Here is a 57,671-nt window from a genome sequence, read left to right on the forward strand (position 1 = left end):
TCGGCATAAGAGGCTCCGGCACCGAAAACAAACACCACATCCCGGCCTATTTGCATCAAAAAATCACCCTCAGTGATTGTTTTGGAACCCAGGGGGGTTAAAATAACGTTGTTGCTTTTTTACAGTTGTTATTATTTATACTTGCACAATACTTATACATCATTAACATCCTGCCGTTTAGCCCGGTATCCCAGTTGTGTCCTCTACCCGGCCTGGGCTTTCGCCCGGCCTCACAGCGGACAGCAGTGTCCATGATAATTAGGATAAGTGGTGCCCATGATAGTTTAACCAGTGAAGCGACATAATTTTTTACCACCACTGTATTGCATGTGTCAAAAAAATGTGCTATACTTACTTTTGTCAGCAAATGGGGCTATAGCTCAGCGGGAGAGCGCTTGACTCACATTCAAGAGGTCGCTGGTTCGAAACCAGTTAGCCCCACCAGAAAGACCAGCGGGAAGCATTGCTCCCGCTGGTCTTTTTATCTGCTGCCGGTTATTTTTCTTTCCTTATTTTGGGCCTAAGCTGATCTTTGTTCATGTAAAAAGTAGATTTTCTGTATTTTCCCGCTTATAATATTAATTTAATATATATTATTCTTTTAGTAAAGGAGTTTTTTTATGTCAGGATCTTCGGAAGTTTATTTTACTGATTTGCGCACCAGCAGCAAGGAAAACCTGTTCAACAAACTAGCCAAGCTATGCAGCAGGGTGGGCTTGAAGGAAATAATCCAGCCTAAAGAATTGGTGGCCCTTAAGGTTCACTTCGGTGAAAGGGGCAACCTGGCATACATACGCCCACAATTTGTGCGTCAGATTGTTGATAAGGTCAGGGAATATGGCGGCAAACCGTTTCTCACCGATGCCAATACTTTATATGTGGGTTCCAGGGCCAATGCGGTTGACCACCTGGAGACCGCCATTCAAAACGGGTTTGATTATGCGGTGGTTAACGCGCCGCTGATCATTGCCGATGGTTTGAACGGAAAAGATTATGTTAATGTGCCCATTGCAGGTAAGCATTTCAAAGAAGTCAAAATAGGCAGCGCAGCCTACCATGCGGGGGCCATTATATCCATAACCCATTTCAAAGGCCATGAGTTAACCGGTTTTGGCGGTACGTTGAAGAATTTGGGCATGGGGCTGGGCTGCCGCAGCGGCAAACAAATGATGCATTCGGATGTTCTGCCCCGGATTACCGCCGAAAAATGCCTGGCCTGCGGGTTGTGCGCCAGGTGGTGTCCCGCCACCGCCATCAATATCGAAGAGCACGCCGCCATTGACGAGAATGTGTGCTGGGGTTGCGGTGAGTGCACTGTCACCTGCCCCCACGGGGCAATTAAAATAAGTTGGAAAACCCAGCCCAACAACGTGCAGGAAAAGATTGTGGAATATACCATGGGTGTTTTAAAGAACAAAGAGCACAAAGCCGTACATTTCACCTTTATTATGAATGTTTCCCCGGAATGTGACTGCTGCACTTATAATGACGCCCCGGTGGTGCGGGATATAGGCATTGCAGCCTCACGGGACCCCGTGGCCCTGGATCAAGCCTGTATAGATCTGGTCAACAGTGAGGTGGCGCTCAGCGGCTCCCGCCTGGGGGATAATATTCATACCGGAGACAAGTTCGGCTCACTGCATAAAGGGATAGACTGGTCTGTACAGCTGGCTTACGGTGAGGAGATGGGTCTGGGCACCAGAAAGTACCGGTTGATAAAAGTTTAAAAAAACCGCCCGTAAGCGGTTTTTTTGAACTTTTATCTTTTAATTTAATAGGAAAATGTGAACGCATCCAAAACAGTGCTTACCGGGCGCGATTGCAAGTATCTGTTGGGTACCCAGGACTCAAAAAAGTACAGGGCGCCATTGGTGGGATCCCAGCCGTTCAGCGCATCCATGGCGGCCTTTTTGCCGGATTCGCTGGCCGGTTTGTTGATCCAACCGTTAAGTACCGGTTCAAACTGGTACTTTCCACCATCATCGACCTGATATACGACTCCCGGTATGGAGTTGGGGAACAACGGGCTGTCCACACGATTCAGTACTACGGCACCAACGGCCACCTGGGTGACATAGGATTCGGAATCCGCCTCGGCAGTAATGATCCGGGCCAGCAGGTCGAAATCCCCGCTGCTCAGGCGCCCGCCGCGGCTTACGTTATAGTAGTTATTTTGGGTGCTTGTCCCGGGTGAAACATTGCCTGAACCATTTTTATACCGGGGTATGTATAAAATTTGCCCCGGGTAAATCATATCGCTTTTCAACTGGTTGATGGATTTAATACCACTGGCACTAACACCAAATTTTTTACCGATTAAATAAAGGGTGTCTCCGCTTTGGACCGTATACCGGGCAGGGATGTTTAACTGCTGGCCGGTGTATATGGCGTCGGACCACAAATTGTTGTTATAGCGCAGGGCAAACTGGCTCACATTGTACCAATTGCTGATTTTGTAAATACTGTCACCTTTGCTTACCGTATGTACCTGGGCTACACCAATGGCCGGAAACACCAGCAGCAATACCGGAAGCAATAAAAAACAAATTGGCTTTCTCTTTATTATGGTTATGCTAAAGTTTTCACCCATAAGCCTGTAACCTTACCTCCTTGTCCAAGTTGTCGGTTCTAATTATATAATCCTACCGTTAACTGGCCAAGGAGTAAATTTTGGCATACGGGTCAATTTAATTTTTTGGCCCGCTCCTTGTACATTTTTTCATTAATATGGTCCACTAAAAACATGGTGGAAAAAACGTGATAAATCCTGTTAATTACGCTTTCCAGCGCCCCATCCATTGTACTCAGGGACTCCTCAATCACCGGGCGAAAACCAAAACGGTTTTCCAGTAATTGCATAAACGATTCGATGATTTTCTCCCGGGTTGTTTCATCACCAACTTCAGACCAGGGCATATAGAAATTGTCGATTTGATTATTGGTGCAACGCTGTACTTCATCCCTAAACATAACCTTGAATTGCTCAAAGGTTGGCCGTTTTTTACTAAAGCTTACCATACTCAACCACCTTATCCTTATATTTGATTATTTTTGTGCCAGGTGTTGAAAGTGGCATCAAGATCTTAGTTATTCAAATTTCTGTACAGCAAATAGGAATAGATAACCGGTACCACAACAGCCACACTCAAGGGACCGAAAAGCAATACCGCCGCCGTTTTCCCTCCAAAGATTGATCCCACAACTCCCATCAGACCGGCAATCACCCACAACGGAGCCGCCATGCGGTGGGTCTTGCGCCAGACAACCTCGCTGGCCAGAGTCCAGGGCAATTTAATACCAACAAAATAGTTATGATGTATTTTACCCATTAAGTTGCCGATTACTATTATCAGCAGCGATACCCCAAGGGGAACCAGGCGTTCCACGGATACATTATAACCCAAAGCTGCCAGAACTGTAACCACATAAAGACCGGTGAAGAAACACACCATCATCAGTTTAAAAACCTGGTACGTCTTAGCGAATTTTATATAATTTTGGCGCCGGGGGTCAATGCGCGGCATTACCAGCATCAGTAAATAGATGCCGGCATTTAACAGCGGCAGGCCAAAGGCACCCCAGAAGCGTGAGGAATAACCGTCCACCTCCCCATGTATGTTCCAGTGGGAAGGGACCTGGTCCGGCAAATAGGGGTAAACCAGTATGCCGGCCACCATGGAGGCCAAAATCATTAGCAGGGCAGGCCAATCACTGCGCATTTGTTGCCCCACCGTTAAGGTTACCGCATCTTCATGCTTATTTGCCAATATGCTCACCTCTTTCTTTGTTGTTAATGATATCCGTAAACCAGGCCAGCAAGTCCTGAAACACTGAGGTGTTCAGGGTATAGTAAATGTACTGGCCTTTTCTTTCGTCCTGCACCAAATCCGCCTGTTTAAGCACGTTTAAATGGTGGGATAAACTGGGTTTGGAGATATTAAAGTGGTTGGAAATTTCCCCCGCAGTCATATCCCCCTGGCGCAACATTTTAAGTATTTTGCGCCTGGTGGGATCGGAAAGCGCCTTGAACAGGTCGTCAAGCATCGAATCACCAGCTCGTTGTTAGATATTTAGATAAATTTCTAAATATATTATAGCAGAGCTGTGCTTAAAAAGAAAGGCACCGGGTGTTAAAAAGTTGTATAATCTTTCAACACCCGGTACCAAAGTGGTAGCATTAAAATGGTAGCACTAAAGTGGTGGCACCAAACCGGTGGCACCAAAGCAAACGTCGCCAAAACAAAGGGTAGATAACAATGCAAGTGCCGCCTGTGTAAGTGGCATCAACGCGGTGAAACCAAAACAGTGTCACTTATGCTAAACCAAGGAATTTGCGTATTAGCGAGGGGCCATCGGGCACCATGATACCGGTGGCAGAAGCGTCCAACTCGCTGTATGTTTTACCCGCCGTACCGGTAACAACTTTGGAATCCGCCAGTACATAAGGCACGGGCTCGGCGGTATGAGTGCGAATGCTCAGAGGAGTCGGGTGGTCCGGCAGCACCATGATCCGGTAACCGGGAAAGCCGGTTAAACCCTCCTGCAACGGGCCCAGCACCTGGCGATCGATTTCTTCAATGGCCCGCACTTTAGTTTCGGTGTCTCCCTGGTGCCCGGCTTCGTCTGGTGCTTCAATGTGCAGGTAAACAAAATCAGCCCCGTCACGCAGCGCAGACAGCACAGCTTCGGCTTTCCCTTTAAAGTTGGTATGGATATTGCCTGTGGCACCGGGTACTTTGATCACCTGCAGGCCGGCGCAAATACCGATCCCCATAATCAGGTCCACGGCAGAAATAACGGCTCCATCCAGGTGGTACATGTCCTTAAACAACGGTAGCTGCGGCTTTTTACCCTGACCCCAGAGCCATATCGAATTGGCCGGGCGCAGCCCCCTGTCCACCCTGGACCGGTTTACCGGGTGTTCCTTTAATAAGACATAGCTTTGTTTCATCATTTCCAGCAACATATCCGCACCTGCACCGCCGGGCAGGTAATCCCCCACGACACGGCCGGAAATATCATGCGGCGGCGTCAAGTCAGTTTTTTCCGGGCCGTTTTGCCATACCATCAAGTGCCTGTAGCTGATGCCGGGGTAAAAACATTTATCACCGGTGCCCAGCTTTAATTGCACGGTTTCAATTAATTCTCGGGCTTCCTCACTGGTGATTTCACCGGCGCTATAATCAACCATTTGTTTATCGTGGTAGGCCGGTTCGCCGGACAGGGTTACCAGGTTGCAGCGAAAAGCCACATCCGTATCAGCCAGCTTCACGCCCATACTTACAGCTTCCAGGGGCGAGCGACCGGTATAATACTTTTCCGGCGCGTAACCCATTACCGACAGGTTAGCCACGTCACTGCCCGGTGCAAACCCGTCCGGTACGGTTTTCACCAGCCCCGTTTCCCCCCGGGCAGCCAATGCATCCATATGAGGGGTCCTGGCATACTGCAGCGGTGTTTGGCCGCCCAGTTCGGGACGGGGATAATCCGCCATTCCGTCACCTAAAATTATGATATATTTCATTATGTACCTGGTTCATAAGTGGATAAAATCCAAGCCGAGTCGGATTTTATTGCATTCAGCTCTCCCTTTCGACCAGGATTTCGCCCCTTTCGGAATTGATTTACCTGCGGTGAAAAGCAGATACTTCAAACAAGGGAGGCCTTAACTCCAGTTGAAAGCCTGAAAGAATTTCTTTCAGACTTTCAACACCCGGCACCAAAGCATGCTCTGGCACCAGTGGTTCGCGTAGCTCTGCGCGGCGATGCCGGCGCCCGAGTAACGATTAGTTGGCTTTATCCAACCCAAATTTACTGTGCAGTATTTTTACCGCTTTCTCGGCGTCGCTGTTTTTGACGATACAGGATATTTTTATGTCCGAGGTGGAAATCATTTCAATATTGATATCTACGTCTGCCAAAGCCCCGAACATCATGGCGGCTACGCCGGGGTTGCTGTTCATGCCGGCACCCACCACCGAAACCATGGCCACGTCGGCGTCGTGGGTATAGCCCTGGGCACCCACCACTTTAATGATTTCTTCAATGGTCTCCAGTGACCTGCGCAGATCGTCCTGGGCCACGGTGAAGGATATGTCATTTATGCCGTCGCGCATGGAACTTTGCACAATCATATCCACGCTGATATTGTTATCGGCCAGCTTCTTAAATACCATATAGGCAATGCCCGGCTGGTCGGGTACACCGAAAATGCCCAGCTTGGCAACATTTTTGGTATATGTAACACCGGTAATAACCATACTTTTTTCCATATCGGTTTCCTCCTTTACAATGGTGCCCGGGTGATCATTGAAACTGCACCGGACATGCAGCGGTATATTATAGAGTTTGGCACATTCCACCGCCCGGGGATGCAGTACCGCCGCCCCCAGATGGGCCAGTTCCAGCATTTCATCGTAGGTAATGGTTTCCAATTTACATGCCTCGGGCACTATCCTGGGATCGGTTGTATAAACACCGTCCACATCGGTGAAAATCTCGCACAAATCCGCCTGTAGCGCCGCCGCCAGTACAACGGCAGTGGTGTCCGAACCGCCCCGGCCCAGGGTGGTGATGTCACCGTATTCGTTTAATCCCTGGAAACCGGCCACGATTACAATTTTATCTTTGGCCAGTTCCGCTTTCAGGCGGGTGTTATCCACCGCCGTGACCCGGGATTTGGAATAACAAGCATCTGTTTTGATACCGGCCTGGGGTCCGGTGAGGGAAACCGCGTCAACACCCAAATTCTTAATGGCCATAGCCAGCAGGGCAATGGATACCTGCTCACCGGTGGACAGCAACATATCCATTTCCCGGGGAGAGGGGTTGTCGGTTATCTGCCGGGACAAATCTATCAAATCATCGGTGGAATCACCCATGGCCGAGACCACAACCACCATTTGGTTGCCCTTGCGGTACTGCTCCACCACCCGCCGGGCAACATTCCTAATACGCGAGGCATCTCCCACCGATGTACCGCCATATTTTTGCACAATTAACATAAATATCCACCCCTTATATTACTTCCAGTGCTCTTGCTCCCACCGGGCTGGGCGCCAGTATTAAAGAACGAGCGTTTACGCCGCTTTCCCGGAAGGTTTCTTTCATTACTTCCGCAATTAATGCCTGGTTATCATCCGCCAGGGCCACTATGGTAGGCCCGGCACCGCTCAGGGCCACACCCCGGGCACCGGCCAGCCTGGCGGCTGAAACAACCTTTTTAAAACCGGGAATCAACCCGGAACGGAAAGGCTGGTGCAATCTATCATCCATGGCCGTACCCAGCACGGACAAATCACCCTTTTGCAGCGCGGCCACTAAGAGCGCCGCCCGGCTGATGTTAAATACGGCATCCCGCATGGTTACCAATTGCGGGAGGGCTTCCCTGGTGTCCCTGGTGTTCATGACAAAATCAGGTACAGCCACAACAGCTTTGATGCCCGGAGGTAAATCTATTTTAGTCCAGGTTATTTCACCATCCACCGAAGCATATATTACCAGCCCGCCTAATAAGGCCGGGGCAATGTTGTCCGGGTGCCCTTCCATGGAACAGGCCAGGGTGAGCATTTCCCGTGTACCAAGTCCTGCACCGCAAAGCCTGTTAGCCGCAATGATACCCCCGATAACTGCGGCGGCGCTGCTGCCCAACCCCCGCCCCACCGGTATACCGTTAATCAGCCGGATGCGCAGCCCGGCCGGTGCATAACCTGCCCGGTCGAAAACCCGCTTGGCCGCCCGGTATACCAGATTGCTCTCATTGCACGGCAAATTACCGGCCCCTTCACCCTCCACCTCTACAACCAGGCCGCGGGTAATTTTGCTAAATTCCACTATATTGTATAATTCCAGCGCCATACCCAGGCAGTCAAAGCCCGGGCCTAAATTAGCGGTGGTGGCCGGCACCTGAACTCTAATCACAGGTTTAATCACCCTCCACACGGATTATATTGGCCACCTCATTGACCGAAGATAGTTGTTTAATGATATTAAGTGCCTCCTGCATATTTCGCTCCCGCACTTTATGGGTAACCAGTACAATCTCCGCGTTATCACCGTCGGTATGCTTTTGCAGCACCGAAGCCAAGCTGACTTCCTTGTCCCCAAAAGCATAAGCAATGGAGGCCAGAACGCCGGGCCTGTCGGTTACCTCCAGTCGAACATAGTATTTAGCCTCGGTAGCCCCCATATCTTTAACGGGTTTTTCTTCATAACAGGTACAGGAGATAAACCCCGGTACGTTATGCAATAAATTACGGGCGGCATCCATAACATCGGCCACCACTGCGCTGGCAGTGGGCATTTCTCCGGCTCCCCGGCCGTAAAACATGGTATCGCCTACGGCATCGCCGGTAACGAAAATAGCGTTATATACATCGTTTACCGACGCCAGGGGATGATCCCGGGGGATCAGGGCGGGGTGCACCCGCACTTCAACCCCTTCAGCGGTTTCCTTGGCAATGCCCAGTAATTTGACAATATAATTGAGCTCTCCGGCGTAGGCTATGTCCGCAGCGGTAATTTTGGTAATACCCTCGACATAAACATCGTCCAGTACAATGCGCGAGTTAAAGGCAATGGAAGCCAATATGGCCAGTTTACGGGCCGCATCATAACCTTCAATGTCTGCAGTGGGGTCGGCCTCGGCGTACCCCTTGGCCTGGGCTTCCCGCAGTACATCCGCAAAGTCCGAACCTTCCTCGGTCATTTTGGTTAGCATATAGTTGGTGGTACCGTTGATAATACCGATAATTTGCGTGACCCGGTTGGCTGCAAGACACTGCTTTAGCGGCCTGATAATGGGAATACCGCCGGCCACGCTGGCTTCAAACAATAAATCGGTATGGCTGGCATCCGACAGGGCGAAAAGCTGTTTGCCGTACACCGCGATCATGTCCTTGTTGGCGGTGACCACGCTTTTGCCGTTCTCCAGCGCCCGGCTGACATAGTCCAGGGTGGGTTCGATGCCGCCCATTACCTCCACCACTATTTTTATTTCGGGATCGTCGATTATATCCTCTATATTGGTGGTCAGCATGGCCGGGTTGATGTCAAGATCGCGGGGTTTGTCGATATTACGCACCATGATTTTTTTTATTTCCAACCCGGCCCCAACCTTGCGCTTGATATTTTCCGGGTTGCCGGTAATGATGCGGTATACCCCACGCCCCACTGTGCCCAGCCCCAAAAGACCGATCTTTATATTTTCAACCGACATGGTTAATGCCCCTTTCATATGATGTTACAAGACCCCGGCCCCAAAGCCGGAGTTTCCTTTTTCTTTTTTTATAACCTGACAGTATATTATAACTTACCCAATCCCTTTGTGTAATCTAGAAGTAATTTTTTCCGGTAAATTTTATAACTTTTCAATCCCGGGTACCGTCGGCGCCCAGCGGTTTGGCTGCTTTAACACCCGGGGTACCGCGCAGCATTTCCAGCATGTTTTCCACGTCACATTTTAAACCGGCTGTTTCAATGGTTACAGTGGCCATGGCCACACCCTGCTGGGGGATGTTTTGGTTGATGGTAATTATGTTACCACCCACCGCGGCAATGCTGTTCAGCACCGCGGATAAAACACCCGAACGGTGTTCCAGCAGCATTTCCAGGATCACGGTTTGATCCCGGTTCCAGCGATAAAAAGGGTATACTTTATCTTTATATTTATAGAAAGCGCTGCGGCTTAAATTAACCCTTTCCACCGCTTCGTTAACAGTGGCCACTTCACCGCTCAAAAGTAGTTCCTTAGCCTGAACAGTTTTATAAAAGGCTTCGGGAAGGATATCTTCCTGGACTAGAAAAAAACGCGGTACCTTGCCCGCCACCATCTCACACCTCCGTGGGGGCAGCAGGGCAAGCCTGAATACTTCTTGCCTTGCTGGCCTGTCAGAAAATACATCACATATCCACGCATGGCATATCACTATCGTCCACGCCATGCGGATATATTTCCATACATGGTAGACATTATAGCACCGTTATTATTTTTTGGCAACAGTTTTTCAAAAAACGGACAGACCCTTAAAAAACAAAAAAACCGGTCCTAGACCGGTTAGATGATGATACAAATTAAACCGCCGCTACCCTCATTGACAATACGCTTGACAGTCTCCTGCAGTTTGGCCTGGGCGTTTTCCGGCATCCTTTGCAGCTTGTTTTGAATACCTTCGCGCACCAGATCACTGACCGATTTGCCGAATATTTCGGACTGCCAGATTTTCTGCGGGTTTTCCTCAAACTCATTGAGCATGTAGCGTACCAGTTCCTCGCATTGTTTTTCGGTACCAATGATGGGTGTGATCTCGGTGTTAATGTTGGCTTGGATCATATGAATAGACGGGGCGCTGGCTTTTAGCTTGACACCGAACCGGCTGCCCTGCCTGATTAGCTCCGGTTCCTCCAGTTGCATATCTTCAATACCAGGAGTTACCATACCGTAACCCGTTTCCTTTAATTCCATAAGGGCCGGGGCCACTTTGTCGTACTCCCGCTTGGCTACGGCCAGTTCCTTGACCAGGCGGAACAACTGGTGATCGCCTTCCAGTTGAAAACCGGTTTCCTCCGCCAGTACCCTGTAAAACAAATCGGGTTTGGAGGTAATCTCTATGGCGGCAGTACCTGTGCCCAGGTCCAGATTGTTTAAATTAACAGTCTGAACCATATCGTATTCGCCCAGTTTCTCCACCGCACCGTCGATGTCCCGTAAACGCCGCACCTGCTGCACAGTATCCTGTACAGCCTCGTCGAACTTTTCTCTCAACCAGTGTTTTTGTTCCAGTTCTTCCACCCACAGTGGCATGGTAATGGATACTTCATTAACCGGGAATTCAAACAGGGCTTTTTCCATAATCAGCAGTATATCGCTTTGGGACATCTCCGCACAGTTGATTGGAATTACCGGTACATCATATTTTTCCGAAAGCTCGTCGGCCAGTTGAATAGCCTCTTCACTACCGGGATTGGTACTGTTTAAGATAATGATAAAAGGCCTGCTGATATCCTTTAACTCCTGGACTACCCTTTCTTCGGCGGGCACGAAATTTTCCCTTGGTATATCAGTGATGGTACCGTCGGTGGTAACGACCAGGCCAATGGTGGAGTGTTCACTGATCACTTTTCTGGTGCCTGTTTCCGCTGCTTCCTCAAAGGAAACGGGTTCTTCGAACCAGGGGGTTGAAACCATGCGCGGGTTGCCTTCCTCATCCTCATAGCCCAAAGCCCCCTCCACCCGGTACCCTACACAGTCCACCAGCCGAACCTTTACTTTAAGATTGGGGCTTATTTCTAATTCTACAGCCTCATTGGGAACAAATTTGGGTTCGGTGGTCATAATAGTCTTACCGGCTCCGCTCTGGGGCAGTTCATCTTTTGCTCTTTCCCGCTCGAATTCATTCTCAATATTGGGTATGACCATTAAATCCATAAACCGTTTGATGAAAGTTGATTTGCCTGTGCGCACGCCGCCGCTAACACCCAGGTAAATATCCCCCTCGGTGCGTTCCGCAATATCGCGGAAAATATCAAACTTTTCCATGAACGCACTCCCTCCTTATCCAAAAATTTATATATTTAAAAAGGCGTTATCGAAATCAGCATCCCCCCTACCGGCAGGAAAAGCGGTATGTCAAGGCCATCGGCCAGCCTAGTCCAAGAGCAGTTTTTTCCAATGGCATACATTAACATTATATATATATGATTGATCAGAGCGTTTATTACTGTTTAGCCGAAAAAGCGCCATTAAAATTGTGGCCGGGGTTAATCCCGCTACCAAAAATATATGCAGCTTTTATATGTTTTAAGGATTTCTTTTGGGCCAGTTCGGAAATAAATATGGTGCCAGGCGTTGAGAGGTTGAAAATCAAAAGACTTTCAACCTCTCAACACCTGGCACCACCGGGGAAAGTTAATTCCATTACTTATCCAACATACTTTAAGAGTCTAAAAAGTAGTGTATGAAACACAGCAATTTCAATAATTTCAATAAACACATTGAACATGATGCATGCTTTATTTATCTTCCACCTTGACCACTCCTGTGCCCTCGTCCAGGTAAGCCTTCATCAGGTGCATGTATGCCCGGGCACTTTGCTGCACCCACCACAACGCATTGCCGGTCAACTCCTTTTTGGGTTTGGCCGGTGCTCCCGCCACCAGGTGCCTGGGCGGAACCTGCATGCCGTCAGATACCACGGACCCGGCGGCTATCATAGCCTGGGCGCCCACCACGGCATTATCTAAAACCACCGCGTTCATGCCGATTATGGCACCTTCCTCAATGGTACAATTATGCAGCACCGCACCATGGGCTACGGTAACATTGGCTCCGATATCAACTTTACCCGCAGGTTGAACGTGCACCACTACGTTGTCCTGTACGCTGGTGTTTTGGCCGACTTTGATACTGCCGAAGTCACCCCGCAGCACGGCACCAAACCAGATACTGGCCCCCTCCTCCACCACAACATCGCCGATTAATACCGCGGTGGGGGCTACAAATGCACCCGGGGCAATCCGGGGCCGTTTTCCTTTAAATTCCACTACGTGCATGTTTACACCGCCCTTTCGGATATCTTTGTTGCGTCGGATGTGTTTTTTCGGGCTTCACCATTTGATTTTGGCCAGGGCCAATTCTTCCACTTCCCTTGTTTTACCACGGGTCATCAGGTTATTTACTGCGGCCCGGGGAGGGAGGTTATGGAAAAGAACCTGGTACATCTGCTCGGTGATAGGCATTTCAACGCCCCAGGTGGCGGATAGTTTGTGGGCGGCCCTGGTGGTACGCACTCCTTCCACCACCATGTTCACCTCGTCCAGAGCCTGCTGCAATGTTTTGCCCCGGCCGATGGCTATACCGGCACGACGGTTACGACTGTGCCTGCTGGTGCAGGTGACAATCAAATCACCCAGCCCGGCCAGCCCGGCAAAGGTCAGGGGGTTTGCATGCATGGCCATACCCAGCCGGGTAATTTCAGTCAACCCCCGGGTCATCAGCGCCGCTTTAGCATTGTCACTGCCGCTAAGGCCGTCCACAATGCCGGTGCCCAGGGCAATGACATTTTTAAGCGCCCCGCCCAATTCCACACCGATGATATCGGGATTGGTATAAACCCGTAAATTTTCCCGCATGAACAAATCCTGGGCCAGCACCGCGGTGTGCTGGGAAGCCGAGGCCACCACCACTGCGGTAGGCATTTTCAATGCCACCTCTTCGGCATGGCTGGGACCGGATAGCACGGCGTAATTTTTCGCCCGGGCCGGACCCGCTTCAGAAATAAAAACTTCGGACAGCCGCTGCATGCTGTTTTCTTCAATGCCCTTGGCAGTGTTCACGATGAGAGCACCGGCCGGAATAAAAGGCAAAGCTTTTCTAAGCACAGCCCTGAAAGTATGTGAGGGCACACTGAAAACAACGACCTCTGCACCCGCCAGCGCCTGCTCCAGATCCACCGTCACCTGGATACTGGCTGGTAAAAAGATACCGGGCAAGTAACGTTTGTTCTCCCGGCATGTGTTAATTTCTTCTATAAGTTCGGTACGCCTGGCCCACAGCTTTACCGTACGTTCATCCCCGGCCAGGTGACAGGCCAGGGCGGTGCCCCAACTGCCCGCACCCAGCACAGTGACTTGCCCGCAGTCTAATGCCACACCAATACCTCCTGCTGCTTATAGATGTATTACCGTTTTTTACCCTTTCCCACTTTGAATTCCGTGCCTGATAATATCCTTTGTATATTGGAACGGTGCTTGTAAATAACAAATACCATTAATATGATCCCAAAGATAATATATAACGTATCCATACCCCAAAAGGCCATGGCCGCAGGCACTGTAATGGCCGCCATGATGGAACTCAAGGATACATAACGGCTTATGCCCAGGGTGGTCAAAAGCACCACCCCTGCGGCCAGGGTAACCGCAGGGGAAATGGCCAGCACCACTCCGGCACCGGTGGCAACAATTTTACCACCTTTAAAACGTAAGAATATTGACCAGCTGTGGCCGCATAACGCGCCAAAGGCAGCCAGCAGCTCGGTTTCCACACCACCGAAGTGGCGACCGATAAGAACAGCGGCAACTCCCTTGGCCATGTCCATCACCAGCACAAAAAGGCCATAAACGGGACCCAGATTGCGCCATACATTGGTGGTGCCGATGTTGCCGCTGCCATGCTCCATAATGTTAATTCCCCTGGTCCTGGCTACCAGCACCCCCACCGGTATTGAACCAATCAGGTAGCTAATCACAACAGCAAGCAATGTGTTCATGTTTCCACTCCTTATCTTTTGCGCATGACCAGCTTAATGGGAGTGCCCTCAAAGCCATATGCCGAGCGCAGCCGGTTTTCAATATAACGCAGATAAGAGAAATGCATTAATTCGGGTTCATTGACAAATAAAATAAAGGTGGGCGGTTTTACCCCCGCCTGGGTGGCATAAAAGATTTTTAAGTGCCTGCCCTTGTCCTGGGGAGGTGCATTGTGCAGCACAGCCTCCCGCAGCAACTGGTTCAAGTCGGCGGTGGCAATGCGCATGTTTTGCTGCTCGCTGACGTAATCCACCAGTTCCAGCACCCGGTGCACCCGCTGCCGGGTCAAGGCGCTGACGAATAATACCGGGGCATACTGCATAAAGCCCAGCCCCTCCCGCAAATTTTCAATATAGCGGTTGGCTGTGCGACCGTCTTTTTCGATTAAATCCCACTTGTTGACTACCAAAATTGCAGCCCGGCCCTTTTCATGGGCATAACCGGCAATCCTTTTGTCCTGATCGGTTAATTGTTCCACCGCGTCAATGAGCATTAATACTATATCACTGCGGTCCACGGCCCGCAGTGAGCGAATAACACTGTATCTTTCGGTGGACTGGCCGATTTTACTGCGCCGCCTGATCCCTGCGGTATCGATAATGGAATATTTATTGCCACCCCGGGTAATGTATGAATCAATGGCATCCCTGGTGGTGCCGGGGATGTTGCTGACAATGACCCTTTCCTCTCCCAGTATGGCATTGACCAGTGATGATTTGCCCACGTTGGGGCGGCCAATGACGGCAATCTTTATTACATCATCTTCATTTTCCTCTTCTTCCACCGGGGGCAGTTCCTTCACCAGCCTGTCCAGCAAATCTCCGGTGTTTAAGCCCTCGGCGGCTGAAACGGGCAATGGCTCGCCCAGACCCAGGCGGTAAAAATCATATAATTCATGGGCTTTATCGAAATGCTCCACTTTATTGGCCACCAGAATCACTGGTTTCTCCGAGCGACGCAGAACCCGGGCCACATCCTCATCGGTGCCGGTTAAACCGGCCCGGGCATCCACCACAAAAAGAACCAGGTCAGCCTCCTCAATGGCTAGTTCCGCCTGTTTGCGGATATGCGATACTATTTCATCATCGTCCCGGTAATCAAGCCCGCCGGTATCCACCAAAGTAAACCAGCGGTTGTTCCACTCGGCATCCTGGTATAAACGGTCTCGGGTAACACCGGGTACTCCTTCCACTATGGCCACCCGACCGCCCACTATGCGGTTGAACAGGGTTGATTTACCTACATTGGGACGTCCCACTATAGCTACGATTGGCTTAGCCACAAAAAAGCACACCTCTCCTCAAAGGGGTAATAGCTGCAACTAATAGTGCATTCGCTCCGATGGTGCCGGGTGTTGACGGCACCAAGGGCTTTGTTCACTGGCGCAACCCCAATGCACACACCAATTCCTCCGGGCCGTCCACCGGGCTAACCTGCACGTTTAGGCGGGAGGAAATCTCACCCGGGGTAATATCATCTAAAAAAACCTGATCACCGTCCCGCAGCATAACGCCGGGAATGAACAGCCGGTCACCCAAATCACGACCCGCCAGGCCTTGCAGTAAATCCTGGCCGGTAAGCAAACCGGCCACAGTTACAGTTTTACCGAAAAACCTGTTTTCCAAAACGTGCAAATCCAAATGCAGCCCGGCAATCCGGTTTAGTTCGGCTACCACCGGTGCCAGCACAGGTCCGGCCAGGGTGCCGGTAACCAGCGAGTAATGCACCGGTGTGTCCAGGCGCCGGGGTAAATTATCGGCCAGCTGCTGCCATTCATCCAAAAAAAGGCGCACCAGCCCCACTCCGTTTTCGGTTTGGGGAAAACCGCCGTAATCCTCCGCCGCTGGAACGGGCTCCCCGGCAAGCAGGTAAAACTCGTCGCTGGCGAAAACCAGCGGGTATTGATACCCGGTCATAAAAACCTTTTGCCACCGCTGCACTTCCTGCAGCACTGCCCGGGCTTTTTGCCGGTCATAGGTGCTCAAGTTATAAAGCCCCCGGCGGCTGGTGGTGAGCCCCACGGGAACCACCGCCAGGGATCGCACCGCCGGCCAAAGCTCGCCCAGATCACCGATGGTACGATTCAGCTCCGGCCCGTCATTGATACCGGGGCAAAGCACTACCTGGGTGTGCATCTCAATGCCGGCTTCAGCCAGGTATCGTAACTGGCCCATGATTTGACCGGCCCGGGGGTTGCCCATGATTTCCCGGCGCAAAGCCGGGTTAGTGGTATGTACAGAAATATACAGCGGGCTCATGCGCATTTGGGCTATCCGTTCAAGTTCGGCTGCGCCCACATTGGTCAGGGTGATGAAATTGCCCTGAACGAAGGAAAGCCGGTAGTCATCGTCTTTAATATACAGCGTCCGCCGCATTTCCCCGGGCATTTGATCCACAAAGCAAAATATGCATTTGTTTCCGCACCGGCGGGTGGCTCCCCAACCACCGTTCCGGAAGGCAAGACCCAGGGATTCATCATAATCTTTTTCTATTTCCAGCAGCCAGTGCTCACCGTTATACTTTTGCACCAGCAACTGCACATTTTCATCAGCGGTTAAATATTGATAATCAAGAATATCTTTTATTTCCCGGCCATTGACCTGCAAAAGCACATCCCCGGGCTGGATTCCCAGCTCGCCGGCTATACTGTTTTCGACCACGGATGTAATTATCAAGCCCCGGTCCCTCATGGGGACACTCCCCTCATGTAACATTCTTGTTACATTATCCGATAGCTGCCATATTTAGTCAAGGTAAAAGCGGAATTTCCATTACTTCTAACCCCCGGACACCAATTCCCGGTAGATATTGACCACATGACGATGTATCAAAAGCATGCCCGTTTTCCGAAAACCGGGTATCGCGGCCAACCAGGTGCCAACTTTGACCCCAAAAGTTTTACGACACTTAATTTGCACCAGCTCATAATTATCAATACACATGATGGCCAAAAAACTTTTTATCGCCCGCCGCACCATATCACCATTACCCTGGGACCACAGGGCCAGACAGCTTTCCCCTTCCCCGCTATCGCCCAGGTGATATACCGTGGCATCCCCCCGCCCCATACCGGTACGGGCCAGTACCCGGGCCAATTCCTGTGGTTCGGGCGGGCGGTGGACGGGTAGTGTACCACTGCGGGCGGCGGCCGCTATTGCTGCATAGGGAAATCCGGTATCATTAAAGAATATCAGTCTTTTCACTTTATCGCTTCTCCCCCGCTTTCACCCGGAGCACCAGATTGGTAATTTTTCTAAAGGCATTGATGGTTCCCCAGGTAACCAGCGGGCGCCCTGGGTAAATCCATTTAAACCGGCGCGACATAAAGCCGCCCAGCCGCATACTAAAGTTTACCTTGTACATTACATTGACCAGTTTGTATTGATTGGGTGGTATATCAAAATGCCGGGCTAATCCGTGGATGATGTTTTCCAATACGTGCGGGGAACCTCGCTGGCCAACGAAGTAAATTTCATTTCCCTGTTCGTCCACCCCCATCAGGGTTATATTACCGTGATCTTTACTGTCCCTGGCATCAAAAAAAGGGATGGCCAGCAACTCCTCGGCCCGGGGTTTTCGGTCAGAGGGCAGCATACCCAGGTGAAATGCGGCGGCTGTGACGGATGAATGGGTACCTCCGAAACAATGATAGATAATTTTCAAAGCCATCACCCTTATTGCCGGACTATAAAATAGACACCGTTTTCCAGATCATGCACCATAGCGTCCAGTGTTTTGGCCAAATACAGTGCAGTTTTTTCTTTTTCTTCTTCGCTGTCAGCAATAAATATGGGCACGGCACCGGCAACTTTATCTTTATCAGTGGTGACTACGGCCAGTATATCCTTTACTTCTTCCCCCAAACAGTCCACCCCCCAGTGTTATATTGTTTGTTATGCCCTGCCAACCTTTAAGATTTTCTCTTTAAATTACGGGCAGTGTAAACCATTAATCGGCGGCAATGCGCCCGGCCTGAGTTCTAAGGGGTCTTGCCCGGGCGCTTTCCAGCACCGGTGTCCTTTTGACAGCCAAGATAAGCGATTCCATGTCCTTTTCAATGGGCATGATATACAATGCCGCTGCACCGGTATCGGGGTTTTTACGTACCAGTGGGGTGAATTCGGGTATATCCACTTCTTTTTTACTGCCCATAATCAAAGCTGCGGTATGGGCTATGGCCATACGCTGGCCCATATCATGCAGTGTGGCACGGGCATCATCATCCTTGGGTTTAATCATCACACCCAGCGCCTCCCGTTCTATTTTTTGCCGCATTTGAGGCAATCCCACCGACATGATATCGATTTCGTTCACGCACAAAAGCGAACCTTTAAAGTGTATCTTGGCGGGTATCACCTCGCAAATGTCTCCGATATTCTGGCCGGTCATGAAGGTTCTGCTGAACAACATCAAAAGCAGCGCCATACCCACAGCAGCCCCAATGCCGGCCAGCACCGCCGCAATACTGGTGATGAATGCAGTGGCCATCACCAGATAGTTGCGGGCCTCGAAGGTGCGGGCAATGCCCTCGATATAATCCTTGCCCCGCTTTTCCAACCTGGTTTCCTCCAAGTTTTCCAGGGTCTGCCGCTCAATATTCCGAATTTCCCTAAATTGCTGGGCAGCTAAGGCCAAAAAGGTAAAAGCAGTGTAATCTTTGGTCATGAGGGCGGGCACGGCCACGGCGCCCAGAGCCGAAGCAATGGCACCCATGGAAAGATGGGAAATGTATCCGTGGGGATAGCCGGGATACTGGCGGTAATCCAACCTCAAGAGCAGCATCCGGGTCAAAGTTCCCGCCAGGGTACCGGCCATTATAACAATCATATACTCTTCCAAAACCGGATCACACCTTTCTTCCCATACATCACTTACCATAGACGCCCTTAATATTAAAATGGGCGTATCATTTCGCCTGGCGAGCATGATACGCCCGGTGACCAACACGGGGATGACAAGGAGACGTTATTATTGTCTTATCGAAACCGGGCAGTGCTAAAACCAAGACTAACGAAACGTCCCCGTGTCCTACCCTCTAATCGCTGCGGACGTTGTCACGGTTATCCCTTAATGCATCGTTGGCATCTTCGCTGTAAACCTTGTCCGTTTCATCTCCGGCAAATTGCCTATCATTGTTTTGATTTTTACCGCATTTTTTCCGCACCGGTGCCATAAAACCGGCAAACTCCCTGCCCATATAACCGCTCAGCCGCTTGCGGGCATTCTCCCAATTACCCGAACTGATCAGCAGGAAGGCCCCTCCGCCCAGCACGGCAATGCCGATGATCCAGGCCAGGGTTCTCCAACTGGCCGGTGCGTTTGCCCCGGGACTAACGCCGCCGCCGGCCCCCCCGGCAGTGCCCCCCAGGCCAAGAAGACCTGGAATAGTGTCAGCAAAAAGGGCTGCTCCTTTTTGCGCCTCCTCCTTGGTATTGGTGTGGGTTCCCACCTCAATCAGCATGGCTGTAGACATTAAATCCTGGTTGTAATTCCCTTTAGCAATAAAGATTTCCTTTACCAAACCAGGGTGTACTTTATTGGCATAGGCCATGGCTTTTTTGGCAAATTCCATGTTTGACTGCATTTTGGGGTTCTGTCTGCCCACCACCAGACGCAGTTGGGTGGCGTCCTGGCCGTCAATATTTTTGCTGTAATAATCGGGGTCGGGTATGCCATCCCGGTGCACATCTATTATCGCAACGGGATTTTTCTTCATTAAATCCGCTACGGTACGCCGGGAACGATAATAAGCGTTGCTATCCCGGGGTTCGTGGGGTGTTTTGTCGTGCAGTACATTAATGCCCTTTTCCTTTAATGCAGCGGCCAGGGCATCTCCTACATCATATATACCTCCTTCATAGGGTTTGCTTTCAGTACCGTCGGAGGGCACATAGGATTCCGCGCTGTGGGTGTGATACAAGGCCACGGGCCTTTTATTCCAATCCTGCCGGCCCGCCACAGGGACAGTGATGTTTTCATATTCGTCCATATAGCCCAGCAGTTCCCGGTCCATACCGGCAAACTCGGCCCGGGCATTAAAACCATCCACTTTGTTGACTTTATAGTGTTTCCCGCCGGCGGTAATCAGCTCATCTCCCACCGTAACGGAACGGGACATCTGGCTGATCAGGTTATTACTGCCATCTGTGATTTTATAAACCTGTCCGTCCCGGTGGTCGGCTTCCATGCCCCTGTTCAAAATGTCACCAGGCGACCAGACGGGAGATATACTATGGGATAACGAAAAATAGGCTGCCAGTGAAACCCCCAGCACCAAAAACCCGGCGCCCAGAAGAATTTTCAGCCGCTGTTTTTTCACCGTTGTTCCCCCTCCCTGTTACCCGCGTTATTATCCCCGGGCTCGCCGGGTATTGGCTTACGTAGTGCTTCAACCAACGCATCGGGTCTCCCCTTGGTAGCCGGACCTCCCTGGAGTCTTTCCCGGGTTTCGCCAATTACTTCCGCCAGTAAAACAGCCACTATACCGGCCAGCACGATTCCATCAAAGGCACCGGCCCCCCCGATGGCTACTGTTCCCGCCGGTGCACCGGTATAGACCAACCAGGCTAGATAGGCCAGATCCACCAACATCAGGCCCAGGGTAGCGGCGATAAAAGCGCTGCGCCGGGAACGGCCCGCTATATAGGCCACCAGGCCGCCGATAATGGGGTAAACCCACAGGGCATCAAGGTAACCGAAAAAACGACCGCCCGGTTCCACATCAGCGCGCCCCATCAGGTTACCCACACCGAATATCACGGCGCCGGTGATGAGTGCCGCTATTAACGCCCGGCCCCATTCCCTGGATGTACCCGCCCGGCTTAGCAGATAAACGGCCACGCCCAGGGGCACCAGTGCGCCGCCCGCGTTAACCGATACATCAAAACGACCGGTGCTGATGGGGATATCAATAAAGCTCCCCACCACCAGCAGTACAATAATGCCCAGGGCGGCCCGGTCCGAAAGATGCATTCTGTCCAGCACCCGCTGGGCCAGGCCAAAATAAATCAAAACAGAAACCGCAATTAATACAATGATACCGATGGGTAACTGCGTCATTGCACACCCTCCTTAATATAAAAGCTTATATTTTCGTAAGACTATGCTTCCCCGGAGAAAGGAAAATATGTGTGTTTTGCATAGCTTGGATTAGATATGATAAAGGCTGTTTCAAATTGCAAGCTTTGATGCCTATGCTTTGTGCTGCGTACTGAGTTGGCTTACTGGCGCAAAAAAAAAGAGGCTGTATGCCTCTTTGTAGTCGCTTAGTAAGAGCAGTAAAGTGCTTGTGCAAATATATTTTTACAGGTTATTGACGCGCCAACGGGATCTATTTTCTGTCTTCAAAAATATCGCCCACCAAATCGCCGATGGTTACAGTGCCGCCGTCATTGGACGCCGGTATTTCCTGTTTCCTGGGCTGGTTTTCCTTGGGGCTTGGCTTCGCGGGTTTTTCCCGGTCCACTTCCCTGATGGAAAGGCGGATACGTTTTTCACCGGCATCCACGCTGAGCACCTTGACCCTGATTTCTTCGCCCTCGGATACCACTTCGTCGGGAGTGGCCACATGCCGGTCGGCCAGGTGGGAAATGTGCACCAGGCCTTCCACGCCGGGCTCCAGCTGTACAAAGGCACCGAAGGGGGCCAGGCGTACCACCTTGGCATTAATTATACTGCCCACGGGATATTTTTCTTCAACGTTGTCCCAGGGATTGGGCAGAACCTGTTTCAAGCCCAGGGAGACCTTTTCATTCTCCCGGTCCACCCGGAGCACTTTAACATCCAGTTCATCGCCCACCTGTACCACTTCGGAGGGGTGGTTGATGCGGTACCAGGCCATTTCTGAAATGTGCAGCAGGCCGTCAACACCACCGATATCCACAAAGGCGCCGAAATTGGTTAAACGGCGAACAACACCCTTAACCACCTGGCCTTCTTCCAGGCTGGCCATCAATTCTTCGCGCTTGCGGGCGTATTCTTCTTCCAGGACGGCTTTACGGGAAAGAATAACTTTCCTTCTGGCCCGGTTAAGCTCAATAACCCGGGCTTGTATTTCCATGTTCAAATACTTGCTCAAATCTTCTACATAACCCCTGTCCACCAGTGAGGCAGGCAAAAATGCGCGCACGCCCACATCCACCAGTAAACCGCCCTTGACCACTTCACGAACGGTACCGGAGATCACCTGGCCTTCGTTCATGTTTTCTTCCAGGCGTGCCCATGCTTCCTCGGCATCGGCCTTTTCTTTGGAAAGAATTACGCGGCCTTCATTGTCTTCCGACTTTAAAACGTAAACTTTTATTTCATCGCCCACTTTTACTACATCCTGGGGCGAATCCACACTGAAATTGGACAGTTCTTTTATGGGCACAACCCCTTCCGACTTGGCGCCCACATCCACCAGCACTTCGTCCTGGTTGACCTGAACCACCACGCCGGTGACGATATCGCCGTTTTTGAGGTTCCTGACCTCCACGGCATCCTCCATCTCCTGTTTCATGTCTTCCTGGGGCTCGGCGGCTTCAGTCACCGGTTGCTCCTCAACCTGGTTTTCCATAACTTCTTCTTTGTTGGCTTCTTCAAAATCCATCATTCGACAACAAACCTCCTCTATAATCCAGCCGGGTGTAGATGCGCCTGCCGTAACCCCCACTGTACGGAGTCCTTTCAGCCACGCAAAATCTATTTCTTCGGCTGTTTCTACCCGATACACCGGTTTTCCGGCAGTACGGCAAATTTGCGCCAGCTTGGCGGTATTGGCGCTGTTTTTTCCTCCCAGCACCAGAACGGCATCCACCTGCTGCGCGAGTTCCAGGGCCTCCTTCTGCCTTTCGGCCGTGGCCAGGCAGATGGTATTAAACACTTGCACCCGGCTTCCGCTATCCTTGAATACTTTAACCACAGCGTCAAAGTTGTCCTGCCGCTGGGTTGTTTGGGCCACAATGCCCAGGCTGGGGATTTTCCCCAGCTTTTCTGCCTGGCGGGCATCGGCTACCACTATGGCCCGGTTGCCGGACCAGCCAACGATACCCTGCACTTCCGGGTGTTCAGGATCACCCACCACCACCACGGGTATGTCCTGTTGAACTAGATCACGTACCGTCTGCTGTACCTTGCGTACAAAGGGACAGGTGGCATCCACCAGTTTAAGCCCCTTTTGTTCGGCTCGGTCCAGCACACCGGGCGCCACACCGTGGGAGCGAATAATCACCGTTCCCGGCCCTTTGATTTCATCCACATCGTTAACCGCAGCGATACCCTCCCGGGCCAGCGCCTCAGTAACTTGATTATTGTGAATCAGCGGTCCCAGTGTATACACCGGTCCGGCCCTGTCATGTAAACATTTGCGGGCCATATCCACGGCCCTTTTCACGCCAAAGCAGAAACCCGCTTTGGCGGCAACCTTTACCTTCATCAATTTCACCGCAATTTTATTGAATTATAGATATGTTACCCAACCAACGCTACTTATCGATAACCGCCAGCAAACGGCCTATTTCCGCCATCAACTCCCGGCTGACATACTCCATTTCTTCTCTGGATATTTTTCGCCGGTTTTGGGGAGTAAAATACATTGGTTTACCAAAATTCACCTTGATCTGACCCCAATACCCTTTGGTTCCGCTGACAGCTACCGGCAACAATGGCACACCCCCTTTTAAGGCCAACATGGCGGCACCTAAATGGGGGTTTAACATTTCACCAGTTTTACTGCGGGTACCCTCTGGGAAGATGCCCACCACTTTTCCGGCACCAAGCAACTCCAATGCCCGCCTGATGGACGAGCGGTCGGCACCCTCACGCTGTACGGGGAAGGCACCAAGTTTGGTAATCAAAAAACCAAGCACTGGTATGTTAAATAAATCTGCCTTGGCCATAAAAAAAATTTTTCTGTTCAATGAGCAGCCTATAACCAGTGGGTCCCAGTAACTGATATGGTTGGCTACCACTAACACACCCTGACCCGCCGCTAGCCGCGGATCACCGTAAATCTTCCACTGGCGTGCCACCTTAAGAAATACCCGGCAGATTATTTTGGCCACTCTGTAAAACATTAATTGATCCTCCCTGAAACCCTGGCCGCTATCGTGTCAACCACCTGCTGGGCGGTCATACCGGTACAGTCGATAATCTCAGCGTCACTGGCCGGTTTCAGAGGTGCCAATGCCCTGTGGGAATCTATTTCATCCCGCCGGGCAATATCTTCCAATACTTCCGCATAGGATACTGCAAAACCGCGTTGTATGAGTTCGGCATGTCGCCGCCGGGCACGCTCTTCCACGGAAGCGGTCAGGAAAAATTTCATCTCGGCTTCGGGCAGCACCTGAGTGCCTATGTCCCTGCCTTCCATCACCACACCGCCTGCGGCCCCCAATTCCCTTTGTAGCCGGGTCATTTTTCGCCGCACCCCCGGGACCCGGGACACCAGCGAAACGTTGCGGCTAACCTCCGGGGTTCTAATTTGCTGCGAAACATCAAATCCGTTTAAAAAAATACGCGTATTACCGGTTTCATCAACCTTAAAGGCCAGATCTACCGATTCTGCAATCCGGGTAAGGTTTTTTTCATCACCCATATCTATTTTATCCATTAAGGCCTGTAATGTTACAGCTCTGTACATGGCACCGGTATCTACATATATGTAACCCAGCTTTTCAGCCAGCAGTTTGGCCACGGTACTTTTACCGGCACCGGCAGGGCCGTCAATGGCAATATTTACAAAGCGCCCCATTGTGTTCCTCTCCAAAGAAAACGAATACCCCAATTATTTCGACATGCTGATGGAATATCCTCTTTAATATATAAAAATAAACCTGAAAAAGGTGATTTAGCTCCAGGTTTATTATTGCACACTGATCAAATTTAATGTATCAAAAAATGCCGGGTAGGAAATTCTTACACAATCCGCTTCTTTGATGCGAGTCGTCCCCCGGGCCTGCAAACCGGCTACGGCAGCGGCCATGGCTATACGGTGATCGCCAAAGCTGTCGCACACCGTGCCCGTAAGCTTGCGACCGCCCCGGACGATAAAGCCGTCCTCCCGGCCGGTTATGTTCGCCCCCATCGCACCAAGCAGCTTTACCACAGCATCAATCCGGTCGGTTTCTTTATAACGCAGTTCCGCAGCGTCCCGTACCACAGTTTCCCCTTCCGCCAGCGCCGCAGCTACGGCCAGGGCGGGAAGTTCATCTATCAGATAAGGAATAATGGCACCGCCAATTTTCGCGCCCGTTAAACGCCCGCCGCGCACCCTGATATCACCCACCGGCTCGCCGTTTACCCGGCGTTCATTGAATATTTGCAAATCCGCCCCCATTTGCACCAGAATATCCAGTGCACCGGCCCGGGTGGGGTTAATACCCACATTGCGCACCACCAATTCGGCGCCCGGTACGGTGGCGCCTGCCACCAGCAGAAACACCGCCGAAGACATATCCCCGGGCACGGTGACTTTGCGCCCCCGCAGGTCAGGCCTCCCCCATACCGTTACTCTTTTATCCTCCACCTCCACCCGGGCACCGAAATATTCAAGCATACGCTCGGTGTGATCCCGGGAACGGGCCGGTTCGATGACCGTAGTGGGGCCGTCGGCAAACAAACCGGCCAGCAGTACAGCGGATTTCACCTGGGCGCTGGCCACGGGTGAAGTATATGTAATGGCGCACAGATCGCCGCCGGAAATTGCCATGGGTGCATAGGCATTGCCGCCCCTGGCCGCTATCCGGGCTCCCATGGCGGTCAGGGGCTGGATTACCCGCCGCATGGGACGGCAGCGAAGGGATGCATCGCCGGTAAGTACCGAAAAAAACGGGCAACCGGCCAGTATACCCGCCATCATGCGCATGGTGGTGCCCGAATTGCCCGCATCCAGCACATCCCCGGGTTCCCGCAGCGCATCCAGCCCGCCGCCCCGTACCAGCACCCGGTTTTGATCCATTTTTATGTCCACTCCCAGAGATTGAGCTACTCTGATGGTGGAAAGGCAATCCTCGCCCGTTAAAAAGTTTTCAATTTCAGTTTCCCCCATGGCCAGCGCACCCAGCATAACGGCCCGGTGGGATATGGATTTGTCACCGGGTACCTGCACGTCGCCGCGCAGTGTACGCACCGGATTTATCACAACTTCCATTAGTCATCGCTCCTTTCGCGGTGTCAGGGAGCACGGGGACGGTTCTGCTGCTTCCGAACAGGAAGCATCAGAACCGTCCCCGTGCTCCCCCTTTGTTTGCCGGTTGGCCCGCTAAACTTTGCGGCGGCACTTTATCCCCCTGGCCTGGAACAATTCCATGGCCCGGTCTTGTTCGTCCGGGGTGGCAAAACCAATCCTGATGGTGCCTCCGTATCCTTCTCTGGCACGCAGTATTTCTATTTCGGCTATGTTAATGCCCGCCTCACCCAGCATCCCGGCCAGCCCGGCAATAACGCCGGGACGGTCCGGGACTGTCACAACCAATTCATAAATATAGGGCAGATATCCTTTGGGCTTTACGGGTAGCTTTTTTCTGATGGCACTGGTTTCGGATAATATTTGCATCAACTTTTCGGCATCTTGCCGGCGCAGGGCGGATTCCAGCTCATCCATGGCACCGCGCAGGTGTTCCAGGGTCTGCAAAACCTGCCGGCGGTTGGATAAAAATATATCCCGCCACATGGGAGGGCTGCCGGCGGCAATCCGGGTGGTATCCCGGAATCCCCCGGCCGCCAGGGCCATGGCCTTATCTCCGATGGACATACCGGCCACGGCCGCCACCAGTGATACCGCCATGAAATGGGGCAGGTGGCTGATGGCCGCCGTAATCAAATCATGCTCTTCCGGCGTCATCTCCATCACCACTGCGCCCGTGGCCTGCACCAACCGGCGCACAGTTTCCAGGGCGTCATTATTGGTTTGGGCCGTGGGGGTCAGCAAGTAAAAGGCATTTTCGAAGAGAAAGGGGTCGGCTCCGCTGAATCCCGCAGTCTCGGCACCGGTCATGGGATGCCCGCCCACAAACCGGTCACCGATAAGTGCCTCGGCCTGCTGAACTACACTTTTTTTGGTGCTGCCCACATCGGTTATCACAGCGCCAGGTTTTAAAAAGGGTTTCATGCTTTTTAGCAATTCCTGTGTAGTTCCCACCGGAGCGGCCAGAATAACCAGCTCCGCACCGGTCACGGCGTCGGGAAGCGCGGCGGCCTGGTGAATAGCCCCTGCCGCCAGAGCCATGTCCAGGTTTTCCCTGTTTACGTCCACACCGCGGATATGTCCCACCAATTGCCGCTCACTCATGGCCAGCCCCAGGGAGCCGCCTATCAAACCCACGCCAATAATGGCGCAGCTTTTTATCAGCATGACAATTGCCCCATTTTCTTACCCATCAAACTGGCAAAACCGCCAAGTTCCTGCATCAGCGCCCGGAAATTAGCCGGGTTTAAAGATTGGGGCCCGTCGCAAAGGGCCTCCGCCGGGTTGGGGTGCATCTCCACCAGCAGGCCGTCCGCCCCCGCTGCAATGGCAGCCCGGGACATGGGGGCCACGAAACGCCATTTACCGATGGCATGGCTGGGGTCAACGATCACCGGCAGGTGACTTAAATATTTAATCACGGGCACGGCGGTCAAGTCCAGGGTATTCCGGGTGTAATCATCAAAGGTTCGTATGCCCCGTTCGCAAAGAATCACGTCCCGGTTGCCTTCGGCCAGTATATACTCGGCGGCCAACAGCCATTCCTCTATGGTGGCCGAGGCACCGCGTTTCAATAAAACCGGTTTACCGGCCCGGGCCACCTCCCGCAGCAAAAAGAAATTTTGCATATTACGGGTGCCGATTTGCAGTATATCAGCATACCGGGCCACCAATTCCACCGAACGGGGGTCCATTACCTCGGTAACTATACACAGGCCGGTACGCTCCCGGGCTTCGGCCAGCATTTCCAGGCCCTGTTCTTCCAGACCCTGGAATGAATAGGGCGAAGTGCGGGGTTTGAAGGCACCGCCCCGCAGCAGGGTGGCCCCGGCTTCCTTGACGATTTGGGCCGCCTCCAGCAGTTGATCCCTGCTTTCCACAGCACAGGGACCAGCCATTACGTGTACAGTGTCCCCGCCTATGGTAAGCCCCCCCACTTTGATCACGGTGGGTTCATCCTTATAGGCCCGGCTGGCCATTTTGTACGGCTGCAGTATTGGCACCACCTTCTCTACGCCCGGCATCGCCTCCAGGGATAAATCCTTGAGCCTGGTCTTATCGCCGATGGCCCCGATGATGGTTCTTTCCACACCCCGGGAAAGGTGAATCTGAAAACCAGCGTTTTCCAGCTTCTTTAATATGTTATCTATGTCATGATCAACAGCATTGTGATTCATCACAACTATCATAATCAAGCCCTCCAGTAAGCAGTAACTTTAATACTACCGGCAAGGAACCGCTCACATAACCATTGGTACCCAGTGTTGAAACGGTACCTATCAAGGCAGCAAGGGCTGAGAGTCCGGTTCCATGCAATAATAAGACACCATAGTTGGCCAAGCCAGCGCAATAATTCGAGATGATTATTGTGCGGGCTTTTAGAACAGACTCGTCAAATACAGTTTTGCCGGAGTACCGGGTTCACAGGTTAGTTTGGTTTAGTATATGAGGAATAAGTTATATTACACATCAATATAGCCGCCATAACCCCCAAAATGCAAAAAACTCCCCAGGGGAGTGATTTATGTTTTCATTGTAACATCGCCCCCTACCGTACTACCGTATTCATCAGTGGTCACCGGCGAGCGAATATAACAGTCGGAATAATATTGCGATCATAAAACTGTTTAATTTATAAAGAAATTGTTAGAAAACTGCTACATTCACCGGTCACAATCACCAATTGTCCTGTCTAACCATCCTACTATTTAACCAACCATGCTACCGTGCCATTATATTAACACTTTTTTCCGCCCAGTGCAACACACGGCTGCAAAACAGCCGGCCGCCCGTTACAATTAAACTAAATCTGGACGAAGACGGGCAGCGCCGCCGAGGTAAACATGTTTTATGTCGTCCTGACCCGCACTGGTGTTAACCAGCATCAATACTCTGATGCATTGGCTGAGGCTGCCGGGAACGTCAATCTCCGGTGAGCATAACATGGGTACCCGGTCAAAGCCCGCCATTTTCCTCACCGCAGCGGCCGGAAAGGCTGCGTTCAAATCGCTGGTGACGGTGAACAGCATACTTGCTATATCCTCTGTGCAAACGTTGTTTGCAGCCAGCATAGCACCGACAAGCTTTTGGGCAGCCTCGCCGATATCCTTTTCTGTGTTTGCATCAACCGTTATGGCACCTCTGATACCGCGCATTATTTCACCCCGCCAGTTATGAGGATACTGCCCGGTGACCCAGTCCTATGGCCACCTCATCAAGATGTAAAAGACCCACACCAAAGAAAACGGCGACGCTGATATGGTCCCGGTGCCTGGCGATACCTATTTTGCCGCCCACATTCAGGCCCAGTGCCTTGGGCATAACTTGGGAAACAGCCTCTCGGGTGGCCCCGGCCACGGCACCCTCATCGGCATGTACTTCGCGTATAACTCCCTCCCGCTTGGCCGCCACCACGGAACGCTCGGTTATTTTATTTACCGATGCTATAAAATCTCCTCCGTGGTCTACGGCTGCCGTTTTTATACCTATTTTGGCATAAGCCGCCTTGAGCTCCCTTTCCTGTTCCCGGTTATCTGTAAGGGCCATTTTTATTGCGGCCCGGGCCACTTCCTTGCTGCCAACCGGCACCATGTCCCAACACCTCCACTTTTGATTAACGACTGTCCCGGGTGGATTTATCTACCTCAACTGTTCCTATTGTCTTGGTAGTACCGTGCACTTCTATAATGGTGCCCGGTGACGGCCTGGTTACGTTGCCATAGGTTTCAATGATTTTAAAAGAAGCGGGGTGCTCATAAAAGCAGGCATCAATGGCCAGTTCATCACCGTGGGTTACGGGTACAGTCACATAACGGTGCTTAAAATAACCCTTTTTTTCACCGTTTACTAGCACCGCTGCTTTGGGTAACGAGGTATAATCCAGCAGTTGAATGGTTACCAGGTGATTGAGGTCGGTCCGGACGAAGCCATCCTGATCCATAATACTCTCGTCTGCTTTACCGATCACCTGTAGCGCAGGGTCGTTGGTAAACCACTGCACGGCGACCAGCATTACCGCACACATCACCACTACCCGCAAGAGCCAGCGCTCCAGCTTTGCACCCCAGAAAAAAAAGTCTTTTCGCACGGCAAATCACCTTCTTTTTTGATCATGATATATGCCGCGCGGTTAACGATTATTATCGTGAGTTATATTTTCTTTCCAGGTGAGCGAGATGATTTTTCATTTCCGCACCCACTCTAAATAAAAAACGCTCCAGGTCATAACGGGACATTACCAGGCGACCCGGTTCAATAACTTCAATTTTGCGAAAATCCTCCCGGGCGATAAAACGGAGCAAATCCTCTATATTTTCGGCTGTTATAGAAAGGATCACGGGCGCGTAAGCCACCTCGGCCTCGCTTAAGTCATCCCAAACGGTGTAAACTTCGATACTCATGTCAATATCTTCTATATGTATGCCCTGAACGGGCACGTTTCTAAACAGCGCCACCTGCTGTTCCCGAACCTCTTCGGCGGCCTTGTCCACAGGTTTGCCGCCGAAAAGAAATCGACCGGGCCGGCCCTGACCTTTAAAATCCAACCGAATTTTTACCTTTATTTCCACGTCCGGGTTCAATTCTGTCACTTATAATTGCACCTCCGAGCGGAGTTCACAGTTTTAGTTTTATTTTTTAGGCATAATTCTACCATAATACCGGAATTTCCTTCCGCCGAAAGGCTTTGTTTAACAAATTTGCTTAAAGAGGTTGTTCTAATGGTCTGCGCGGGATCCACCAACGGTCTCCCTGTAATGCCGGCCTTTGCGGTACTCACACAGGTGCCAGGTGTTGAAAGGTTGAAAGAAATTCTTTCAGTCTTTTAACACCTGGCACCAAAGCTATAAAAGCTGATTTTACGAACAAACTCTTTAGCCGTTATGTAGTCAGCCTGGCCGCCTTCATTAACATCTTCACTTCCCGGGTTGTTAAATGGCGGTAACGCCCCGGCTGAAGGTCGCCTATTTTCAGTGGTCCGATACTGACCCGTCTCAAGGAAAGCACCGGGTGGCCGATATGCTGGCACATGCGCCGTACCTGCCTGTTTCTGCCTTCGTGAATGGTAATTTCCAGCAGCGCACTGTGTCCTTTATTTTTAAGCATCCTTACTTTAGCCGGGGATGTAGGACCGTCCTGCAGCACCACTCCCCGGGCCAGTTCAGCCAGTTTACCCGCCCCGGGCACCCCCTGCACCAGTGCCTGGTAGGTTTTGGGTATCTCGTGCCGCGGGTGGGTCAGGGCATAGGTCAGTTCACCGTCATTGGTGAGCAGCAGCAGTCCTTCGCTATCATAATCGAGCCGGCCCGCCGGGTAAACCCTTTGCTTGATACCGCCCAACAAATCGGTTACCTTGCGGCGTCCCCGGGGATCGCTCACAGTGCTTACATATCCGGTGGGTTTGTTTAACAGTAGATAAACTTTTTTTTCGGGCCTGCGCACCGGCCTGCCGTCCACCTCCACCCGGTCCCGCAGGGGATCTATTTTAAGCCCGGGTACAGTGACAAGCTTACCGTTCACCCTCACTTTACCCTGGGCGATTAATTCTTCACTGCCACGCCGGGAGGCTACTCCGGATCGAGCCATAAATTTGTGCAACCGCTCCAAATCATGTTCACCTCACCAGCATTTTACCACGTTTGATATGAAAATAAAAAGTTTACGTTATTATGCGGGTCCAAATAGCTTATGGGCCACATACACCGAGGCCACCAGGGTGGTAAAGTCAGCAGAAAGACCGGAAATTATTGAATAACGGTATTTGGAAATACCCACCGAACCAAAATATAGTGTTAGAACATAAAAAGTAGTGTCCGAGCTGCCCTGCATAGTGGAGACCAGGCGACCAATAAAACTGTCGGGACCGTGGGTTTTAATAATGTCGGTGGCTATGCCCAGGGAGGCGCCACCTGAAAGGGGGCGCATAATAGCATGGGGGAGTACTTCGGCGGGAAAGCCCACCCGGTTTAACACCGGGGATAAAATCCCCACCACCATGTCCAGTGCCCCGGAAGCCCTGAAAATACTGATGGCCACCAGCATGGCCACCAAAAAGGGTATGGTTTTAATGGCCGTGGCAAACCCGTCCTCCGCCCCTTCAACAAATTTTTCAAATACATTTACACCCCGGATCATGGCTATCAGGGGAACCAGCAGCAGCACCACGGGAATAGCCCAGCGGGAAAGATCGGATACAACGCCAAACAACTACAATCACCTCCCCCGGTAATACAGATACCGCATTAAACGATCCATGAAAACAGCCACAGTCATGCCGGCCGCGGTGGCAAAAATGGTGGTGCCCACTATCTCGGTGGGATCCGCCGAACCATATATTAACCGGATGCCGATGATGGTGGTGGGAATAAGGGTGATGCATGAGGTATTCAGAGCCAGAAATGTACACATGGCGTCAGTGGCCTCCTTGGGGTCACCCCGGTTTAATTTTTGCAGCTCTTGCATGGCGATCAGCCCCATGGGTGTGGAAGCGTTACCCAGCCCCAGTATGTTGGCGCTCAGGTTCATGACTATGGCCCCCATGGCCGGGTGGTCTTTGGGCACGCTGGGGAATAAAAAGCGAGTAATGGGCTGCACCAGGCGGGACAGCACCCGCACCAGACCGGCGGCCTCAGCAAGTTTCATAATACCCAGCCAGAAGGTAATGATGGCGATAAGGTCAATGGCTGTTTTAACCGCCACCTGCGCACCTTCCAGGGCCGCCTTGGTAACCACCTCCACATGCCCGTTGACGGCCGCCACCAGCACTCCGATAACCATCATGCCCAACCAGATATAATTGACCATGTTCTTTCCCTCCGCCATACGATGTTTTAAGGATAAATAAAAGTTCCCTTACAACAAAAAGTATGATCGGGTTGTCCCAAATATGAAAAATATTCCCGGAGAGGATAATAATGACGCCACTTCACATCTTAACAGCAGCCGTAGTTATATAGTCGCCATCGGGTTGTTAAGATGGCCGCAATGACCGGCACGGAGTAGCAAAAGCAAAGTCCATGAAACTTTTTTATGCTTACGGAATATGATGTTGGCAAAGGTGCTTTACCCTCGAAAGGGGATGGATAATGCGAGCGATTATTGTGGGAGGCGGCTGGGCCGGGTGTGCAGCCGCGTATGCAGCTAAAAAAGCCGGTATCGAGGTTATACTGCTGGAAAAAACAGATATGCTGCTGGGCACCGGCCTGGTGGGCGGCATTATGTGCAATAACGGGCGGTTTACCGCACTGGAGGAGGCCCGCGCTCTGGGTGGGGCTGACTTTATATCGTTAATTGAATCTGTGTTCAGACACCGGTTTGTTGATTTTCCCGGACACCGTCACGCCATGCTCTACGATGTTACTAGAATCGAACCGGTGGTGCGTGATTTTTTAATCCGGTGCGGCGTTGACATAAAACTGCAGACCCGAATGACCGAAGTTTTTGCCAGTGATGGTTACATAAACGGCATCGTAACGGCCCGTGACGAAATGATGCGCGGTGATGTTTTTATAGATACCACCGGGTCGGCCGGGCCGGCTAAAAACTGCACCCGTTTCGGCAGCGGATGCGCCATGTGCATATTGCGCTGCCCCAGTTTCGGGCCGCGGGTTAGTTTAACGGCCAGGGCAGGTTTGCCCGAAATCAAGGCCGGGGAGGGGTTTGCTCATTTTGAGGCTATGAGCGGCTCCTGCAAACTGGATAAAAGCTCGTTGGACGCCAGCCTGGTGCAGCGGTTGGAACGGGACGGGTTACTGGTTATTCCCCTGCCGCCGTCAATGTACAAGGATGAATTGCTGGGTGGCAAGGCCTGCCAGCAATATGCCCTAACAGAATACGCCAGGAACCTGGTTATACTGGATACCGGGCATGCCAAGCTTATGACACCATTTTTCCCGCTGGAGAAACTGCGTACGCTGGCGGGCTTTGCCAACGCCCGATATGCGGACCCCTATTCCGGTGGCCGGGGGAACTCTGTACGCTTTATGGCCATGTGCCACTGCAACGATGCCCTGCAGGTGGACGGTGTAAAAAATTTGTTCTGTGCCGGTGAAAAAACAGGCCCGCTGGTGGGGCACACCGAAGCAATTGTCACCGGTTTCATTGCAGGACACAACGCAGTGCGGCTGCTGGCCGGTCTGGACCCGCTGGTATTAACGGATGACCTGGCCGCGGGGGATATCATCGCTTATATGCACCGGGAAATTAAAAAACCCGCAGGATTAACCAAAAAATACACCTTCTCGGGTTCGGTATATTTTGAAAGAATGCAAAAAAGAGGCCTGTACAGCACCGATGCCCCGGAAATACATCACCGGGTACGCCGGGCGGGGCTGGAGCAATTGTTTGCAAAAAGGCTGGTATTATTACAAAAAAAATAAAAAACTGGTGCCGGGCGCTGAAAGCTTGTAAGATTAGCAGTCTTACAACCTTTCAACGCCCGGCACCAAAGCTTATCTTTTCGGACAACTTATTAAGCATAAGGAATTTTAAATTACAGAATGCTAATGCAGTTTAATGTATGACGGGAGTTATCCCGCTTTTCTTATGTCAGCTGCACAATAGTTTAATAAAGTTTAAGCCTGACCCCTATTGAGCAAGCTTTGGATTTGGTTGAATACATAGGGGGCCAAATCGATGAGCCTGTCCACCGTGGCATTGCCGTCCACCGGGATCAAACGCACCTGGCCGTTGCCCGCCACCAGAAACCCCACGGGTTTTACAGAAACACCGGCGCCGCTGCCACCGCCGAAGCCGGGCATTTGCCCTTCACCGTCCTGGCCTTTTTCACCACCGCCATAATCAAACTCACCACCGCCCGCACCAAAACCACAGGCTACTCTGGAGATGGGTATTATTACACTGCCGTCGGGGGTTTCCACCGGGTCACCCACCACGGTATTTACGTCCACCATTTCCTTTATACTTTCCATTGCTGTTTTCATAAGCCCCTCGATGGGGTGTACTTGTTCAGGCATATTAACCAGCTCCTTGCCATGTATGCTAAAGACTATTGAATAATTTACCCTTAATTTCCCCCTTTATACATGGGAATTCACATCATACTTCTGGCCAAGGAGTTTTTACTTTTCAGGTAGAGCCAAATCGCCATAATACTTGAAAGGATCACCTGCCAGGGCCTCAGGCTGAATACACATTCTATTCGGGTATCCACCATGCGGGCACTGAAAACCGGTATAATTTCAAGCTCCGGCCGGGGAGCCGGCTTTTTTAGCCGGCGATACAGATAAGCGGTGGAATTACTTTTGGCAATCCAAAGCAAACCCACCGCCATGCCGGTCTGGTCCGCCCGGGGCATGCCCAGCCTGGTGCGCCAGCTAAACCGGTGCAGTTTCGTTACCGACAGCAGGTACCGGTAGGCCGGTGCGGTGGCGCGGTAAACACACATGGCCAGCTTGTAAAGGTGGATAGCCCGGCCGGCGGAAATGCTGGTTTTTTCCCTGGCCAACACGTCACCGGAACGGCCGGTCAGCCTGGCTCGCAGTTTAAAAACCGGAGCAAAGATATTGAAAACCAGCCTGACCGAGGACAGCCGCAGGCGTATTTTAAACAGCCCCCACAAGATGGACAGGCTCACACCGGTGCCTGGTGTGGATATATTTAATGTTGTATTGGGTTTGGGATCATCCTTTTCCTCAAGTACATAACTTATATGAACTTTAACCGGTGCTATCAACAGCAATACAAGCAGAATTAACACCGGTGCCAGGATTAAATACCACATACTGCACCCCATGGCTTATACTGCCGCCACTTGCCACAAAATATGCACCGGTATTATACACCCCGTAATAAAACCGGGATAGGACGCTTTTGAACCTGTTCGAGAAGTATGTAAAGCTAACCTTCCCTTTGGGCAATGAAGTTTGCTTTTCGAACAGGTGCAGCCTGCATTAACCGGAGAAATCGTTATACATTGTTATAGTCCAGTCCCACATTGCGGCGGGCTCTCTCCAGGTATACCGCTGCGGCCTGCCTGGCCTTGCGGGCACCCTTTTGCATGATGTCCAGCACATACTGCTTATCGGCAGCCAGGCGGTCCCTTTCTTTTTTATAGGGAGCGAAATAATCACGGATCACTTCGAATAGTTCCTTCTTGACATCCCCATACCTAAGGCCCGGGGTAAGGAACCTTTCCTTGAGCTCGGCCTTCCCTTTATCATCAAGGAACAATGCATACAGGTCATAAAGAACATTGCCTTCGATGGGCTTGGGCTCGTCCACCGGTGTGGAATCGGTTTTAATACTCATTACCTTTTTACGCAGTGTTTTCTCATCGGCGAAAAGCTCGATGGTATTGCCGTAAGACTTGGACATTTTCTGTCCGTCGATGCCCGGCACTGTGGCGAAATTATCCTCAATATCCGGTTCGGGCACCACAAAGGTTTCCCCGTAGGTGTTATTAAATCTTATAGCCACATCCCTGGCCACTTCCAGGTGCTGTTTTTGGTCTTTGCCTACGGGCACCTTCTCGCCACCGTAAAGGAGTATATCAGCGGCCATGAGTACAGGGTAAGCAAATAGACCATGGCTGGCCGGAATACCTTTAGCTGTTTTATCCTTATAGGAGTGACAGCGCTCCAGCAGTCCCATGCCGGTGATATTGGACAACAGCCAGGTTAGTTCCGTAACCTCCGGCACATCCGACTGAATCCAAAATACTGATTTATCGGGGTCAAGACCAAGAGCAAGAAAATCGCAAGCTGCGTCAAAGGTCTGTTTTCTTAACAGGTTGGCATCGAAAACGGAAGTCAAAGCGTGGTAATTTACCAGGAAACAAAACAGCTCATTGTTTTGCTGGTATTTAATCATCCTGTTCATCATGCCGAAATAATTGCCCAAATGCAGGGCGCCGGAAGGCTGGATACCGGAAAGAATACGCATTACTAATCTCCTTTGCTATATGATATTACTGATCGCTAATAATAAATTTACCACAAAGCTGACCAAAGGCCATAAAATTTTGCCCAGTACCCCGGTAAAAAGCAATATCAGTAGAATAACGGTACCATAGGTTTCCATCCCGTAGATAAACTGGGTATGCCGCGGGAAAAGCCCGGCCAGTATTTTAGAGCCATCCAGGGGAGGAACGGGTATCAGGTTGAAAAAAGCCAGGACCACATTAATTTGCAAGGTTAAATAAAGCATGTAATAAAAATAATCCGCATAAGGAAGCAACCGCAGGAACCCCAGACCCAACAATATGGCAGTTGCCAGGGCTACCACCAGATTGGCCGTAGGTCCGGCCAGCGAAACCAGCAGCATACCCCGGGCCGGGTCGGTGCGCAAGTTATACGGGTTCACGGGAACCGGCTTGGCCCAGCCAAATTTGAACAGTATCAGCATGATAAAACCTATGGGGTCGATGTGGGCCACGGGATTGAGGGTCAACCGCCCCTGATTTCGGGCGGTATTATCTCCCAACCGGTAGGCCACCCAACCATGGGCAAACTCGTGAAAGGTCAGGCCGATTAAAATAGCCGGCAACAAAAGCAGTAGCTCGGACAGACTGGGTAAATCTAACATTTATTCGCTCCTTTTAGTCAACCGGGCCAGGTAATCCCGTACAAAGGCCTGCTCATCTTCCTCGGTGCGCAGGTTGCCGTCCAGCCGCTCCCGCCACAGTGCATCCAGCGCTTCGCGGTAAACCGGCCCGGGACGGTAGCCCAGCTGCTTAATATATTTTCCGTTGATTCTTGGTTTACTATCCTTAATTATATTTAGCAACTCCCTGAAACGTTCCTTTAACTCATCCTCTTCCAGGATGGCCAGCAGCATGGGATAGCTTTCCCGGGGCATTTGCAGCAACGCCTTGGCCAGTTGACTGACCTTGACATGCCGGGGTGCTTTCCAAATTAGTGCCACGGTGCTGCTCCATCCTTTAAGGGCGGCCAGCACCTTTTCGGTTTGGCGCTTGCTTAAATTATATTTGGCACAATTTTCCCGGGCTATTTCAGCGTCCGACCAGTGTAAAACGGCAATAAAATATACCAACCAACCGGAACTGGGCACCATCATCCCCCAATCACTGATCTGGCGAATGGAGCGGGGCAAGTCCTTTAGTACCGGTTCAACCTCCCAGTAATTTACCCGGGGGAAAATATAAGCCCAAACCCCCAGTTCCTCCATACGCCTTAGCATACCTTCGGCTTCGGTTTCCGCCAGTATGTGCTTCAGTTCATCCCACAGCCGGTCATTGCTTACTTTGGCCAGTACACCGCGGCGCACCGATTCATTTAGAAACTTTAACGTCTGGGGCTCGATTTTAAACCCGTACCGCTGCTCAAAGCGAATGGCCCGCAATATTCTGGTGGGATCTTCGATAAAACTTAAATTGTGCAGCACCCTGACTATGTGGTTCTGTAAATCCTCCCGGCCGTCAAAAAAGTCCACCAAATTGCCAAAACTATCTTCATTTAATGCAACGGCCATGGCGTTGATGGTAAAATCACGCCGGTACAAATCCTGGTGCAGCGTGGAGCTTTCCACCTGGGGCAAAGCGGCCGGGTAGGCGTAAAACTCCACCCGCGCGGTGGCCACGTCAATTTTAAAATCGTCGGAAAAAACCACTTCCGCCGTGCCGAACTGGTGATGCTGCCTAACTTTGGCATTGTAGGCCCGCCCCAGTTCCAGCGCCAGCAGTATACCGTCACCTTCCACCACCAGGTCTATATCCAGGTTCTCATGTCCCAGTAAAACGTCTCGCACCAACCCTCCGGCGGCGTAGACTTTAAAGCCCATGCGATCTGCAATTTGACCGGCTTGCCTTAATATATTACGTACCGTCGAGGGCAGGGTACGCTCCAGCACCCAGCCGATATTGCGACCGGTCAATCCTTCCTGCCCGCCCCGGTGGTTATAGATTTTTCGGTGTCTGGCCTGTACTTCCCCGTGCAGGGTGCGCAGTATATCGGTGCGGGAGACTATGCCCACAATTTTACCGTCCTCCACCACGGGTACCCGCCCAATATCATGGTTAATCATCAATTCCTGCAGTTCCGACACAGGCATATCCCTGGGCACCGATACCACTCTGACCGTCATGAAACCCTTCACCGGTGCATGGCCCAAACCGTGGTGATTGGCTTTTTCCACGTCCCGGCGGGAAATAACGCCAATTAATTTTTCTCCCTTCACCACGGGCAAACCGGTGTGACCGTATCGCAGCATGATATGCCCGGCCTCGGCAATACTCATTTCAGGAGCCACTGTCTTTACCGGTGAGGTCATAATATCCGCAGCACAAACGGGGGGCTGTATTTTATGATAGATAACGTCCAGCAGTTCCCAGGCCAAATCGTCCAGTACGCCGTTTTTAACTGTGGCCGAGGCGGCAGCCGCATGTCCACCTCCACCGAAGTGCTTCAATATTTCAGCTACGTTGGCCTGGGGTATACTGCTCCGGCCCACGATATGTACCCGGTCCTCCATTTCAGCCATTACAAAAACTACATCCAACCGCTCAATTTCGGAGATGGTGTGGGCCACCAGCGCCAGGCCCACCACGAACTCCGCCGTTTTGGCCTTGGCCAGCAGCACTTTGGCACCATTAATCTGGTGCCTCTGGGCGTTTACCAGCAAGTCCTTGAGCAAGGCCTTTTGTTCGTCGGTCATGGGCCGGCCCAAAAAATCAGCCACCACGGCCAGGTTGGCCCCTTTTTTTAGTAGGAAGGAAACGGCATCCACATCACGGTGGGTGGTATTGGTGAAAACCAGTGAGCCGGTATCACTGTATATACCCAAACAAAAAATAGTGGCCTCCAGGGAAGTGACCGGTAGCCCGGCCTGCATTATTTTTTCCACCAGCAGGGTAATCGTAGCCCCCACCGTTTCAACCACTTCCACCGAGCCCTGCACATCACCTTCGACCCGGGGATGGTGGTCATAGATGTGCACATCCACCCCGGGCCGGTCTAAAATATCACTTATTTTACCCACCCGGCGACGGCTTTTGGTATCCACCAGGATAACACGCTTGATTTTGTTTAAATCAATCTGCTTGACACTGTAAATGTTCAGGGTATCTTTATGCAGCGACATAAACTCTTCCACATTACGGGACATTTTACCGGGCATTACCAGCCTGGCATCGGGGTATAATTTTTGCGCCGCCACCATGGCCGCCAGCCCGTCCATATCTGTATTGGTGTGGGTTGTAATAATCTCCAATGGTCTGCCTCCGCATATAATGTAATTTTGGGTTTTTCTACATTAGTTTCATATTATACCATATTTATCGGCCCGGTGCGTAAAAAACATGCCCCGAAAGCCTGGTAAAGCTTCGGGGCACTATATCGAGATACTATGCTTTTTTATGTTGTTTAACGCCCGGCACCGGCTATTTTAACCACCCGGCCGCCGCCAAGCCGCTCCGGTACCACATCGTTCCTGATTAAGTCTTCGTAAGTTTCCCGGGCCACGATAATATCCGCTGCACCATCCCGCACCAAAACCATGGCCGGGCGGGGCAGGCGGTTATAGTTCATGGACATGGAGTAATTATAGGCCCCGGTGGAGGAAACCGCCAGTATATCACCGGGAACGGGAGCCGGCAGCTCTATATCCCAGATCAGCATATCACCTGATTCGCAGCATTTTCCGGCAATAGATACCGTTTCCCCGGGTTTTTCAGCGGCCCGGTTGGCCAGTATTGCTTCATAGCGGGACTGGTACAACGCCGGTCTGGGGTTGTCACCCATACCCCCGTCCACCGCTACGTATTTGCGGATACCGGGTATGTTCTTCACCGCACCCACTGTATACAGTGTGGTTCCGGCGGGGCCGCTGATGGAACGGCCGGGTTCCACCAGCACCCTGGGCACAGCCAAACCATGGGATTGGGCCAGGTTTTGCACCGCCTGCACCAGCATATCGGCGTATTTGCTCACGGGCTGGGGCTTATCCGCCTCGGTATAATAAATTCCCATACCACCGCCAAAGTTCATTTCCCCGGGCTGCCAGCCTGTTTCCCGGTACACCTCGGCAGCGAACCCGAGCATAACTTCAGCGGCGTGGGTGTAAGACTGCAGCTCAAATATCTGGGAACCAATATGACAGTGCAGCCCGGTAAGCTGAACATTATCCAAAGCCAGCGCCTGTTTAATTATTTCCATAGCCTGGCCGTTTTCAATGACCATGCCGAATTTGCTGTCAATCTGGCCTGTTTTAATATACTCATGGGTGTGTGCTTCCACGCCCGGGGTCAACCGCAGCATTATTTTGGCCCGTACACCCGCCTCACCGGCCAGCCGGTTAAGCATTTGCAGTTCATGGGGGTTATCTACCATAATTCGGCCCACATTGTACTCCAATGCTAATTGCAGTTCAGCAGCCGATTTATTATTACCGTGGAAATATACCCTTTCCATGGGAAAACGCGCTTTTTTGGCGGTATACAGCTCGCCCCCCGATACCACATCCAGGCTTAAACCTTCTTCGGCTACCATACGGCAAACTGCCAGGGTAAGCAGTGTTTTGGCCGCGTATAAAACTACACCGTCGTATTTTTCAATAAACGCCCGGTAATAATTGCGGCAGTTTTGCCGAAAGTGCTGCTCATCCAGCACATACAGCGGCGTACCGAAGGTTTCGGCCAGTTCCACGGTATCGCAACCGCCTATTTCAAGGTGCCCTTTGTCGTTAATCTGCATGGTGCCCTGTAACTTCATCAAGTTTCCTCCGTTCAGTCGGGAATATCATAGCTTGCATATTAGGGTAAACGGTCTATTTTGCTAGTGCACATTTTAACACGGTTTAATTAATTAAGTCAATTGAGCGTGTTTTTGTCCCTTTGGCAAAAAATAACCGGGTTGATTAAGCCAGGATTCAATGAACCCTGGCTTTACCTTTAAATATAAACGGCAAATTGCCTGTGTTGAGTTGATATTATGAAATTTTTTCGCCGGGGATGAGATTGCTCCAGCGACCGCAGCGGTCGCCCCAGCGGGCGATGACCCGGCCGGATTCCAGTATTTCCACCACTTCACATACATTGGGACAACCGTCACAGGCAAAACCACCGGCCTTAAAATCCCTATCCGCAACGCCGAAGCCTTTGAAGCCGGTGCTCTTCCGGTTGGTGGCTTCCCTGGCCAGCATGGCGGCCCCCAGCGCGCCCATGACGTTGTAATAGGGGGGCACGTGTACCGGCATCCCCAGTGCCTTTTCAAAGGCGGCTTTCATACCGGCATTGGCGGCCACTCCGCCTTGGAACACCACCGGCCCCAGTATCTCCTTCCCTTTACCGATGTTGTTCAAATAATTGCGCACCAGCGCTTCGCAAAGCCCGGCCAAAATATCGGACACATTATAGCCCATTTGCTGCTTATGGATCATATCGCTTTCGGCGAATACGGCACACCGTCCTGCAATGCGCACCGGTACGGTGGATTGGAGTGCCAGAGGGCCGAACTCTTCAATTTTTATATTCAGGCGGGAAGCCTGCTGGTCCAAAAAGGAGCCCGTCCCCGCGGCACAGACGGTGTTCATGGCAAAGTCCGCCACCACTCCGTTGCGCAGTATAATTATTTTGGAATCCTGACCGCCGATTTCCAGTATGGTTTGAACACCGGGCACCACGTTGGAGGCGGCGATGGCATGGGTGGTAATCTCGTTCTTGATAATGTCGGCGCCGGTAATTACCCCGGCCAGATGCCGGCCACTACCGGTGGTCCCTACACCGGCCACCTTTATTTTGCCCGGCAGGGCTTCCTGGAGTTGCTTCAACCCCTGTTGCACCACTTCGATGGGTTTCCCCCGGGTGCGCAGGTAAATGCTGTGTTTAACCGTGCCGTCCTCACCGGTGAGCACCAGGTTCGTGCTCACCGAGCCTACATCTATTCCCAGGTAACAATACATTTTAAGCCAATACCTCCCCGGTTTGTTTCTTTCTGGCCAGCAGGTCCACAAATGCTTCCAGCCTGGTGACAAGCCCGGCTTCTCCGGATTGCTCATCAACTATTAAGGTCATGGTGGGAATGCCCGTTTCTGTGCTTACCCGGGGCAAGATACTCTGGGCCACTATTTCCGGCATGCAGGTAAAGGGCAACATTTGAATCACCCCGTCATAACCCTGCTCGGCGTACAGCACGGTGTTACCCACAGTTTCCAGACCATGCCCGCCCACAAAATGCCCTAGATATTTTACGGCCTTTTCCCTGGCTGTTTTGCTGCTGCGCTTGTTTTTTACCAACCCTAAAAAAAGGTGTTCATTAATCCATTCACTAAGGTAAATGGAGCGATCCACTTCCACCCCCATACCGCCCAGCTTGCGCTCGATATCCTGGTTGGTAAATGGCTCCAACAGGGTGTAGATTTCCCCCACCAACCCAATACGCAGCACAGGCCTTAATCTATCCACCGGCACAGAACGCATAATTTCAAACGCTCTTTTTCTGGCCGCCGGAAGTTTTTCCGGCGTATCCGCAGCGATTACTTCCTTCAGGGCAGCCTGCAGCGCCCGGTCGGTAGTGCCCGGCTTGATTTCCCGGGGCCGGCAATAATTAGCTGTTTTCTCCAGTTCATCCACCGCCTCGGCCTTATGATAACCGAAACGAATACCATTGATTACTTTCCGCCATGACTGGTGGCCGGTGATGTGTTTAATCTTACCCAAAAGCTCGCCGATGTGCTTCTGCGGCGGCTCCAGCACCACCAGTTGGTACTGGTAACCCAAATCCCGCAGTATGGCGTGTTCCACATGGGCATAATAACCAAACCGGCAAGGGCCGCACCCGCCGGCCATCACCATGGTATCCGCACCCAGCTCAGCGGCTTCCATAAAATTACCAAGGTTTAATTTTAATGGCATACAGGCAAATTCGGGGGCGTGCTTTACACCCAGCAGCAATGTTTTTTTACTGGAGGGCGGCGGCACCACCACCTCCACGTCCAGGTATTCCAGCATAGCCTTGATACATATCCACATATAGCCCATGTGGGGGTAAACTATCTTCAATGGTATCTACACCTTTCCAAACGTGCGTGATGATTTAACCAAACCAAAGCCACGGCTTGTCCTGCCCTTGTGCATGACAAGGGTAACAAGGGGGATGACACAGGGGTTAAGCAAGGGAACCGTCCCCGTGCTTCCGGCTTCCTCTATAATGAAGCCGCCACGTTATCCAGATTAAGACGCCACCTGACCATGTCCATGAACGCCTCAAGACGCGTAACCATACCGGCCTCGCCGGTGTGTTCATCAATGGTTAAGCTGAGCAGCGGCTTGCGCGAGCAGCGGCGGGCAAATCTTTCAATCAACTCCCCGGTCATTGAATCGGGTCCGCAGCCGAAAGAAGCCACATGGATCAAACCGTCCACCTCCGGGCGGTTAAAATAGTAAAAGGCGGCACCCACCATGCGCTGGTTTAATGTCCAAAACAACTGCTTGGGCAATTTTTCAGCTTCGGCACGTAAAACATATTCCGGCAAGTTATCCGCAGTGACCACTCTGGCGCCATAATCCCGTAGACGTTTTAGCATATTCATACTGATATAGCGGTCGTAAATATTATAGGGGTGCCCGATAACCGCAATGGTTACATCACATTCTTTCCGGTTGTGCTTGTCCCCCGTTTCCACCGGTAGCTGCCCCGCCTCCATATCCCGGTAATGGCTGTGCAGCGATTTAAGGGATGCCTGGTAAGCCATATATATGCGGGCCGGGTTGCGGGTGAAATATCTACCTACTGCGTAAAATAAATTGTACATACTGCTACCTTTGCGATATAAGTCCATCTTGTAATCAAGCAGCGGCGGCAGGTTATCGATATTATTACGCACCATGTCGGGAAAGCCCAGAAATTTGGGGCAGATATATTCCCGCCGGGCGGTACTGACTATACGCGGCAAAAATATATAGTCCACCCTGTCTTTAAGATCCAGCACGTGACCTACAGCCAGTTTGACCGGCAAGCAAGCTTCATCAACGGTTGATTTTAAACCTTTTTCCAATAAACCCCGGGTGGTTTCCCGGGAAACCAGGGTTTTTACCCCCAGGCGGTTAAAAAAAGTTTCCCACTGGGGGTAGTAATAATAATAGAGCAGTGCTCTGGGTATGCCCACTGTAACGGACATGTCAAAAGGCCTCCTGTTAAACGTTCTTTTCCACATTAAGATATTATGAACTAAAAGATAAATTGGTATACTTTATAGCTCCAAAGATATGCCCTGCTATTTGACCAAAGGTAAATAATGATAAAGGACAAGTAAAAAACCTGGCGCAAACCAGGTTTTTCACTTGTCCTTTTTATCATTCCCTTTATCCGGTTTGCGGGCCGGTACCGGTACCCCCTGCCGGTCAACATCCCGGGTTTTCAATATACTGGGCCGCACGTTGCTCACCGGCACCGGGCGGCGTACAATGGTATTGTATAGTGCCCTGGCGTTGAAGGGGATTAGCGGCCACATGTAGGGCACTCCGAAGGACCGGGTGAATATCAAAAGTGCCATCACCAATACCAGACCTATCAGCAGCCCGGGCAAACGGAAGAATCCCACCATCACCAGCAAGAACAGGCGTATCAACCGGTTGGCAAAGGCCAACTCGTAACTGGGAGTAAGGTAGTTACCCACCACCGCCGCCGCTGTGTACATGATCACTTCCGCATTGAACAGCCCCACCGTCACTGCCAGATCACCTATAAGCAGTGCGGCAATCAAACCCACCGCAGTGGCCAGTGCCGTGGGAGTGTGAATGGTGGCCATGCGCACCATATCCACTGCAACTTCGGCCAGTAAAAACTGAACAAATACCGGTATTTTGCCTATTTCATCCGGACCGATGAATTTCAAAGCAGGGGGAAGTATACCTGGCTGCAAAACCGCCAGCAACCACAAGGGCAATAAAAATACTGAAATAAATATCCCCATATAGCGGACCAAGCGCATGAATACCCCTGCAGTTGGGTTTTGGCGATATTCCTCGGCATGCTGCAGGTGGTGGAAAAGGGTGGTGGGGGTAATAATAACGCTGGGTGAAGTATCCACCAGCACCAGTACATGCCCCTCCAACAAGTGAATGGCGGCTACGTCCGGCCTTTCGGTATAACGCACCCTGGGCAACGGGTTCCAGTAATTCCCGGGGGTGATAAGCTCTTCCACAGCCTTTTCCGCCATCGGCAGCCCGTCTATGTTAATGGCACCTATTTTCTCCCGGATACTGTCCACCAAATCTTCGTTGGCAATATCTTCAATATAACAGATGACTATATCGGTCTTGGAACGGTTTCCGGCCTGGACATATTCCATGCGCAGTTTGGGATCCCTTATGCGCCGCCTGATCAGCGCGGTATTAAAGACCAGCGTTTCAGTGAAACCGTCCCGGGATCCCCGCACCACCTTTTCCAAATCGGGCTCCTGGGGACTCCGAGCGGGATAAGTTCTTACATCCAGCAATATAGCCTTATCCAGGCCATCAACAATAAGGGCCAGGGGACCGGAAAGCATCTTTTCAATCAAATCCTCAATATACTCCGTAGGCTGCACTTCAACATAATTGATGTGTTTCAAGAACAGTTTTTGAAACGCATCCACTGACAGTTCTTCCCGTTCCAATTGATGCAAGTTGCCCAAGATTTCAGTCATCAATTCGGCATTGGCAAAGGCATCCACAAACAACATCATAATTTTGCGGCCGCCAATGATCATTTCCCGCCTTACAATATCAAAGTTTTTATCAAAGGCTAATTTTTCAGCCAGCAAATCCATATTGATATCAAGCTGTTTCTTTAACCTGGTTTTGTCCTCAATGGCAGCGGGGGCCATCGTATCCACTCCTCTTGATTATTTCCTGCAGTGCTTTGGTGGTTACCGGTGCACCATAAGCATAGTGATCGGCATAATTCATTTTACCCACATCGCCAATACCGATAATTACCGGCAGGTTTAATTCATCCAGTACTTCCACAGTATCCCCGCAAAGCGCCTCACCGTTGCACCCAATTGCTTGACCCAGTTTATTCACCGGTCCATCCACCAAATTACCATGGCAGTCCACCGATAAATCCACATGTGTACCCTGGGTAAATTCGGTATTGGAAGCTACCGCCAGGGCGCCCAAAATGCGTATATCCGGGTGCCGGGCCAGGTAAGCCAACGCCGTTTCCCCGGCCCCCATGCCATGCTTGCCCTTATCATCCAGCATGACTACCACAGGCTCATGGGCTGCCTGTTTGATCAAATACACCAATTGTTCTCCTGTTAAAGGGGTGGGATTGCCTGCAGATGCGGATATACAGCGGGCTCCGATGTTGCGCGCCGCTGTTTCAACGGTTTTTTGGGCTATTTTATCACCGTCTGTAACCACTATTACGCTGATTGGTTTCCCCACATATTTACGCCCCTTATCTGTCCATTAACTATCGCCCTTTGGTCGGGTTTGTTTTTAGGACCAGTTATTAAAATTTAGGGACACCTTTGGCGGTGTCCTTTTCTTTAAATGGTGTGGGCTACTTTCAGGTTGGCTTTATACTCGACAACCCTGCCGTTTTCCACATTGGCGGTAAAATTAACCACTTCTACGCCAACAATGTTGTTCGTTGTTTTGGAGGCCTCGGTAATAGCGGACTGTACCGCGCTGCGCCAACCTTCGGTGGATTCCCCTACCATTTCCATGACCTTGATATGCATAATAACATCCTCCTTTAAATTTAATTCCATTGGCAATTGTATTATTTGTTCTGTATCGTTTTTTATGCAGTAAAGAGCCGTGCTTTAATATCATTTATTCTTTCAGTCCCTTAAAATTTTTATAAAAAAAGAAAGAGCTTGTCCGCTCTCTCCCTGTATAAAGTGTTTTTTATGCATACCATGTAAATATAGTAAAAAACAATTACTGGGCACTCTCCATCATATCCCTCAGTCTTTGCAAAGCCTGGCGCTCCAACCTGGAAACCTGCACTTGGGAAAGCCCCAACCGGTCGGCAATTTCCCCCTGGGTTTTGTCACCAAAAAAGCGCCACAGTAGAATAAGACGGTCTCTGTCCGGCAGCCTTTTCAGCACCTCTTTCACTGCAATATTATCCAGCCATGGCGTTGTCTCACCATCGTCTTCACTTAGCTGATCCAATAGATAAATAGGATCGCCATCATCCTGGTGCAGTGTTTCATAAATGGAGGCGGGAGATTGGGATGCCTCCAGTGCGGTAACCACTTCCTCCCTGGGTATATTCAATTCAACGGCAATTTCATTGACAGTGGGTTCCCGCCCCAATTTGGCCACCAGTAAATCCCTAGTCTGCTGTACTTTATAAGCAGTTTCCTTTATGGAGCGGCTCACCTTGATGGGATTATCATCCCGTAAAAACCGCCTGATCTCCCCCACGATCATGGGCACGGCATAGGTGGAGAAACGTACATTATAGCCCGTATCAAACTTGTCAATGGCCTTCATTAATCCAATACAGCCGATTTGGAACAGGTCCTCCAGTTCATACCCCCGGTTTTGAAACCGCTTGACCAGGTTGAATACCAGTTTTAAATTACAGTTGACCAGGCGCTCCCTGGCCTGCTCGTCCCCCGCTTGGGCTCGGGACAACAACTCCTTCATTTCGGTATCCTTTAACAGGGGGAAGCGGGGCAGGTTCATTTCCATTAACCGGTTACTCATGGTATTCCCCCTACTGTTCAGGCACAGCCTGGCGCCCGGGTGTCCCTGCCCTTCTGCCCATTTTCACCCGGGTGCCCTTACCGGGAATGGAGGACACCTCAAATTTTTCCATAAACGACTGCATAAAGGCAAAACCCAGGCCCATTCGTTCGGGATCAGTGGAATAGGCCGGTTCCAACGCCTTGTTGATATCTTTGATTCCCTTGCCGTGATCAATTACTTCAATTCCTATATATTCTTCGGCAATCTTTATTTCCACCCGGACTATACGATCCGGTTGGTTTTCGTATCCGTGAATAATGGCATTGGTCACCGCTTCGGATACTGCCACCTTTATTTCGTCCAAATCGGATAAAGTAAAATCCAACTGAGCGGCCAAGGCGGCCACCGCCACCCGGGCGAAGGCCACATTTTCGGGGCGGCTGGAAAATTCCAGTACAGCCTTGTTCAATTCGCGAAACCTCCTCTTTTCAGGCTACCTGCAATATCATCTAACCAATTTTGTCCAGCAAAAGGTGAACCGAAGGGTGGGTCTCCATCAATCGCGGCAGACCGGACAAGTCCAACACCTTTTTTACCTGGGGCTTGGCCCCCGCCAGGTAAACTTTCCCTCCCCTGGCGGCGATCCTTTTATACCGGCCCAGAATAACCCCCAACCCGGCGCTGTCCACGAAATCCACTTCCGTCAGGTCAAAAATTAGCTGGTTGACACCGTAGTCCTCCAGTGCCTGATCCACATCATCACGCAGTGAATCTGTCAAACTGATATCTATTTCACCTATAACAGATACTATCAAATAGTTGTTTTCCCTTTTAATTGTATAGTTCACAATCAACCACCCCAAATCCGGTGTTTTATTATTACACTGTTACATTTTACCATATAAGGTAACTAATATCAACAAGGTAGAGATGCAGTGTGTATGATACGGAATTAAAACTAATGGTTTTATGACAGAGCACGCTCTTGTGACAAAACTTTGGTGCCGGTGTTAAAAGATTGACAATCTTTCAACACCCGGCACCACCGGAAAGATAGTGGCATTACCGGTAGCATTACCGGAAGGAAGCAGTACCATCGAAAGAAAACGGCACCACCTTCCCCGGTGGCGCCACCGTTTATGTTAAAACACATGATCAAGGGCTTTGTGCATTTGCCGGAGCAGCAAAGCCCGGCTAACCTGGTTCTGGGCCAGCAAGGGCACCCGGAGTACTTCCTTCTCCCCTTCCAATACCACAAAATCCCCCAACCGTTGTCCTTTTTTCACCGGAGCCGTGATTTCTTCGGGTAACAGTGCTTTACCCCGGTAATTTTCTTTCTGTCCTTTGGGCACGGCCATGGCTATATCAGCACCTGCTACAACCCCCACTTGGTCGATGGTACCCTTGCCCACCTTGATATTTTTAACCCTTTCACCCCGCTGGGCGAATTGCACAGCCTCATAACGGGCAAAGCCGTAATTGAAAATTTTCATGGTTTCGCGGAAATGGCTGCGGGGTTCGGGTGTGCCCAGTACCACTGAAATCAACCGCAAACCATCCCGTTTAGCCGTGGCCGCCAGGCAGTATTTGGCTTCGTTGGTCCAGCCTGTTTTGCCTGCATCCACTCCCTGGTACCATTTGAGCAATTTATTGGTGTTCCATAAAACAAAATCCCCGCCCCGGATATCATACCTGTAGATGGAAGATATTTTGATAAAATGCGGGTGTGTCAGTGCCTGCCGCATAATAACCGCCATATCGTAGGCGGAGGTATAGTGGTTTTCAGCCGGCAAACCGGTGGGATTGGCAAACCTGGTATGTTTGCAGCCCAATTCCGCAGCCCGCTTGTTCATCATTTCCACAAAGGCTTCCTCAGAACCGGCAATATGCTCGGCCACTGCCACGCTGGCGTCATTGGCGGAACCCACGGCTACCGAAATCAACATATCATGCATGCTCATTTCCTCGCCGGGTTCCAGATAAATTTGTGAGCCTCCCATACTCCAGGCATTTTCTGAAACCGTTACCCGGTCATCAAGGCTGATTTTGCCCTGTTCCAGTGCCTCACAGGCCAGCAGCAGGGTCATGATCTTTGTGACACTGGCCATGGGCAGTGATTTGTCCTGCTCCTTGGCCCAGAGCACCTTGCCTGTGGCGGCATCCATCAGCACTGCTGCTTCGGCAGTGGTTTCCAGCGCTGCCGCGGCCGCCTCCGCGGAGGTTTTTTCCGCCCCGGTGCCGTCGCCGGTAACCGCCTGGGCCTCATTCACCGGTGCCGCAGCAGGTAACTGTGCATCGACCGCCGCCAACGCCAGTCCAGCCTGGACGGTTAATAACAGCAGCACGACCGTTATAATCACGCCCCAATATCTGTTCTTCATCACACTTCCCCCCTGTTTTATTCAGCTCAAAATATTATGTGAAGCTGAGTAAAAGTTATACAGGCGGAAAATGTTATTGCACCGGTCAACGCACTTATTTTAATCATTCGATAACATCGTAAACAACGGGCAATTCTTCAGGCCGTTGGGTACCTATGATAAAGGATTCGCTCAACATGGTCATAGCCCGGGGGGTTATTTCACGGTTGCTGTGCAAGTAAGCCAGCACTTCCCCGTATTCCACCTTATCCCCCACCTTTTTCTGCAATGTTATGCCGGCGGCATGATCAATTGGTTCGTTTTTCGTTTTTCTTCCGGCACCCAGTAACATAGCCGCGGTGCCCACCTGTTCGGCGACTATACTTTGCACATAACCGGCCGCGGGCGATTTTAATTGTGCTTGGTACCTGGCCCGGGGCAATAGCTCCCCGGGATTATCCACCACCGCCGGGTTACCTCCCTGGGCCTGGATAAATTGTTTAAACTTGGTCAAGGCCCGGCCGCTTTGCAGCACCCCGGCCAGGGCGGCATATGCCTGGTCAAAACCGGCATAAATGCCCCCGGCCACCGTCATATGGGCGGCCACTGTTAAACAAACTCTGGTTAAACCCGCCTCCCCCCGGCCGCCAAGCACCTGCACAGCCTCCATAACCTCATTGGCATTGCCCACCGCATAGCCCAGTGGTTGATTCATGTCCGTTATCACAGCAATGGTTTTTTTATTCACGCCCTTACCGATCCGCACCATAGTTTCAGCCAGTTCCCGGGCTGCGGGCAAAGACTTCATAAAGGCACCGGAACCCACTTTAACATCCAGCACAACCGCGTCGGCCCCGGAAGCGATTTTTTTACTCATAATGGAACTGGCAATCAAGGGAATCGAACTCACCGTTGCAGTAACATCCCGCAGCGCGTACAGTTTTTTGTCAGCGGGAGTTAAATTACCGGTCTGGCTTACAATGGCTATTTTATGTTCATTAACCTGGTTGACAAACTCCTTTTCCGTCAGTTCCACATTAAAACCTGCGATGGATTCCAGCTTGTCTATGGTGCCGCCGGTATGCCCCAATCCGCGACCTGACATTTTAGCCACGGGCACACCCACTGCGGCCACCAGCGGCCCCACAATCAAACTGGTTTTATCTCCCACGCCGCCGGTGGAATGCTTATCCACCTTGACACCCCGTATGCCGGACAAATCCATGACATCCCCGGAGTTAACCATGGCCATGGTCAAACTTGTGGTTTCCTCTGCATCCATCCCTTGAAAATACACCGCCATTAAAAAAGCTGACATTTGATAATCGGGTATTGACCCGCCGGTGAACCCCTCAATAATAAAATCAATTTCTTCTTTGGCCAGAGGGTGGCCGTCACGTTTTTTTTGTATTAAGTCGACCATTCTCATACCAGGGTCCCCCTTTTAGGACTACTCAATATGTACATGCGGGCAATTCATCTCGCTGTTAGGCATCAGTGATGACACTGGCAAATTCCTCGCCGGTATCGTAACTGAGCTGGAAAAGCCTGGCCACCGTGGCCGCAACATCGCTGAAACTTTTCCGGGTGCCCAGATTAACCCCTTTTTTTATCTTCTGCCCGGTTACCAAAAGCGGCACATACTCCCGGGAGTGGTCGGTACTTGAGGTGGTGGGGTCGCAACCGTGGTCAGCTGTTATGATGAGTACATCCCCGGGACCCAGGGCGCTCAATATCTCCGGCACCCGCCGGTCAAATTCCTCCAGGGCGCCGGCGTAACCCCGGGGATCGTTGCGGTGCCCGTACTGCTGGTCAAAATCCACCAGGTTGGTAAAAATTAGACCGCTGAAGTTTTCCTTCATCAATGCCAGGGTCTTGTCCACCCCATCCATGTTACCGCTGGTATGTACCGACCGGGAAATACCCTGGCCGGCAAAAATATCATTAATTTTTCCCACTGCGGCCACAGTGAATCCATGGTCACGCAACAAGTTCAATACCGTGGGCCTGGGCGGGACAATGGAATAGTCGTGACGGTTGGCGGTACGTTTGAATGAGCCGGGAGAACCCACAAAGGGCCTGGCGATTACCCGGCCCACCGCATATTCCCCGGTGAGCAGTTCCCGGGCCGTCTGGCACATCCGGTACAATTCCGCCAGGGGAATAACCTCTTCATGGGCGGCAATCTGAAACACACTATCCGCCGACGTGTATACAATGGGGTAACCTGTTTGCATATGCAGCGGGCCCAGTTCCTCGATAATTGCTGTCCCCGAGGCCGCCTTGTTGCCCAGTATATCCCTGCCGATACGCTGTTTGAATGGCTCAATTATTTCGGGGGGAAAGCCATCGGGGAAAAGTGGAAAGGGCCGGTCCAGTATAATTCCGGCAATTTCCCAATGCCCGGTGGTGGTATCCTTACCCGGGGAACGCTCGGCCATTATACCGTAGCAGGCGGTGGGGTTGTCCACCGGGGGCACGCCCTTGATTTCGGTCAACAGCCCCAGGCCCATTTGCCCCAGGTGTGGCATTTTCAGGCCTTCCACGGCCAGGGAACAATTGCCCAGCGTGTTACAATGGGTGTCACCGTAAAGGTGAGCGTCCTGCAATGCACCCACTCCGACACTGTCCAGTACTATAATGATTACTTTTCTATTAATTGTAAGTGGCATTAATTTACCCTCCTCATGGACGCTAATAAAACGTTAAGCAAATGCAATGCCGCCATCCTGAGCCCCGGCGACGGGTCTCCGGAAACAGGAGAACCGTCCCCGTGCATCCTCCGTACTTTAAGCTATGCCCGGGGATGATGTTTGTCATATGTTTCCCGTAATTTGTTTTCAGTTAAATGGGTATATATCTGGGTAGTGGTGATATCGGCATGACCAAGCATTTCCTGCAGGGCACGCAGGTCGGCGCCGTTTTCCAAAAGGTGCGTGGCAAAGGAATGCCGTAAAGTATGCGGTGTAATTTCTCTGGCTATACCGGCCTGGCGAGCATATTTTTTGATAATTTTCCAGAATCCCTGCCTGGTGAGCCGGTTGCCCCGCATGTTTAAAAAAAGAGCTTTTTCACCTTTATTTGCTTTTATTTTAGCCCTGCCCCAACGCAGGTATTCCGATAAAAAATTTCTGGCCACCGAGCCCACCGGGATGATGCGTTCCTTGGACCCTTTCCCCAGGCAGCGCACGTAACCATGTTCACAGTCCACCTGGTCCAAATCAAGGGTTAATAGTTCCGATACCCGCATGCCGGTAGCATACATCAATTCCAGCATGGCCTTGTCTCTAAGGCCGCCCGGATTACCGACCCGGGGCTGTTCCAATAATTTTTGCACTTCTTCCTGGGCCAGCACACCGGGCAATTTTTTTGGTAAACCCGGTGATTCCAGATTGGCCATGGGGTCGCTGCCCAGCACCTGCTCATCCACCAGAAACCGGCAAAAGGCCTTTAATGCCGCCATGTGCCTGGCTATGGTGGCAGAGGAGCGGCCGGATTTCTTCAGTTCCAGGATATAATTCAACACTACATTGCGCGTAATCTCCCCGGCCTTTGACACCTGCCGGCGCCGGCAAAAGTTTTTGAACTGCTTTAAATCCAAAGCATAGGAAGAAATGGTGTTTTGGGCCAGGCCCCTTTCCACCGCCAGGTAATTCAAAAAATGCCTTGTATTTATTTCCATATTTTAACACCACCATTTTATACTCAGCTATTCCACACCGAGGCGGATAATCCTTTTTTTCCTAATATTTTAGACAAAAAAATGCCGCCGGGGCATGGTGTTGTTCCACCCGTAGCGGATCACTGGTTGTTTTGTCATGTTCAATTACGCTGGTTTTAAGAATCCCGTATAACTGTGCAATCAATATACACAATATACATATTACCAGTACCAGGCGTGCAAATAACAATATCTTGTCCTTGACCCGGGAAACCACTATGAAAAACATCAAGCGCGCCCCCTTTGGTTATTGTTTATGGCCGGTAATACTAGACGGTTAAATCCGGCACAGCGCCGTAATATTTTACTCACCTACCATATCATGTATATTAATAGCATTTAAGGTAAGTTACATTTTGCATACCTTTACCGGTTGGGAACATTTACCGCCCCCCGATCAGGGCTGCCGAGAGGGCAGTCAACTCCGGTGAAACATACCCTTCGGCCAGAGCGGCCAAAGCAAAGGCAACCATGCAACCGGCCATGATCAATGAATAACCGATAAACTGGGGTCCAATGCGAATATGGGAGTTGTTGAATCTTTTAACCAACAGTATGGAAAAGGAAAGTGAAGCTGTACCACCAATAATTAGCGCAGGAATGAAAAGTATATTTTGCGGCAGCATGGAGACAAGGATTACAATGAACTCCCGCCAATCGGGGTGCGCAGTTAAAAAGCCCACGGTAAAACCCAGTACAAATCCCCGAAAAAAGATTAGCGCAAGCACCAGAGGCAGGCAAATAATAGTTAAACCCAAAATATACATTACCAACCCCACCAGCAGGTTGTCGTACAGCGCTCCCTTGACCATCTGGATCCGGTCCACATCTATTTCAGCCGCTCGGGCTAAAAATGATTGCAAGTAACGCTGCAGTTCTATGGTTTGCTCCTCTGACAATGTATTGACCCCCAGCGAGCCCAGCAGTATGCCCAAACCGAAGATAACCATGACAATCAGGTAAAGGGGCCAGCTTTGCTGGAGGGAGGCGGTTATTACCCGTCCCATGAAACCCATAGCACCGCTCCCTTAATATAACCTGTCCATGTCTATATATATGAGCGGCACGGTGTGGATTATGCCAAATTAATCCGGCAGGTGTGCTGTACTTAATTTTGTTCCAGCGCTCCGCCAGGGGTAGTTACCCGGCCGTTCCATACGCCACTGGCTATTGGTAGTAAAAGCGCCGGGTGCATATCATCTTAACGTAAATATTCTTCAATAATGGCCCGGGTGATATACTCCGCCGCCAAAACGTCTTCCAATGAATTGCCGCTGGCGGCCACTACGGTGATTCCCGTATCCAGCGCCCGGGCTTTTTGGATAGCCCGGGCGGCAGCCGTGCGGGCCGGTGCCGCACCCTTTTGGTGCATGGTCCTGGCCACAGTGCCGGTGAGCACCGCCGGTGCCCCGGCATTGACGGCGGCATCATAGGCCACTCCCCCGGTAGCAGTGGCTGCTATCACCACTTGATTTTGCAAATCACACAGTTTTGGCGTTTCAGCACCGATGTTGGGCAAAACGGCCTTTATGACAGCCCCGGCCCGGGCAAGGCCGCGACTTAGGCCTTTAACCCGGACCAGGCGGTCATCATCGGAACCCACCCGGGGTTCGGTTACCACAACCACCCCGGTGTTTTTTTCCCGGGCCAACCGCCCGGCCAGTAAACCAACGGCGACGGGATCAATGGCCACCGGCGGCGCAGCACCGTCGGGAGCAGCCCCGAATACTGCACAGGCACCGGCGTCCAATGCAGCCTCCAGAGTGGTGGACATGTCAATAACATCCACGATCACCACCACGTCTCCCTCTCTGGCAGCGGCAGCCGCCCCGCTGGCATTAACAGTCATTTTAACCACGGGTACTTTCATATTGTTTCCTCCGGTATATTCAGCAATCTAACGCATAATATTATGGTATATTTTGGATTCACCAAGGAGGTTGGTCAATTGCGTTTATTTATATCCAGAGACGGTTTATGTTTCTCGGGCAAAGTCAGGGAGTTGCGAAAGATAATTCGTCCCTGGTCCCAATCCAGTGCCACATTGCGGGAGTTTATCACTTCAGCACTACATTGAAGCTATAATTCATTACATGCAGGGGTTAAACAGTTGAAAAACCAAACCCAGGGACACAGAACCTTAAAAAGGCATTATTATCGTTTTATCGTAAACAACCATACTGGCTTCAAGTGCTTTACTGGTTCCCTTTGTTGGAAGCGGTGCCAACAGCTAACTTGGCTGCGTATATGCCGGCGGCCCCTGCGGACAGGAAAAAGGCCGGGTCGTCCTTCGGTGTGCGCCCCATGGAAGTGACCTTGATTTCCCGGCGTTTTAATTCAGCCAGGGCGGGGTGTCCGTCCTCCAGGGCTTGCCGGTGTTTATCCCCGGGCCAGGCGTGGCTGAGCTGCTCCAGTATCAGGGTGTTCTGTTCGGGGTCCCGTAACCGGGGCAGCACCACCGTGCAAGGTGTCAGGGCAATTTTGCCCAGGGCGGTCACAGTGTGGTGGCTGAGA

At 51.3% G+C, this 57,671-nt stretch carries 61 protein-coding genes and 1 tRNA gene (2 of these 62 cut by a window edge); 4 read left to right on the plus strand and 58 right to left on the minus strand.

Going from position 1 to position 57,671, the window contains the following annotated elements:
• A protein-coding gene (locus tag LX24_RS07455) for an SIR2 family protein (RefSeq protein WP_166511520.1) crosses the window boundary here: on the minus strand, positions 1–56 show its start. It extends 1,054 nt beyond the left edge of the window; the window shows 56 of its 1,110 coding nt (coding positions 1–56); the start codon lies at positions 54–56; the stop codon falls past the left edge of the window.
• Between the two features lie 313 nt (positions 57–369).
• Here LX24_RS07455 and LX24_RS07460 point away from each other — a divergent pair.
• Together LX24_RS07460 and LX24_RS07465 are read left to right on the plus strand one after the other, a co-directional pair.
• Positions 370–444 (plus strand) — tRNA-Val (locus tag LX24_RS07460).
• 176 nt (positions 445–620) lie between these two features.
• Positions 621–1,727, plus strand: coding sequence for a DUF362 domain-containing protein (locus LX24_RS07465; RefSeq protein ID WP_166511521.1), 1,107 nt, complete (start codon positions 621–623; stop codon positions 1,725–1,727).
• Between the two features lie 44 nt (positions 1,728–1,771).
• Here LX24_RS07465 and LX24_RS07470 read toward each other — a convergent pair whose 3' ends face one another.
• The 34 genes from LX24_RS07470 to LX24_RS07635 form a co-directional block, all read right to left on the minus strand.
• Positions 1,772–2,590, minus strand: a complete 819-nt coding sequence (locus LX24_RS07470; RefSeq protein WP_166511522.1) for a cell wall hydrolase — start codon at positions 2,588–2,590, stop codon at positions 1,772–1,774.
• 92 nt (positions 2,591–2,682) lie between these two features.
• The gene (locus LX24_RS07475) at positions 2,683–3,018 is read right to left on the minus strand and encodes a hypothetical protein (RefSeq protein ID WP_166511523.1); all 336 of its coding nucleotides are present in this window, start codon (positions 3,016–3,018) and stop codon (positions 2,683–2,685) included.
• Between the two features lie 65 nt (positions 3,019–3,083).
• A complete protein-coding gene (locus LX24_RS07480; RefSeq protein ID WP_243131663.1) occupies positions 3,084–3,767 on the minus strand; it encodes an SdpI family protein in 684 nt (227 codons plus the stop codon).
• Entirely contained in the window at positions 3,757–4,044 is a 288-nt protein-coding gene (locus LX24_RS07485; RefSeq protein WP_166511524.1) for an autorepressor SdpR family transcription factor, read from the minus strand. Before LX24_RS07485 ends, LX24_RS07480 begins: the two co-directional genes overlap by 11 nt.
• A 268-nt stretch (positions 4,045–4,312) precedes the next feature.
• A complete protein-coding gene (locus LX24_RS07490) occupies positions 4,313–5,524 on the minus strand; it encodes a cofactor-independent phosphoglycerate mutase (protein WP_166511525.1) in 1,212 nt (403 codons plus the stop codon).
• Between the two features lie 262 nt (positions 5,525–5,786).
• A complete protein-coding gene (locus LX24_RS07495) occupies positions 5,787–7,004 on the minus strand; it encodes an aspartate kinase (protein ID WP_166511526.1) in 1,218 nt (405 codons plus the stop codon).
• Between the two features lie 13 nt (positions 7,005–7,017).
• Positions 7,018–7,920, minus strand: a complete 903-nt coding sequence (gene thrB, locus LX24_RS07500; RefSeq protein WP_166511527.1) for a homoserine kinase — start codon at positions 7,918–7,920, stop codon at positions 7,018–7,020.
• 4 nt (positions 7,921–7,924) lie between these two features.
• Entirely contained in the window at positions 7,925–9,217 is a 1,293-nt protein-coding gene (locus tag LX24_RS07505; RefSeq protein ID WP_166511528.1) for a homoserine dehydrogenase, read from the minus strand.
• A gap of 151 nt (positions 9,218–9,368) precedes the next feature.
• On the minus strand, positions 9,369–9,827 hold the full coding sequence (locus tag LX24_RS07510) for an ACT domain-containing protein (RefSeq protein WP_166511626.1): 459 nt from the start codon (positions 9,825–9,827) through the stop codon (positions 9,369–9,371).
• Positions 9,828–10,054: 227 nt separating this feature from the next.
• A complete protein-coding gene (gene spoIVA, locus LX24_RS07515; protein ID WP_166511529.1) occupies positions 10,055–11,536 on the minus strand; it encodes a stage IV sporulation protein A in 1,482 nt (493 codons plus the stop codon).
• A gap of 473 nt (positions 11,537–12,009) precedes the next feature.
• Positions 12,010–12,549 (minus strand): gamma carbonic anhydrase family protein, encoded by a 540-nt coding sequence (locus tag LX24_RS07520; protein WP_166511530.1) that lies wholly within the window; start codon positions 12,547–12,549, stop codon positions 12,010–12,012.
• 54 nt (positions 12,550–12,603) lie between these two features.
• A complete protein-coding gene (locus LX24_RS07525; RefSeq protein WP_166511531.1) occupies positions 12,604–13,647 on the minus strand; it encodes an NAD(P)H-dependent glycerol-3-phosphate dehydrogenase in 1,044 nt (347 codons plus the stop codon).
• Positions 13,648–13,676: 29 nt separating this feature from the next.
• Positions 13,677–14,267, minus strand: coding sequence for a glycerol-3-phosphate 1-O-acyltransferase PlsY (plsY, locus tag LX24_RS07530; protein WP_166511532.1), 591 nt, complete (start codon positions 14,265–14,267; stop codon positions 13,677–13,679).
• A gap of 11 nt (positions 14,268–14,278) precedes the next feature.
• Positions 14,279–15,589: a ribosome biogenesis GTPase Der gene (gene der, locus LX24_RS07535; RefSeq protein ID WP_166511533.1), complete on the minus strand. Its 1,311-nt coding sequence runs from the start codon at positions 15,587–15,589 to the stop codon at positions 14,279–14,281.
• A gap of 94 nt (positions 15,590–15,683) precedes the next feature.
• Positions 15,684–16,982: a DUF512 domain-containing protein gene (locus LX24_RS07540; RefSeq protein ID WP_341473559.1), complete on the minus strand. Its 1,299-nt coding sequence runs from the start codon at positions 16,980–16,982 to the stop codon at positions 15,684–15,686.
• A 102-nt stretch (positions 16,983–17,084) separates the two neighbouring features.
• A complete protein-coding gene (locus LX24_RS07545) occupies positions 17,085–17,510 on the minus strand; it encodes a DUF3189 family protein (RefSeq protein ID WP_166511535.1) in 426 nt (141 codons plus the stop codon).
• A 1-nt stretch (position 17,511) separates the two neighbouring features.
• Positions 17,512–17,976, minus strand: coding sequence for a DUF3189 family protein (locus LX24_RS07550; RefSeq protein WP_243131664.1), 465 nt, complete (start codon positions 17,974–17,976; stop codon positions 17,512–17,514).
• Positions 17,977–17,981: 5 nt separating this feature from the next.
• The gene (locus LX24_RS07555; protein ID WP_166511537.1) at positions 17,982–18,170 is read right to left on the minus strand and encodes a capping complex subunit for YIEGIA; all 189 of its coding nucleotides are present in this window, start codon (positions 18,168–18,170) and stop codon (positions 17,982–17,984) included.
• A gap of 85 nt (positions 18,171–18,255) precedes the next feature.
• Entirely contained in the window at positions 18,256–19,134 is an 879-nt protein-coding gene (locus LX24_RS07560; protein ID WP_207706559.1) for a YIEGIA family protein, read from the minus strand.
• A 208-nt stretch (positions 19,135–19,342) separates the two neighbouring features.
• Positions 19,343–20,626: a stage II sporulation protein P gene (spoIIP, locus tag LX24_RS07565; protein ID WP_166511538.1), complete on the minus strand. Its 1,284-nt coding sequence runs from the start codon at positions 20,624–20,626 to the stop codon at positions 19,343–19,345.
• A complete protein-coding gene (locus tag LX24_RS07570; protein WP_166511539.1) occupies positions 20,623–21,366 on the minus strand; it encodes a DUF1614 domain-containing protein in 744 nt (247 codons plus the stop codon). Before LX24_RS07570 ends, spoIIP begins: the two co-directional genes overlap by 4 nt.
• Positions 21,367–21,637: 271 nt before the next feature.
• Positions 21,638–23,722 (minus strand): bifunctional 4-hydroxy-3-methylbut-2-enyl diphosphate reductase/30S ribosomal protein S1, encoded by a 2,085-nt coding sequence (locus LX24_RS07575; protein ID WP_166511540.1) that lies wholly within the window; start codon positions 23,720–23,722, stop codon positions 21,638–21,640.
• Positions 23,723–23,771: 49 nt separating this feature from the next.
• Positions 23,772–24,362 (minus strand): lysophospholipid acyltransferase family protein, encoded by a 591-nt coding sequence (locus LX24_RS07580; RefSeq protein WP_166511541.1) that lies wholly within the window; start codon positions 24,360–24,362, stop codon positions 23,772–23,774.
• Entirely contained in the window at positions 24,362–25,039 is a 678-nt protein-coding gene (gene cmk, locus LX24_RS07585) for a (d)CMP kinase (protein WP_166511542.1), read from the minus strand. The genes LX24_RS07580 and cmk overlap by 1 nt, the downstream gene beginning before the upstream one ends.
• 111 nt (positions 25,040–25,150) lie before the next feature.
• Positions 25,151–26,437: a 3-phosphoshikimate 1-carboxyvinyltransferase gene (aroA, locus tag LX24_RS07590; protein WP_166511543.1), complete on the minus strand. Its 1,287-nt coding sequence runs from the start codon at positions 26,435–26,437 to the stop codon at positions 25,151–25,153.
• Between the two features lie 111 nt (positions 26,438–26,548).
• Positions 26,549–27,640 carry a prephenate dehydrogenase gene (locus LX24_RS07595; protein ID WP_166511544.1) on the minus strand — a complete coding sequence of 364 codons (1,092 nt, stop codon included), beginning with the start codon at positions 27,638–27,640 and terminating at the stop codon, positions 26,549–26,551.
• Complete coding sequence (aroF, locus tag LX24_RS07600; RefSeq protein ID WP_166511545.1) at positions 27,634–28,662, minus strand: 3-deoxy-7-phosphoheptulonate synthase; 1,029 nt, start codon at positions 28,660–28,662, stop codon at positions 27,634–27,636. Before aroF ends, LX24_RS07595 begins: the two co-directional genes overlap by 7 nt.
• A 609-nt stretch (positions 28,663–29,271) precedes the next feature.
• Positions 29,272–29,628 (minus strand): chorismate mutase, encoded by a 357-nt coding sequence (gene aroH, locus LX24_RS07605; protein ID WP_166511546.1) that lies wholly within the window; start codon positions 29,626–29,628, stop codon positions 29,272–29,274.
• 16 nt (positions 29,629–29,644) lie between these two features.
• Entirely contained in the window at positions 29,645–30,064 is a 420-nt protein-coding gene (locus LX24_RS07610) for a HutP family protein (RefSeq protein ID WP_166511547.1), read from the minus strand.
• Positions 30,065–30,086: 22 nt separating this feature from the next.
• Positions 30,087–30,560: a hypothetical protein gene (locus LX24_RS07615; protein ID WP_166511548.1), complete on the minus strand. Its 474-nt coding sequence runs from the start codon at positions 30,558–30,560 to the stop codon at positions 30,087–30,089.
• Between the two features lie 52 nt (positions 30,561–30,612).
• Positions 30,613–31,053 carry a hypothetical protein gene (locus tag LX24_RS07620; protein ID WP_166511628.1) on the minus strand — a complete coding sequence of 147 codons (441 nt, stop codon included), beginning with the start codon at positions 31,051–31,053 and terminating at the stop codon, positions 30,613–30,615.
• 298 nt (positions 31,054–31,351) lie between these two features.
• Entirely contained in the window at positions 31,352–32,077 is a 726-nt protein-coding gene (locus LX24_RS07625) for a pseudouridine synthase (RefSeq protein WP_166511549.1), read from the minus strand.
• 60 nt (positions 32,078–32,137) lie between these two features.
• Positions 32,138–32,677 carry a spore maturation protein gene (locus LX24_RS07630; RefSeq protein ID WP_166511550.1) on the minus strand — a complete coding sequence of 180 codons (540 nt, stop codon included), beginning with the start codon at positions 32,675–32,677 and terminating at the stop codon, positions 32,138–32,140.
• A gap of 6 nt (positions 32,678–32,683) precedes the next feature.
• A complete protein-coding gene (locus tag LX24_RS07635; protein WP_166511551.1) occupies positions 32,684–33,274 on the minus strand; it encodes a nucleoside recognition domain-containing protein in 591 nt (196 codons plus the stop codon).
• A 281-nt stretch (positions 33,275–33,555) separates the two neighbouring features.
• Here LX24_RS07635 and LX24_RS07640 point away from each other — a divergent pair, with 281 nt between their 5' ends.
• A complete protein-coding gene (locus LX24_RS07640) occupies positions 33,556–34,848 on the plus strand; it encodes an FAD-dependent oxidoreductase (protein WP_207706555.1) in 1,293 nt (430 codons plus the stop codon).
• Between the two features lie 195 nt (positions 34,849–35,043).
• Here LX24_RS07640 and ytfJ read toward each other — a convergent pair whose 3' ends face one another.
• From ytfJ to LX24_RS07750, 22 genes are all read right to left on the minus strand, one after another.
• A complete protein-coding gene (ytfJ, locus tag LX24_RS07645; protein WP_166511552.1) occupies positions 35,044–35,445 on the minus strand; it encodes a GerW family sporulation protein in 402 nt (133 codons plus the stop codon).
• 77 nt (positions 35,446–35,522) lie between these two features.
• A complete protein-coding gene (locus LX24_RS07650) occupies positions 35,523–36,212 on the minus strand; it encodes a DUF2953 domain-containing protein (protein WP_166511553.1) in 690 nt (229 codons plus the stop codon).
• A gap of 185 nt (positions 36,213–36,397) precedes the next feature.
• On the minus strand, positions 36,398–37,372 hold the full coding sequence (gene trpS / locus LX24_RS07655; RefSeq protein ID WP_166511554.1) for a tryptophan--tRNA ligase: 975 nt from the start codon (positions 37,370–37,372) through the stop codon (positions 36,398–36,400).
• A 15-nt stretch (positions 37,373–37,387) separates the two neighbouring features.
• A complete protein-coding gene (locus LX24_RS07660; protein ID WP_166511555.1) occupies positions 37,388–38,014 on the minus strand; it encodes a site-2 protease family protein in 627 nt (208 codons plus the stop codon).
• Positions 38,015–40,657, minus strand: coding sequence for a CBS domain-containing protein (locus tag LX24_RS07665; protein ID WP_166511556.1), 2,643 nt, complete (start codon positions 40,655–40,657; stop codon positions 38,015–38,017). It abuts the gene before it with no gap.
• Between the two features lie 152 nt (positions 40,658–40,809).
• On the minus strand, positions 40,810–42,156 hold the full coding sequence (lysA, locus tag LX24_RS07670) for a diaminopimelate decarboxylase (protein WP_166511557.1): 1,347 nt from the start codon (positions 42,154–42,156) through the stop codon (positions 40,810–40,812).
• Positions 42,157–42,373: 217 nt separating this feature from the next.
• The gene (locus LX24_RS07675; protein ID WP_166511558.1) at positions 42,374–43,345 is read right to left on the minus strand and encodes an acyl-CoA dehydratase activase; all 972 of its coding nucleotides are present in this window, start codon (positions 43,343–43,345) and stop codon (positions 42,374–42,376) included.
• Position 43,346: 1 nt separating this feature from the next.
• Positions 43,347–44,444 carry a CoA protein activase gene (locus LX24_RS07680; protein WP_166511559.1) on the minus strand — a complete coding sequence of 366 codons (1,098 nt, stop codon included), beginning with the start codon at positions 44,442–44,444 and terminating at the stop codon, positions 43,347–43,349.
• A gap of 143 nt (positions 44,445–44,587) precedes the next feature.
• Positions 44,588–45,562: an acyl-CoA dehydratase activase-related protein gene (locus LX24_RS07685; protein ID WP_166511560.1), complete on the minus strand. Its 975-nt coding sequence runs from the start codon at positions 45,560–45,562 to the stop codon at positions 44,588–44,590.
• A 159-nt stretch (positions 45,563–45,721) separates the two neighbouring features.
• Positions 45,722–47,251, minus strand: coding sequence for a spore germination protein (locus LX24_RS07690; protein ID WP_166511561.1), 1,530 nt, complete (start codon positions 47,249–47,251; stop codon positions 45,722–45,724).
• Entirely contained in the window at positions 47,232–47,816 is a 585-nt protein-coding gene (gene spoVAEA, locus LX24_RS07695) for a stage V sporulation protein SpoVABEA (RefSeq protein WP_166511562.1), read from the minus strand. Before spoVAEA ends, LX24_RS07690 begins: the two co-directional genes overlap by 20 nt.
• A 104-nt stretch (positions 47,817–47,920) precedes the next feature.
• A complete protein-coding gene (locus tag LX24_RS07700; RefSeq protein WP_166511563.1) occupies positions 47,921–48,115 on the minus strand; it encodes a dodecin family protein in 195 nt (64 codons plus the stop codon).
• Between the two features lie 202 nt (positions 48,116–48,317).
• Positions 48,318–49,094, minus strand: coding sequence for an RNA polymerase sporulation sigma factor SigF (gene sigF, locus LX24_RS07705; protein WP_166511564.1), 777 nt, complete (start codon positions 49,092–49,094; stop codon positions 48,318–48,320).
• Positions 49,095–49,104: 10 nt separating this feature from the next.
• Complete coding sequence (spoIIAB, locus tag LX24_RS07710) at positions 49,105–49,545, minus strand: anti-sigma F factor (RefSeq protein ID WP_166511565.1); 441 nt, start codon at positions 49,543–49,545, stop codon at positions 49,105–49,107.
• Positions 49,546–49,585: 40 nt separating this feature from the next.
• Positions 49,586–49,924, minus strand: coding sequence for an STAS domain-containing protein (locus LX24_RS07715; protein WP_166511566.1), 339 nt, complete (start codon positions 49,922–49,924; stop codon positions 49,586–49,588).
• 294 nt (positions 49,925–50,218) lie between these two features.
• Positions 50,219–51,457, minus strand: coding sequence for a D-alanyl-D-alanine carboxypeptidase family protein (locus LX24_RS07720; RefSeq protein ID WP_166511567.1), 1,239 nt, complete (start codon positions 51,455–51,457; stop codon positions 50,219–50,221).
• A 103-nt stretch (positions 51,458–51,560) separates the two neighbouring features.
• A complete protein-coding gene (locus LX24_RS07725) occupies positions 51,561–52,865 on the minus strand; it encodes a pyrimidine-nucleoside phosphorylase (RefSeq protein ID WP_166511568.1) in 1,305 nt (434 codons plus the stop codon).
• 58 nt (positions 52,866–52,923) lie between these two features.
• Positions 52,924–54,108, minus strand: a complete 1,185-nt coding sequence (locus tag LX24_RS07730; RefSeq protein ID WP_166511569.1) for a phosphopentomutase — start codon at positions 54,106–54,108, stop codon at positions 52,924–52,926.
• A 122-nt stretch (positions 54,109–54,230) separates the two neighbouring features.
• Positions 54,231–55,118, minus strand: coding sequence for a site-specific tyrosine recombinase XerD (xerD, locus tag LX24_RS07735; protein WP_166511570.1), 888 nt, complete (start codon positions 55,116–55,118; stop codon positions 54,231–54,233).
• A 61-nt stretch (positions 55,119–55,179) separates the two neighbouring features.
• On the minus strand, positions 55,180–55,386 hold the full coding sequence (locus LX24_RS07740; RefSeq protein WP_166511571.1) for a hypothetical protein: 207 nt from the start codon (positions 55,384–55,386) through the stop codon (positions 55,180–55,182).
• Positions 55,387–55,540: 154 nt separating this feature from the next.
• On the minus strand, positions 55,541–56,173 hold the full coding sequence (spoIIM, locus tag LX24_RS07745; protein ID WP_166511572.1) for a stage II sporulation protein M: 633 nt from the start codon (positions 56,171–56,173) through the stop codon (positions 55,541–55,543).
• 185 nt (positions 56,174–56,358) lie between these two features.
• Complete coding sequence (locus LX24_RS07750; protein WP_166511573.1) at positions 56,359–57,027, minus strand: hypothetical protein; 669 nt, start codon at positions 57,025–57,027, stop codon at positions 56,359–56,361.
• A 78-nt stretch (positions 57,028–57,105) separates the two neighbouring features.
• Between LX24_RS07750 and LX24_RS15120 the strand changes: the two genes are divergently transcribed.
• Positions 57,106–57,234: a hypothetical protein gene (locus tag LX24_RS15120; protein ID WP_279233192.1), complete on the plus strand. Its 129-nt coding sequence runs from the start codon at positions 57,106–57,108 to the stop codon at positions 57,232–57,234.
• 118 nt (positions 57,235–57,352) lie between these two features.
• On the opposite strand, the gene LX24_RS07755 is transcribed toward LX24_RS15120, so the two are convergent.
• Positions 57,353–57,671 carry the 3' portion of a DUF3866 family protein gene (locus LX24_RS07755; RefSeq protein ID WP_166511574.1) on the minus strand. It continues 791 nt past the right edge of the window, so the window shows 319 of its 1,110 coding nt (coding positions 792–1,110); its start codon lies off the right edge, out of view — the gene reads right to left on this strand; the stop codon is at positions 57,353–57,355.

This window comes from Desulfallas thermosapovorans DSM 6562, from assembly GCF_008124625.1.
In the GTDB taxonomy this organism is placed as follows: Bacteria; Bacillota; Desulfotomaculia; order Desulfotomaculales; family Desulfallaceae; genus Sporotomaculum; species Sporotomaculum thermosapovorans.

What these genes read in the sequence shown, in the direction of transcription:
- LX24_RS07465 (WP_166511521.1), top strand. Translation starts at nt 621, where the DNA reads ATGTCAGGATCTTCGGAAGTTTATTTTACTGATTTGCGCACCAGCAGC.
- LX24_RS07470 (WP_166511522.1), bottom strand. Translation starts at nt 2,590, where the DNA reads ATGGGTGAAAACTTTAGCATAACCATAATAAAGAGAAAGCCAATTTGT.
- LX24_RS07475 (WP_166511523.1), bottom strand. Translation starts at nt 3,018, where the DNA reads ATGGTAAGCTTTAGTAAAAAACGGCCAACCTTTGAGCAATTCAAGGTT.
- LX24_RS07485 (WP_166511524.1), bottom strand. Translation starts at nt 4,044, where the DNA reads ATGCTTGACGACCTGTTCAAGGCGCTTTCCGATCCCACCAGGCGCAAA.
- LX24_RS07490 (WP_166511525.1), bottom strand. Translation starts at nt 5,524, where the DNA reads ATGAAATATATCATAATTTTAGGTGACGGAATGGCGGATTATCCCCGT.
- LX24_RS07495 (WP_166511526.1), bottom strand. Translation starts at nt 7,004, where the DNA reads ATGTTAATTGTGCAAAAATATGGCGGTACATCGGTGGGAGATGCCTCG.
- LX24_RS07505 (WP_166511528.1), bottom strand. Translation starts at nt 9,217, where the DNA reads ATGTCGGTTGAAAATATAAAGATCGGTCTTTTGGGGCTGGGCACAGTG.
- spoIVA (WP_166511529.1), bottom strand. Translation starts at nt 11,536, where the DNA reads ATGGAAAAGTTTGATATTTTCCGCGATATTGCGGAACGCACCGAGGGG.
- LX24_RS07520 (WP_166511530.1), bottom strand. Translation starts at nt 12,549, where the DNA reads ATGCACGTAGTGGAATTTAAAGGAAAACGGCCCCGGATTGCCCCGGGT.
- plsY (WP_166511532.1), bottom strand. Translation starts at nt 14,267, where the DNA reads ATGAACACATTGCTTGCTGTTGTGATTAGCTACCTGATTGGTTCAATA.
- LX24_RS07550 (WP_243131664.1), bottom strand. Translation starts at nt 17,976, where the DNA reads ATGGCTTTGAAAATTATCTATCATTGTTTCGGAGGTACCCATTCATCC.
- LX24_RS07560 (WP_207706559.1), bottom strand. Translation starts at nt 19,134, where the DNA reads ATGATTGTTATAATGGCCGGTACCCTGGCGGGAACTTTGACCCGGATG.
- LX24_RS07570 (WP_166511539.1), bottom strand. Translation starts at nt 21,366, where the DNA reads ATGACGCAGTTACCCATCGGTATCATTGTATTAATTGCGGTTTCTGTT.
- LX24_RS07575 (WP_166511540.1), bottom strand. Translation starts at nt 23,722, where the DNA reads ATGAAGGTAAAGGTTGCCGCCAAAGCGGGTTTCTGCTTTGGCGTGAAA.
- LX24_RS07580 (WP_166511541.1), bottom strand. Translation starts at nt 24,362, where the DNA reads ATGTTTTACAGAGTGGCCAAAATAATCTGCCGGGTATTTCTTAAGGTG.
- cmk (WP_166511542.1), bottom strand. Translation starts at nt 25,039, where the DNA reads ATGGGGCGCTTTGTAAATATTGCCATTGACGGCCCTGCCGGTGCCGGT.
- aroA (WP_166511543.1), bottom strand. Translation starts at nt 26,437, where the DNA reads ATGGAAGTTGTGATAAATCCGGTGCGTACACTGCGCGGCGACGTGCAG.
- LX24_RS07595 (WP_166511544.1), bottom strand. Translation starts at nt 27,640, where the DNA reads ATGCTGATAAAAAGCTGCGCCATTATTGGCGTGGGTTTGATAGGCGGC.
- aroF (WP_166511545.1), bottom strand. Translation starts at nt 28,662, where the DNA reads ATGATAGTTGTGATGAATCACAATGCTGTTGATCATGACATAGATAAC.
- aroH (WP_166511546.1), bottom strand. Translation starts at nt 29,628, where the DNA reads ATGCGCGGTATCAGAGGTGCCATAACGGTTGATGCAAACACAGAAAAG.
- LX24_RS07610 (WP_166511547.1), bottom strand. Translation starts at nt 30,064, where the DNA reads ATGGTGCCGGTTGGCAGCAAGGAAGTGGCCCGGGCCGCAATAAAAATG.
- LX24_RS07635 (WP_166511551.1), bottom strand. Translation starts at nt 33,274, where the DNA reads ATGGTCAATTATATCTGGTTGGGCATGATGGTTATCGGAGTGCTGGTG.
- LX24_RS07640 (WP_207706555.1), top strand. Translation starts at nt 33,556, where the DNA reads ATGCGAGCGATTATTGTGGGAGGCGGCTGGGCCGGGTGTGCAGCCGCG.
- ytfJ (WP_166511552.1), bottom strand. Translation starts at nt 35,445, where the DNA reads ATGCCTGAACAAGTACACCCCATCGAGGGGCTTATGAAAACAGCAATG.
- LX24_RS07650 (WP_166511553.1), bottom strand. Translation starts at nt 36,212, where the DNA reads ATGTGGTATTTAATCCTGGCACCGGTGTTAATTCTGCTTGTATTGCTG.
- trpS (WP_166511554.1), bottom strand. Translation starts at nt 37,372, where the DNA reads ATGCGTATTCTTTCCGGTATCCAGCCTTCCGGCGCCCTGCATTTGGGC.
- LX24_RS07660 (WP_166511555.1), bottom strand. Translation starts at nt 38,014, where the DNA reads ATGTTAGATTTACCCAGTCTGTCCGAGCTACTGCTTTTGTTGCCGGCT.
- lysA (WP_166511557.1), bottom strand. Translation starts at nt 42,156, where the DNA reads ATGAAGTTACAGGGCACCATGCAGATTAACGACAAAGGGCACCTTGAA.
- LX24_RS07675 (WP_166511558.1), bottom strand. Translation starts at nt 43,345, where the DNA reads ATGTATTGTTACCTGGGAATAGATGTAGGCTCGGTGAGCACGAACCTG.
- LX24_RS07685 (WP_166511560.1), bottom strand. Translation starts at nt 45,562, where the DNA reads ATGTCCGTTACAGTGGGCATACCCAGAGCACTGCTCTATTATTATTAC.
- LX24_RS07690 (WP_166511561.1), bottom strand. Translation starts at nt 47,251, where the DNA reads ATGGCCCCCGCTGCCATTGAGGACAAAACCAGGTTAAAGAAACAGCTT.
- LX24_RS07700 (WP_166511563.1), bottom strand. Translation starts at nt 48,115, where the DNA reads ATGCATATCAAGGTCATGGAAATGGTAGGGGAATCCACCGAAGGTTGG.
- sigF (WP_166511564.1), bottom strand. Translation starts at nt 49,094, where the DNA reads ATGAGTAACCGGTTAATGGAAATGAACCTGCCCCGCTTCCCCCTGTTA.
- LX24_RS07720 (WP_166511567.1), bottom strand. Translation starts at nt 51,457, where the DNA reads ATGAAGAACAGATATTGGGGCGTGATTATAACGGTCGTGCTGCTGTTA.
- LX24_RS07725 (WP_166511568.1), bottom strand. Translation starts at nt 52,865, where the DNA reads ATGAGAATGGTCGACTTAATACAAAAAAAACGTGACGGCCACCCTCTG.
- LX24_RS07730 (WP_166511569.1), bottom strand. Translation starts at nt 54,108, where the DNA reads ATGCCACTTACAATTAATAGAAAAGTAATCATTATAGTACTGGACAGT.
- xerD (WP_166511570.1), bottom strand. Translation starts at nt 55,118, where the DNA reads ATGGAAATAAATACAAGGCATTTTTTGAATTACCTGGCGGTGGAAAGG.
- LX24_RS07740 (WP_166511571.1), bottom strand. Translation starts at nt 55,386, where the DNA reads ATGTTTTTCATAGTGGTTTCCCGGGTCAAGGACAAGATATTGTTATTT.
- spoIIM (WP_166511572.1), bottom strand. Translation starts at nt 56,173, where the DNA reads ATGGGTTTCATGGGACGGGTAATAACCGCCTCCCTCCAGCAAAGCTGG.
- LX24_RS07750 (WP_166511573.1), bottom strand. Translation starts at nt 57,027, where the DNA reads ATGAAAGTACCCGTGGTTAAAATGACTGTTAATGCCAGCGGGGCGGCT.